Annotated in this window: 52 protein-coding genes (2 of these 52 only partly in view); 21 read left to right on the top strand and 31 right to left on the bottom strand. The window is 62.6% G+C overall.

The window, feature by feature from the left end; translation table 11 throughout:
- Positions 1-577, top strand: partial view of a dihydrofolate reductase family protein gene (locus tag F0M17_RS06725; protein WP_149596719.1) — the 3' portion only. 17 nt of this gene lie to the left of the window's left edge; 577 of the gene's 594 nt are visible here — the last part of the coding sequence; its start codon lies beyond the left edge, outside the window; the stop codon is at positions 575-577.
- Positions 578-589: 12 nt separating this feature from the next.
- Here the strand turns inward: F0M17_RS06725 and F0M17_RS06720 are convergent, their stop codons facing one another.
- Complete coding sequence (locus tag F0M17_RS06720) at positions 590-1,066, bottom strand: SRPBCC domain-containing protein (protein ID WP_066137729.1); 477 nt, start codon at positions 1,064-1,066, stop codon at positions 590-592.
- 69 nt (positions 1,067-1,135) lie between these two features.
- The gene (locus tag F0M17_RS17435; protein ID WP_168201966.1) at positions 1,136-1,645 is read right to left on the bottom strand and encodes a GNAT family N-acetyltransferase; all 510 of its coding nucleotides are present in this window, start codon (positions 1,643-1,645) and stop codon (positions 1,136-1,138) included.
- A gap of 452 nt (positions 1,646-2,097) precedes the next feature.
- Between F0M17_RS17435 and F0M17_RS06710 the strand changes: the two genes are divergently transcribed.
- On the top strand, positions 2,098-3,525 hold the full coding sequence (locus F0M17_RS06710) for a D-alanyl-D-alanine carboxypeptidase family protein (protein WP_149596717.1): 1,428 nt from the start codon (positions 2,098-2,100) through the stop codon (positions 3,523-3,525).
- 82 nt (positions 3,526-3,607) lie between these two features.
- On the opposite strand, the gene F0M17_RS06705 is transcribed toward F0M17_RS06710, so the two are convergent.
- The 5 genes from F0M17_RS06705 to F0M17_RS06685 are packed head-to-tail and all read right to left on the bottom strand — an operon-like array spanning position 3,608 to position 9,311.
- Positions 3,608-4,750, bottom strand: coding sequence for a cysteine desulfurase family protein (locus tag F0M17_RS06705; RefSeq protein ID WP_149596716.1), 1,143 nt, complete (start codon positions 4,748-4,750; stop codon positions 3,608-3,610).
- The gene (nadC, locus tag F0M17_RS06700; RefSeq protein ID WP_210416702.1) at positions 4,747-5,613 is read right to left on the bottom strand and encodes a carboxylating nicotinate-nucleotide diphosphorylase; all 867 of its coding nucleotides are present in this window, start codon (positions 5,611-5,613) and stop codon (positions 4,747-4,749) included. The genes F0M17_RS06705 and nadC overlap by 4 nt, the downstream gene beginning before the upstream one ends.
- Positions 5,610-7,253 carry an L-aspartate oxidase gene (gene nadB / locus F0M17_RS06695; RefSeq protein WP_149596715.1) on the bottom strand — a complete coding sequence of 548 codons (1,644 nt, stop codon included), beginning with the start codon at positions 7,251-7,253 and terminating at the stop codon, positions 5,610-5,612. The genes nadC and nadB overlap by 4 nt, the downstream gene beginning before the upstream one ends.
- Positions 7,250-8,533: a quinolinate synthase NadA gene (gene nadA, locus F0M17_RS06690; protein ID WP_149596714.1), complete on the bottom strand. Its 1,284-nt coding sequence runs from the start codon at positions 8,531-8,533 to the stop codon at positions 7,250-7,252. Before nadA ends, nadB begins: the two co-directional genes overlap by 4 nt.
- Positions 8,534-8,585: 52 nt before the next feature.
- Positions 8,586-9,311: an NUDIX domain-containing protein gene (locus tag F0M17_RS06685; RefSeq protein WP_149596713.1), complete on the bottom strand. Its 726-nt coding sequence runs from the start codon at positions 9,309-9,311 to the stop codon at positions 8,586-8,588.
- Positions 9,312-9,426: 115 nt separating this feature from the next.
- Between F0M17_RS06685 and F0M17_RS06680 the strand changes: the two genes are divergently transcribed.
- Entirely contained in the window at positions 9,427-10,176 is a 750-nt protein-coding gene (locus F0M17_RS06680) for an alpha/beta fold hydrolase (protein ID WP_246857151.1), read from the top strand.
- A gap of 100 nt (positions 10,177-10,276) precedes the next feature.
- Here the strand turns inward: F0M17_RS06680 and F0M17_RS06675 are convergent, their stop codons facing one another.
- Entirely contained in the window at positions 10,277-11,056 is a 780-nt protein-coding gene (locus F0M17_RS06675) for a helix-turn-helix transcriptional regulator (RefSeq protein WP_149596711.1), read from the bottom strand.
- A gap of 85 nt (positions 11,057-11,141) precedes the next feature.
- On the opposite strand from F0M17_RS06675, the gene ilvD reads away from it, so the two are divergent.
- From ilvD to hpaD, 8 genes are all read left to right on the top strand, one after another.
- Entirely contained in the window at positions 11,142-13,061 is a 1,920-nt protein-coding gene (gene ilvD / locus F0M17_RS06670; protein WP_128470556.1) for a dihydroxy-acid dehydratase, read from the top strand.
- Positions 13,062-13,778: 717 nt separating this feature from the next.
- Positions 13,779-14,858: an efflux RND transporter periplasmic adaptor subunit gene (locus F0M17_RS06665; protein ID WP_149596710.1), complete on the top strand. Its 1,080-nt coding sequence runs from the start codon at positions 13,779-13,781 to the stop codon at positions 14,856-14,858.
- A complete protein-coding gene (locus tag F0M17_RS06660; RefSeq protein ID WP_149596709.1) occupies positions 14,848-15,555 on the top strand; it encodes an ABC transporter ATP-binding protein in 708 nt (235 codons plus the stop codon). Before F0M17_RS06665 ends, F0M17_RS06660 begins: the two co-directional genes overlap by 11 nt.
- Positions 15,552-16,787 (top strand): ABC transporter permease, encoded by a 1,236-nt coding sequence (locus F0M17_RS06655; protein WP_149596708.1) that lies wholly within the window; start codon positions 15,552-15,554, stop codon positions 16,785-16,787. Before F0M17_RS06660 ends, F0M17_RS06655 begins: the two co-directional genes overlap by 4 nt.
- 387 nt (positions 16,788-17,174) lie before the next feature.
- Complete coding sequence (locus F0M17_RS06650) at positions 17,175-18,677, top strand: fumarylacetoacetate hydrolase family protein (RefSeq protein ID WP_149596707.1); 1,503 nt, start codon at positions 17,175-17,177, stop codon at positions 18,675-18,677.
- A complete protein-coding gene (locus F0M17_RS06645) occupies positions 18,677-19,336 on the top strand; it encodes a GntR family transcriptional regulator (RefSeq protein ID WP_073707602.1) in 660 nt (219 codons plus the stop codon). Before F0M17_RS06650 ends, F0M17_RS06645 begins: the two co-directional genes overlap by 1 nt.
- A gap of 80 nt (positions 19,337-19,416) precedes the next feature.
- Positions 19,417-20,913 (top strand): 5-carboxymethyl-2-hydroxymuconate semialdehyde dehydrogenase, encoded by a 1,497-nt coding sequence (gene hpaE / locus F0M17_RS06640; RefSeq protein ID WP_038991335.1) that lies wholly within the window; start codon positions 19,417-19,419, stop codon positions 20,911-20,913.
- Positions 20,914-20,976: 63 nt separating this feature from the next.
- Entirely contained in the window at positions 20,977-22,074 is a 1,098-nt protein-coding gene (gene hpaD, locus F0M17_RS06635) for a 3,4-dihydroxyphenylacetate 2,3-dioxygenase (protein WP_038991538.1), read from the top strand.
- A gap of 133 nt (positions 22,075-22,207) precedes the next feature.
- On the opposite strand, the gene F0M17_RS06630 is transcribed toward hpaD, so the two are convergent.
- Both F0M17_RS06630 and F0M17_RS06625 read right to left on the bottom strand, forming a co-directional pair.
- Complete coding sequence (locus F0M17_RS06630) at positions 22,208-23,203, bottom strand: permease prefix domain 1-containing protein (protein ID WP_149596706.1); 996 nt, start codon at positions 23,201-23,203, stop codon at positions 22,208-22,210.
- Position 23,204: 1 nt separating this feature from the next.
- Entirely contained in the window at positions 23,205-23,534 is a 330-nt protein-coding gene (locus F0M17_RS06625; RefSeq protein ID WP_149596705.1) for a PadR family transcriptional regulator, read from the bottom strand.
- A 163-nt stretch (positions 23,535-23,697) separates the two neighbouring features.
- Between F0M17_RS06625 and F0M17_RS06620 the strand changes: the two genes are divergently transcribed.
- Positions 23,698-24,162: an HD domain-containing protein gene (locus tag F0M17_RS06620; protein WP_149596704.1), complete on the top strand. Its 465-nt coding sequence runs from the start codon at positions 23,698-23,700 to the stop codon at positions 24,160-24,162.
- Positions 24,163-24,331: 169 nt separating this feature from the next.
- The gene (locus F0M17_RS06615) at positions 24,332-24,994 is read left to right on the top strand and encodes a phosphoribosyltransferase (RefSeq protein ID WP_149596703.1); all 663 of its coding nucleotides are present in this window, start codon (positions 24,332-24,334) and stop codon (positions 24,992-24,994) included.
- Positions 24,995-25,133: 139 nt separating this feature from the next.
- On the opposite strand, the gene F0M17_RS06610 is transcribed toward F0M17_RS06615, so the two are convergent.
- Entirely contained in the window at positions 25,134-26,357 is a 1,224-nt protein-coding gene (locus tag F0M17_RS06610) for an MFS transporter (protein ID WP_149597713.1), read from the bottom strand.
- Positions 26,358-26,383: 26 nt separating this feature from the next.
- Entirely contained in the window at positions 26,384-26,749 is a 366-nt protein-coding gene (locus F0M17_RS06605; RefSeq protein ID WP_149596702.1) for a metalloregulator ArsR/SmtB family transcription factor, read from the bottom strand.
- An 83-nt stretch (positions 26,750-26,832) separates the two neighbouring features.
- Here F0M17_RS06605 and F0M17_RS06600 point away from each other — a divergent pair, with 83 nt between their 5' ends.
- Both F0M17_RS06600 and F0M17_RS06595 read left to right on the top strand, forming a co-directional pair.
- Positions 26,833-28,473: an ABC-F family ATP-binding cassette domain-containing protein gene (locus tag F0M17_RS06600; protein ID WP_149596701.1), complete on the top strand. Its 1,641-nt coding sequence runs from the start codon at positions 26,833-26,835 to the stop codon at positions 28,471-28,473.
- A 127-nt stretch (positions 28,474-28,600) separates the two neighbouring features.
- Positions 28,601-29,701, top strand: a complete 1,101-nt coding sequence (locus tag F0M17_RS06595; RefSeq protein WP_121866580.1) for an acyl-CoA desaturase — start codon at positions 28,601-28,603, stop codon at positions 29,699-29,701.
- Positions 29,702-29,722: 21 nt separating this feature from the next.
- On the opposite strand, the gene F0M17_RS06590 is transcribed toward F0M17_RS06595, so the two are convergent.
- From F0M17_RS06590 to F0M17_RS06560, 7 genes are all read right to left on the bottom strand, one after another.
- Entirely contained in the window at positions 29,723-30,139 is a 417-nt protein-coding gene (locus F0M17_RS06590) for an META domain-containing protein (protein WP_038992131.1), read from the bottom strand.
- Between the two features lie 43 nt (positions 30,140-30,182).
- Positions 30,183-31,739 (bottom strand): MFS transporter, encoded by a 1,557-nt coding sequence (locus F0M17_RS06585; RefSeq protein ID WP_121866579.1) that lies wholly within the window; start codon positions 31,737-31,739, stop codon positions 30,183-30,185.
- 96 nt (positions 31,740-31,835) lie between these two features.
- On the bottom strand, positions 31,836-32,591 hold the full coding sequence (locus F0M17_RS06580; RefSeq protein ID WP_121866578.1) for a TetR/AcrR family transcriptional regulator: 756 nt from the start codon (positions 32,589-32,591) through the stop codon (positions 31,836-31,838).
- Between the two features lie 62 nt (positions 32,592-32,653).
- The gene (locus F0M17_RS06575) at positions 32,654-33,643 is read right to left on the bottom strand and encodes a hypothetical protein (RefSeq protein ID WP_149596700.1); all 990 of its coding nucleotides are present in this window, start codon (positions 33,641-33,643) and stop codon (positions 32,654-32,656) included.
- Between the two features lie 101 nt (positions 33,644-33,744).
- Positions 33,745-34,659, bottom strand: coding sequence for a sugar ABC transporter permease (locus tag F0M17_RS06570; protein ID WP_149596699.1), 915 nt, complete (start codon positions 34,657-34,659; stop codon positions 33,745-33,747).
- The gene (locus F0M17_RS06565; RefSeq protein WP_149596698.1) at positions 34,659-36,254 is read right to left on the bottom strand and encodes an ABC transporter permease subunit; all 1,596 of its coding nucleotides are present in this window, start codon (positions 36,252-36,254) and stop codon (positions 34,659-34,661) included. Before F0M17_RS06565 ends, F0M17_RS06570 begins: the two co-directional genes overlap by 1 nt.
- A gap of 115 nt (positions 36,255-36,369) precedes the next feature.
- Positions 36,370-37,638, bottom strand: coding sequence for a maltose ABC transporter substrate-binding protein (locus tag F0M17_RS06560; RefSeq protein ID WP_038992122.1), 1,269 nt, complete (start codon positions 37,636-37,638; stop codon positions 36,370-36,372).
- 266 nt (positions 37,639-37,904) lie between these two features.
- On the opposite strand from F0M17_RS06560, the gene F0M17_RS06555 reads away from it, so the two are divergent.
- Positions 37,905-39,593 carry a glycoside hydrolase family 13 protein gene (locus tag F0M17_RS06555; protein ID WP_149596697.1) on the top strand — a complete coding sequence of 563 codons (1,689 nt, stop codon included), beginning with the start codon at positions 37,905-37,907 and terminating at the stop codon, positions 39,591-39,593.
- Positions 39,594-39,706: 113 nt separating this feature from the next.
- Positions 39,707-40,711, top strand: coding sequence for a LacI family DNA-binding transcriptional regulator (locus F0M17_RS06550; protein ID WP_038992119.1), 1,005 nt, complete (start codon positions 39,707-39,709; stop codon positions 40,709-40,711).
- Between the two features lie 137 nt (positions 40,712-40,848).
- On the opposite strand, the gene F0M17_RS06545 is transcribed toward F0M17_RS06550, so the two are convergent.
- Positions 40,849-42,189, bottom strand: a complete 1,341-nt coding sequence (locus tag F0M17_RS06545; protein ID WP_149596696.1) for an MFS transporter — start codon at positions 42,187-42,189, stop codon at positions 40,849-40,851.
- A 267-nt stretch (positions 42,190-42,456) separates the two neighbouring features.
- Here F0M17_RS06545 and F0M17_RS06540 point away from each other — a divergent pair, with 267 nt between their 5' ends.
- Positions 42,457-43,152, top strand: a complete 696-nt coding sequence (locus tag F0M17_RS06540) for an IclR family transcriptional regulator (protein WP_066137671.1) — start codon at positions 42,457-42,459, stop codon at positions 43,150-43,152.
- Between the two features lie 114 nt (positions 43,153-43,266).
- Here F0M17_RS06540 and F0M17_RS06535 read toward each other — a convergent pair whose 3' ends face one another.
- The 3 genes from F0M17_RS06535 to F0M17_RS06525 form a co-directional block, all read right to left on the bottom strand.
- On the bottom strand, positions 43,267-44,541 hold the full coding sequence (locus F0M17_RS06535; protein ID WP_052253862.1) for an MFS transporter: 1,275 nt from the start codon (positions 44,539-44,541) through the stop codon (positions 43,267-43,269).
- Positions 44,542-44,653: 112 nt separating this feature from the next.
- A complete protein-coding gene (locus tag F0M17_RS06530) occupies positions 44,654-47,740 on the bottom strand; it encodes an AAA family ATPase (RefSeq protein WP_149596695.1) in 3,087 nt (1,028 codons plus the stop codon).
- Positions 47,737-48,903 (bottom strand): exonuclease SbcCD subunit D, encoded by a 1,167-nt coding sequence (locus F0M17_RS06525; protein WP_073707618.1) that lies wholly within the window; start codon positions 48,901-48,903, stop codon positions 47,737-47,739. Before F0M17_RS06525 ends, F0M17_RS06530 begins: the two co-directional genes overlap by 4 nt.
- A 52-nt stretch (positions 48,904-48,955) precedes the next feature.
- Here F0M17_RS06525 and F0M17_RS06520 point away from each other — a divergent pair, with 52 nt between their 5' ends.
- Entirely contained in the window at positions 48,956-49,894 is a 939-nt protein-coding gene (locus F0M17_RS06520; RefSeq protein WP_149596694.1) for a hypothetical protein, read from the top strand.
- 86 nt (positions 49,895-49,980) lie between these two features.
- Here F0M17_RS06520 and F0M17_RS06515 read toward each other — a convergent pair whose 3' ends face one another.
- From F0M17_RS06515 to F0M17_RS06495, 5 genes are all read right to left on the bottom strand, one after another.
- Entirely contained in the window at positions 49,981-50,982 is a 1,002-nt protein-coding gene (locus tag F0M17_RS06515) for an exonuclease domain-containing protein (RefSeq protein ID WP_073707707.1), read from the bottom strand.
- 218 nt (positions 50,983-51,200) lie between these two features.
- Positions 51,201-51,698 (bottom strand): SRPBCC domain-containing protein, encoded by a 498-nt coding sequence (locus F0M17_RS06510; protein ID WP_149596693.1) that lies wholly within the window; start codon positions 51,696-51,698, stop codon positions 51,201-51,203.
- A 158-nt stretch (positions 51,699-51,856) separates the two neighbouring features.
- On the bottom strand, positions 51,857-52,552 hold the full coding sequence (locus F0M17_RS06505; protein WP_149596692.1) for a hypothetical protein: 696 nt from the start codon (positions 52,550-52,552) through the stop codon (positions 51,857-51,859).
- Complete coding sequence (locus F0M17_RS06500; protein ID WP_149596691.1) at positions 52,549-53,466, bottom strand: ABC transporter ATP-binding protein; 918 nt, start codon at positions 53,464-53,466, stop codon at positions 52,549-52,551. Before F0M17_RS06500 ends, F0M17_RS06505 begins: the two co-directional genes overlap by 4 nt.
- 29 nt (positions 53,467-53,495) lie before the next feature.
- Positions 53,496-53,855 (bottom strand): GntR family transcriptional regulator, encoded by a 360-nt coding sequence (locus F0M17_RS06495; RefSeq protein ID WP_038992147.1) that lies wholly within the window; start codon positions 53,853-53,855, stop codon positions 53,496-53,498.
- 506 nt (positions 53,856-54,361) lie between these two features.
- Between F0M17_RS06495 and F0M17_RS06490 the strand changes: the two genes are divergently transcribed.
- Positions 54,362-55,366, top strand: coding sequence for an HNH endonuclease (locus F0M17_RS06490; RefSeq protein ID WP_149596690.1), 1,005 nt, complete (start codon positions 54,362-54,364; stop codon positions 55,364-55,366).
- 63 nt (positions 55,367-55,429) lie between these two features.
- Here F0M17_RS06490 and rdgB read toward each other — a convergent pair whose 3' ends face one another.
- From rdgB to F0M17_RS06475, 3 genes are all read right to left on the bottom strand, one after another.
- Complete coding sequence (gene rdgB, locus F0M17_RS06485; protein ID WP_073707622.1) at positions 55,430-56,062, bottom strand: RdgB/HAM1 family non-canonical purine NTP pyrophosphatase; 633 nt, start codon at positions 56,060-56,062, stop codon at positions 55,430-55,432.
- Entirely contained in the window at positions 56,059-56,793 is a 735-nt protein-coding gene (rph, locus tag F0M17_RS06480) for a ribonuclease PH (RefSeq protein ID WP_038992098.1), read from the bottom strand. Before rph ends, rdgB begins: the two co-directional genes overlap by 4 nt.
- Positions 56,794-56,882: 89 nt before the next feature.
- Complete coding sequence (locus tag F0M17_RS06475) at positions 56,883-57,539, bottom strand: metalloregulator ArsR/SmtB family transcription factor (RefSeq protein WP_066137655.1); 657 nt, start codon at positions 57,537-57,539, stop codon at positions 56,883-56,885.
- An 88-nt stretch (positions 57,540-57,627) separates the two neighbouring features.
- Between F0M17_RS06475 and F0M17_RS06470 the strand changes: the two genes are divergently transcribed.
- Positions 57,628-57,671, top strand: partial view of a hypothetical protein gene (locus F0M17_RS06470; RefSeq protein ID WP_052253860.1) — the beginning only. Its footprint extends 421 nt past the window's final position; the window shows 44 of its 465 coding nt (coding positions 1-44); the start codon lies at positions 57,628-57,630; its stop codon lies beyond the right edge, outside the window.

The following is a 57,671-nucleotide window of genomic DNA, read 5'->3' as shown; positions in this document are numbered from 1 at the left end:
CGATGTCACCGTCTCCTTGGACGGATTCTGTGCTGGTCCCAATCAGAGCATGGAGCAGCCGTTGGGCGTAGGAGCCGAAGCGCTGCACCGTTGGCAGTTCGAGAATCTTGCGGAAAACCAGGCCGAAATTTCTGCCATTACCCAGGCGTCGGCTTTCATCATGGGCAGCAAGATGTTCGGCCCTCCAGCCGGAGAAGACGACGCGGGCTGGATCGGGTGGTGGGGCGAGAATCCTCCGTATCATGCCCCGGTCTTCGTGCTGAGCCATCATCCGAAGCCGATGATCTGCCTGCAGGGCGGGAACAGCTTCCAATTCATCTCGGAGGGGATCGAGGAAGCCCTTGCCGAGGCACGGGAAGCCGCTGGCGAAAATCCTGTGGCCATTGCCGGCGGTGCAAGTACCATCGTGCAATTCCTGCGAGCCGGCCTCATTGACGAGTTGCGCCTGCATATCGCACCGATCCGCCTGGGACGCGGCGAGCCGATCACGATTGAAGATATAGAAACGCATATGGATCGCGTTTCCCGCCGTGAAACTTCACTCGTGACGCACGTGTACTACCATCGGCGCCGCTAGCTCAGGCACCAACTATTTGTAGAAGCCTTCGCGCAGGTTGATCCCGTATTCCAGCCACGCTTTCATGGCGGCCAGCATTCCGGTCCATCCTTCGCAATTGCCGAAGGCGGCCTTGGCCCCTTCATCGGTGGCAATCCAGCTCGCTTCGCTGATGGTCACCTTAGTTCGAGTGCTGTCCTCCAGGGACTCGAAGTCGAATCTCACGGTATTCATGCCATCTTCAGCCGTGGATTGCTGGCCTCCCCATTGGAAGACAATGCGTTTTGGTTCTTCGACCTCCAAGACCTTGACCGGGAAAGCTCCGGGGAAATCATGGAAGTCCCAGCTAACGGTGGCACCGTTTTCCAAGTATCCTTCAGCTCCCCCGGTAGTGAAGTAATGGGAAAGCTGTTCCGGATCAGCCACAGCTTCGAATACTTGCCTGATCGACTTGGAAATGATGCCTGAGACGGAGAAGGACAGTTCGCGAAGCTCTTGATGTGTTTCCATACGTCAGGTTTACGCCCGAGGGGAACAGGAGACAATAGGAGCGAGAAAATTCCCAGCGAAAATTAGCGGCTAAACGCCGAACGGCTTGGCATAACGGTAGTCGCCGCTCGGCAGGCAGCTGTCATCGAAGACGCGCACCATGAAGTGCTCGCCCCACGACGGAACCGAAGGGTGGATACCTCGGGGCTGGGCAGCTTCGTAGCCGAAGCGGCTGTAATAGCCTGGGGCACCGAGCAGGACAATGCCGCTGATGCTTTCTTGCTCAGCCCTGTCATGAATTTCTTGCATCAGGATCGATCCGACACCCCGGTGCTGGTATTCCGGAGCGACAGCCAGCGGACCTAGCCCCAATAAGGGTTCCCCATTGACTGCGCCCCATGTCGCGATGACATGGCCGATAACCATTGTGTCGTCCAGGGCAACGATTGAGAAGCGGTTGTCATATTGGTCGCACTCGAAGAGCTGCTGCAGCAGTCCGACTTCCTCAGGCTCAACCATCGGATCGATTCCGGCGAACGCAGCGTGCGTAATTGCATACACCGCAGCTCGGTCATCGAAGACTTCTGGACGGATACGCATGCACGCAAACCTACCAAATCTCGCCCAACTAGAAAAATTGACTCGTCGCAGTCTTCCATTTGCCAGAACGCCTGCCCAAGGCACCTCCGCGCCTGCTGGAGAAAAGATTGCAGCAACTTGCGGGCAAGTCTGGGACCGCGATTTCCCGCGCAACCGGCCTCGTAGAACTACGAGGCTGAATGGAATTCCCGCTTGCTGCTGGGCAGGGGCCACAGCACCTGGAAATTTTCCGATTCCCCCACGTGGGAAGATGCTTCTCCTGGTGCAGGCAAGGCATCGCTGATGATGGCACGTGCCTTCTTCATCGGGATAAAACGGTCCGCTTGCTTCCGCAGAAGTTCGGTCGCAATAGGCCCGTTTCATCTCCAACGTTTGCAGTAACACCTTGAATGGCTCATGGATAAGTGATGGAATGATGGTCGCATCGCTTGTCACCTCTACCGGAGAATTCCATGAAACAGCCTCGGGCGTTCAAGATTTCCATGGCTGCCGCGCTATCGGCTGCGCTGTTCGCAACAGTGCTGCCGGCAAATCCGGCACTAGCCACAGCTCCTGCCTCCGCCGTGTCAGTGCCCCAGGCACAAGTGCTCGCAGTTGACAGCGGACTGCAGATTGCTGCCAAGAAAATCCAGCGCAATCCAAGCAAGGATGATGTCTTCGTCAATAAGAAGTACCCGCTGAGTCCCGTGAAGTACGCTCCGAAGACGGTAGCCGTCAAAGGCACCAACGTCAGACTGAGGTCCTCGGCCGCCAAGGCCTACACCAAGATGGTGAAGGCAGCGGCCAAGGATGGCGTCAAGATTCGCGCCGTCAGCGGATACCGTTCATACAACCGCCAGGCGGAGCTGTTCAACTACTACTCGCGCATCTACGGCAAGAGCTACGCTTCGCGCATTTCTGCTGTACCAGGCACCAGCGAGCACCAAACCGGTCTGGCCATTGACGTTGGAAATGCCAACGGCGCTTGCGGATTGCAAGCCTGCTTCGCCAACACTCCAGTGGGCAAGTGGGTTGGCAAGAATGCGCACAAGTACGGCTTCATCATGCGCTACCAGAAGGGCCAGGAATCCGTTACCGGCTACGCCTACGAACCATGGCACTTCCGCTACTTGGGCACCTCGCTGGCCAAGAGCGTCAAGAATTCAGGGGCCAAGAGCCTCGAAGCCTACTACGGTGTTTCCGGCAAGAAGTCTGACAGCGCTCCGAAGAAATCCAAGGGCACTGCCCAGACCACCGCGAATCTGAATATGCGCACCGGGGCGGGCACCGGCAATCGCGTGCTGCTGACCATTCCGAGGGGCAAGACGGTCCAGCTGACCGGTTCCAAGAAGTCCGGTTGGTACCAGGTTCGCTACAGCTCGAAGACCGGCTGGGTTTCAGGCAAGTATCTGAAGAACGTCTCGATGCCATCTGCGCCAAAGAAGGATACGAAAAAGAGCACGCCGCAGAAGAACACCAGCAACGCCAAGTCGGCCAAGACCACGGCCAACTTGAACATGCGTACCGGGGCAGGCACTAGTAATCGCATCGTGCTGACCATCCCGCAGGGCAAGAAGGTAGCCATTCGCGGCGCCAAGAAGTCCGGCTGGTACCCGGTGAAGTACGCGGGAAAGAACGGCTGGGTCTCGGGTACCTACCTGAGCAGTTTCTCCTCGTCCGGTACCGCTCCGAAGACGACGAAGCCCAAGACTTCGAAATCTTCGTCAAAGAAGACCATCGCTAATTTGAACATGCGCACCGGTGTTGGGACGAGCAAGCGAGTCATCCTCACCATTCCAAAGGGCAAGACGGTGACTCTCCGCGGTGCGAAGAAGTCAGGCTGGTACCCGGTGAAGTATGCAGGGAAGAACGGCTGGGTCTCCGGCAAGTACTTGCGCTAGATTCTTGGACTAGAGAACCAGTTTCCGCTGGACATGCATGATCCTGCTTTCCGGAACACTTAAGTTCCGGAAAGCAGGATTTTCAGCTTAAGAGCCCGGAGACGCAAGAAACGACGGCCGACGCTACCTGGCTGATCTCATTCTCTTTTGCCGTGCGCGTGAACGACAGCCGGACAGCCGTATGGGCCAATTCTTCTTCATAGCCCATTGCGGTGAGCACCGCGGAAGGATCGGTCGAACCTGCCGCGCACGCAGAACCTGAAGAGCAAAGGACTCCCCTGCGGGCCAACTCAATCAACACCGTTTCGCCAGCAGTCTTTGGGAAGACGAAAGAGGCGATGCCGCCAACGCGATGCTCCGGATCCCCCGTGAGCCTCACGCTTCCCGGATGCTTGGCATTGAGCTCCTTGAGGATCCGCTCTATCAGATACGGGCCGAAGTTTTCGCCAAGTCCGGCTTCGCGCTGTGCAGTAGCCGCTTGCAATGCCACGGCTATGCCCACCGCGGCGGCCGGGTTTTCCGTTCCCGAACGCAGTCCGCCCTGCTGCCCGCCACCGTGAAGCAGCGGCACAAAGCGGTGCTTGGCTGACAGGTACATTGCACCGCTGCCCTTGAGGCTGCCGATCTTATGCCCGGAGATGCTCAATGCGTCCACGGCGGCGCACAATGGCTTGAGGTCGATCCAGCCGGCGGCCTGCACGGCATCCGTATGCATGATCGCCCCAGCCGCATGTGCCAGTTGGGCTAACTGCTCTACCGGCTGAATGGTGCCGACTTCATTGTTCACCGCCATCACCGAAACCACGGCAACATCCGCATCAATCAGCTGACCGGCCGCTTCCAGATCCACGAGCCCCGTGACCGAAACCGGGATGATGCGGTGTTCGAATCCGTGGAATTCGACCAGGTACTTGCAGGCTTCCAGCACGGCTGGATGCTCAATGGCGCTGGAGACCACCACACGTCCTCGGGGCTTTGCCAAGGCCGCGCCGATGACGGCAGCGTTCGCTCCCTCGGTGCCGCCGGAAGTGAAATACACTTCTTCTGCCGCCACGCCCAGCTGGCCGGCTACCTGCGTTCTTGCCCAGTCATTGGCGCGCTTGGCTTGCTGGCCGGCTTCATGCAAGGATGCCGGATTGCCGAAATCCTTGGTCAGCAATGGGTTGAGCATGTCGAGAACGTCTTGGCGAGGTGGCGCAGTGGATGCGGCATCCATGTAGATCATGCAATAACCATATCCAGACCAAGGTCAATTGCTTTCACCGAGTGGGTGATGGCACCCGAAGAAATGACATCGACACCGGCCTCGGCGACTGCCGCTACGGTGGCCGCGTTGATGTTTCCGCTGGCTTCGACCACTGCTTGCCCGTTGATCAGTTCAATGGCGGCGGGAATGCCAGCCGGATCAAAGTTATCCAGCATGATGATGTCCACTCCAGCGGCGAGCACCGGTGGAATCTGCGCAATGGAATCCACCTCAACTTCCATCGACGTGGTGTGCCCCAGCCGCGCGCGCACGGATTTCAGGGCTGCGGTCAGCTGCTCGCCGTTATCCAGCAAAGCCAGGTGGTTGTCCTTGGCCATGAAAGCATCGGACAGGTTGTCGCGGTGGTTGATTCCTCCACCGCAACGGACAGCATAGCGTTCGAGGACGCGAAGTCCTGGCGTTGTCTTCCGGGTATCGGCAATTCGGGCCTTGGTGTGCGCAACCAGTCCTACCAGTTCGGCGGTTGCGGTGGCGATGGCACTCATGCGCTGCAAGAGGTTGAGTCCCACACGTTCAGCGGTCAGCAAGCTCGCCGCCGGCCCGGTGACCTTCAGCAAGTTATCCCCGGTGGCGAAAGCCTTTCCCTCGGCTACCAGCTGCTCGACATCCAGCTGCGCATCGACCAGCTGCATAGTCCGGGCGAATACAGCACCTCCGGAGAGCACCCCAGGCTGGCGGGCCTGCACCACAGCAGTGGCTCTCGCCCCCTCGGGCACAATGGTCAGGGCGGTGAGGTCGCCACGCGGATTGTCCTCGGCGAGCGCCATTTCAATGATGCGGTCCATTGCTGCGGTGGGTACCGGATGGATCAGAGTGTTCACGCGTTCAGTTCCTTGCTCAAGAAGTTCTTGTTATTCAGCTCGCTTGGGTGCAATGTCCAGCCATAGCGCACGCACTGGCCTGGCCCGTTGGTGGTGCTTTCGGTTGAATCAAGGCGATGATGCGCACCTAGGCTTTCTGTGCGTGCCATGGAACCTGCGGCAATGATCCGTGCGGCGATCCACAGATTGCGCAGTTCCGCTTGCTCTCGCGCCGAGGCGGCTACCGGTGCACTCGTCGCGAGCATGTGGGACACTTCCTCCAGCTGCCCACCGGTGCGGTAGACGCCAAGGGAGTTGCTGGCAGCGGCTTGCAGGTGCTCAAGATCCAGCGGCGCTTCCGGGGTGGACTCGGAGATCTGCCGGATGGCCAGCTCCTCGGTGGTGCAGCGGGCATCCGCCGGGTCGGAGCTCACTGCCACGATGGCATCCCGGGCGAAGACCATGGCTTCCAGCAAGGAGTTGCTGGCCAAACGGTTGGCACCATGAACTGTCGTATTGGCGCATTCACCGGCCGCATAGAGTCCGGGGACAGTGGTTCGTCCTGAGGTGTCAGTGTAGATCCCGCCCATGAAGTAATGCTGGGCAGCCACCACCGGAATCAGATCATGAGCCATGTCCAATCCGGGACCGTCCTCGGTGCACGAGGCAAGCTTGGCAGTGATGGAAGGGAAACGGGCTGCGAGGAATCCCGTGCCACGGGCTGCTTCCACCGCCCGCGCATCAAGGAAAACCTGGTGCCCGTCTTGGATTTGGCCGTGGATGCCTCGGGCCACGACATCACGTGGTGCCAGTTCGGCATCCGGGTGCATTCCAGACATGAAGCGATGCCCTGACTCATTGACCAGGATGGCTCCTTCGCCGCGTACGGCTTCCGACACCATGCCGGCCCTCGGATATTTGGCAGGGTCGACCAGTGTTGGATGGAATTGGATGAATTCGGCATCAGCGATCACAGCACCAGCCCGGGCGGCCAATCCAAGGCCGTCGGCAGTTGCCCCCTGGGGATTCGTGGTCGCCGAGTACAACTGCCCAATCCCGCCGGTAGCCAGCAGCACCGAGTCGGCCAGGAGCAACTGCTCCTCATTGTGGCGCAGATAGTGCACCCCGGAGACTCTGCCATCCTGCAGCAGCAGGTCGCTGGCAAGGGCATGCTCGACGATGCGAAGCTTGTTTGCGGCATCCAGCTGGCGCACGGCGCGCGCTAGGGTGCGCACCAAAGAGGCGCCGGTGGCATCCCCGTTGATATGCAGAATTCGGTGGGCGCTGTGCGCTGCCTCAAGGCCGAGCTGGTAGGAGCCATCGGCATTGCGGTCAAAGTCCACAGCGTAGGTTTCCAAGGCCTGCACCAGCTTGTCGCCCGAGGAGCACAGGTGTTCCACCGGTTCCAGACCGCAGTGTCCCGCGCCCGCCTTCAGCGTATCGGCAACATGCTTGGACACCGAGTCGCCGTGGGCTACGGATGCTTCGGTGACAGCCGACAGGCCACCCTGCGCGTGCTCGGAATTCGAGTCGCCGAGTTTGCCTTTGGTCAGCAGTACCGGCCGGATGCCCAGCTGCACGGCTTGCAGGGCAGCGCATAGGCCCGCCACTCCTGAGCCGATGATCACCAGCTTCTCTGGTGTTCGCTGCTCCTGGCTCATGGCTTGGCAGCCAGCATGCGCTCCAGGGCGATCTTTGCATCTGCCTGCTGTTCCTTCGGCACCGAGATCTGGTTGACCACGCGTCCGGCAACCAGCTCTTCGAGCACCCAGGCAAGGTAGCCCGGGTGGATTCGGTACATGGTGGAACATGGGCAGATCACTGGATCAAGGCAGAAGATGTTGTGCTGCGGGTACTGGGCAGCCAAGCGGTTGACCATGTTGATTTCGGTACCGATGGCGAAACCCGTCGGTTCGGTTGCGGCGGCAATGGCCTTTTGGATGTAGTCGGTGGAACCGGCTTCATCCGCGGCGTCGACGACTTCCATCGGGCATTCAGGATGCACGATAACGCGCACGCCCGGGAAGTCCTGGCGCGCCTTGGCGATCTGCGCCGGGTTGAAGCGCTTGTGCACGGAGCAGAAGCCGTGCCACAAGATGACCTTGGCATCGAGGAGCGTAGCAGCTTCGTTGCCACCCAGTTCCTTGCGCGGAGTCCACATTGGCATTTGCTCCAATGGAATGCCCATGGCCTTGGCGGTGTTGCGTCCGAGGTGCTGGTCCGGGAAGAACAGGACACGGCGTCCGCGCTCGAAAGCCCACTCCAAAACGGTTGCCGCGTTGGAGGAGGTGCATACCAGTCCGCCGTTGCGACCGACAAATGCCTTGAGCTCGGCGGAGCAGTTCATGTAGGTCACGGGAATGACCGGCATCCGCCCGTCATCAGCTTCATCCGCGTAGAGCGCGGTGAGCTCTTCCCAGCACTGTTGTACACTCGGGCCGTCGGCCATATCCGCCATCGAGCAGCCTGCCGCAAGGTTCGGCAGGATTACCGACTGGTCCTCGCGGCTGAGGATATCCGCGGTTTCGGCCATGAAGTGCACGCCGCAGAACACGATGGCTTCTGCCTTGTCGCGGGTCAGGGCAGCGTTGGCCAGCTGGAAGGAGTCGCCTACGAAGTCCGCGTACTTCACCACCTCGTCGCGCTGGTAGAAGTGCCCGAGGATCACTGCCTTGTCCTCCAGGGTTTCCTTGGCAGCAATGATGCGGGCATCAAGCTCGGTATCGCTGGCCTTGAGGTATTCTTCCGGGATGGAACCCTGCACCGGGTAGCCAGCTGGAACCGAATCTCCTTGGGAGGCGCCGGGCCCGTAGCCGGCAGGCGTGTCCCACGGGTTGGAAGCCAGATCGGTGGAGCAGGTGGAGTCCGGCGCGAGCAGATTGAGCCGGGAGATGTTCTGGGCTACCGAGGCATTGGCGTTGTCAGTGATTTGGGTGCTCATGGGTTCGTCCGTTTCTTACAGGATGACGGTGAATAAGTATGGATGTTGCTTGCTAGTCGTGCAGCGGGTCGACTTCCAAAGGGTCAGGCCCGTGCCCCACGTAGCGGTAGAGCCGCGGCGGCCGGTGCTGTCCACCGGCCAGATACTCATCGGTTTCCTCGATGGAGGCCGTGCTCTTGAGCGTGCGGCGGAAGTTCGCGGGATCCAAGCGCCGCCCGAGGATGGCCTCGTAGACCCCGCGCAGAGCCGCCAAAGTGAAGCGCTCCCCCAGCAATCGATGCGCTATCTGCCCGTATTCGGTCTTGTTGCGCAGCCGCCACATGGCGTAGTCCAGGATCTTCCGGTGGTCGAAAGCCATCTGGGCGATCTGCGGATCATCGATATCGAACCAGGCCACATTGTCGTCTTGGACCGTAGCGCCGACTTGGTCAGCGTTCAGCAGCGCAAAGTAGGCGATGGTGACCAGCCGGTGGGTTGGCGAGCGGTCGATATCGCCGAAAGTGTAGAGCTGCTCCAGGTAGGAGGGACGTAGACCCGTGGTCTCGGCCAAGTTGCGCCCGGCCGCTTGGCCGAGGGATTCGCGCGGATCAACTGGACCGCCCGGCAGCGCCCACATTCCGGCGTGGGGTTGCCGAACTCGACGGACCACGGGCAAGCAGAGTTTGTCAGGTCCGCCGTCCTTGCCTTCACGGATTCCCAGGATCACCGTGGAAACCGCAAGAGCGGGTGGCAGGTTGCGGCGTTCTTCGACGTTCGCCCAGCCAGGTACGGATGACATCTATTCTTGCCTCGTTTTCAAAGCATTCGATTTCGTAAGAGTCATTCTGACATTAACACTCTTGGCGCGCTAGCCCGGATCTCATTTCGCCGGTGGATAGCCTATGATCGATGGCATGACTTTGGATCTGAATCTTCGAGTGGTTCGCGCAAACACTGAGGTGAAAAGCCCATCCGTGCTTTTCATCCACGGCTTCGCCTCATCCGGCGAATTGAATTGGGACCGCTCGCGTTGGCTGAAATATTTCACCGATGCGGGACGCGATGTCCTTCTGATTGACTTGCCCGGCCATGGAGAAGACCCTCGACGCAACGACGGCAGCTGGGCGCCAAGTCAGATTCGCCAGGCGCTCGCGGCCATTGTGATGGATCTGGACGAAGGTCCGGTAGATGTCATCGGCTACTCGTTGGGTTCACGTCTCGCCTGGGAATTCGCCGCTTTCAATCCTGATTTGGTGAATCACCTGGTCATCGGCGGTCCAGGGGCCGGCGATCCGCTGGCCGCCTTCGAATTGGATCAGGCCCGCGCCCATGTCGAGACGGGCGAAAAGATCCATGATGACTACACTGCCACCATCATGCAGATTGCCAAGGCTGAGCCGTCCAATGATCTCTCGGCGCTCTTTGAGCTGATCGAAGCCATCAAGTCCGAGCCGTATGACCCTGCCGCAAAGGTACCGTCAGTCCCGACCTTGCTGGTGGCTGGAGACCAAGATGATCTCGCCACGACCATGCCGCATTTGCGTCGCCTTCTGAAGGACGCAGGAACACGCAATGAAGTGCTGTGGCTGGCAGGACGCAATCACGCCAACGCAGTAACGAGCCGCGAGTTCAAGGAAAAGGCTCTGGAGTTCTTGAAATCCTAGGCGCAATCCCACAACCGGTTGACTGCCCTTCGGAATTTCCGTAGGGCAGTTCAGTTTTAAGTACACCCGTATCAGATCGGACCAGCACCGTAGTCCGATACTACAGCGGCGTGTACATCAACAGGGTCAAGTCCGTGGCTTCGGTAGGAGTCAGGTTGTGCTGCTCGTAGCGGGTCAGCCCCAATTCAGGGTGCCGGAACACGCGTTCGCCGGTGCGGAACCCTGCAACGTCCCGTTCATTCCAGATGGAGGCGAATTCCGGAGAAGCCGCCGAGACCCGGGCAACAATGCCGCTCTCCCCCGACGGGCTGAGCCATCCACGCGTTTCGGCACGGAAGCTGCCCACAAAGCCTCGGCTTTGCACTTCCCAGTCCGGCAGCATTTCGCGCAGCTGCGCGTCGGTGAACACCAGCCACAAGAGGTTCCGGTCCTCGCTCTCCAGCGACTCCACCCTTGGATACAGCTCCGCGTAGGCCCGGTTCCATCCCAGGATGGTCCAGTCAGCCGAAAGCAGGAAGGCAGGGAACTGCAACGCATCCAGCAAGCGCTGCAGGGCTGGGGTCATTCCGCCGTTGCCGATTGGTTCCAGCTCGCCGTGCCCTGCCAGTGAAAACAGGTACGAGGATTCCACCGGGGTCAGCCGGTACAACCGCGCCAATGACTGCAAGACCTGGCGGGAGGGATTAATATCCCGGGCCTGCTCCAGCCAGGTGTACCAGGTAACAGAAACACCGGCCAAGGTGGCGACTTCCTCACGGCGCAAACCTCGCACCCGGCTGCGCCCGATCTCCGGCAGTCCGTGCGATGCCCTGTCAGCCCGGGCTCTGCGGTCCTTGAGGAAGGCCGCGAGCTCTTCTCTGCGTCTCTGGCTTGGATTCACTGGGCCCATCCCTCTGCATGGTAGTAGTACTACTAGTATCGTCACCGTCTGGGTTTGGCGGCAAATATATGGTGAGATTTTAGGTATGACCACACTTCGTTCACACACTGTCACCCATGGCCGCAATATGGCCGGCGCTCGCGCATTGTTCCGCGCAGCCGGCGTGAACGGCGCCGACCTCGGGCGCAAGCCGATCATCGCGGTCTCCAACAGCTTCACCGAGTTCGTTCCCGGACACACCCACCTGCAGCCGGTTGGCCGCATCGTGTCCGAGGCCATCGAGGCAGCCGGCGGCATTCCCCGCGAATTCAACACCATCGCAGTGGATGACGGCATCGCCATGGGCCACGGCGGCATGCTCTACTCCCTGCCGTCCCGCGACCTGATCGCGGACTCCGTGGAGTACATGGTCAACGCCCATTGCGCCGATGCGCTGATCTGCATCTCCAACTGCGACAAGATCACCCCCGGCATGCTCATGGCCGCACTGCGCCTGAACATCCCGACCGTCTTCGTCTCCGGCGGACCCATGGAATCGGGCCGCGCCACCCTGGTTGACGGCACCGTGCGCACCCTGGACCTGGTGGACGCCATCTCCGAGGCAGTGAACGAGAACGTCTCCGATGCCGACCTGCTGCGCATCGAAGAGTCCGCCTGCCCTACCTGCGGCTCCTGCTCCGGCATGTTCACCGCCAACTCGATGAACTGCCTGACCGAGGCCATGGGCCTCTCGCTGCCAGGCAACGGCTCCACCTTGGCCACCCACACCGCGCGCAAGGACCTGTACCAGAACGCCGGCAAGCTGGTGGTCGATATCGCCAACCGCTACTACGGCGAAGATGACGAGACCGTGCTGCCACGCAGCATCGCCACCAAGAAGGCCTTCGGCAACGCCATGGCACTTGATATCGCCATGGGCGGTTCCACCAACACCATCCTGCACTTGCTGGCCGCCGCCCGCGAGGCCGGCGTGGACTTCGGCCTGGACGAGATCGATGAGGTCTCCCGCCGCGTGCCATGCCTGGCCAAGGTGGCACCGAACGCTGCCGGCAACGGCACCATCTACTACATGGAAGATGTCCACCGCGCCGGCGGCATCCCTGCCATCCTCGGCGAATTGCGCCGTGGCGGTCTGCTGGATGAAACCGTGCACACCGTCCACTCGGCAACCCTGGGCGAATGGCTCGATAACTGGGATATCCGTGGCGGCAAGGCGACAAAGGAATCCTTCGACCTGTGGCACGCGGCCCCGGGCGGCAAGCGCTCCTCCACCGCATTCTCGCAGTCCGAGAAGTGGGCGGCACTGGACACCGATGACGCCGAAGGCTGCATCCACTCGGTAGAGAACGCCTACTCCAAGGACGGCGGCCTGGCCGTGCTGCGCGGCAACATCGCCGTGGACGGCGCAGTGGTCAAGACCGCTGGAGTCGACCCGTCGATCTGGACCTTCTCCGGCCCGGCTGTGGTCTGCGAATCCCAGGACGAGGCAGTGGAGAAAATCCTGAACAAGCAGGTGAAGGAAGGCGACGTAGTGGTCATTCGCTACGAAGGACCGAGGGGCGGTCCCGGCATGCAGGAAATGCTCTACCCGACCTCGTTCCTCAAGGGCCGTGGCCTGGGCAAGTCCTGCGCGCTGATCACCGATGGCCGCTTCTCCGGCGGCACATCGGGCCTGTCCATCGGCCACGTCTCCCCCGAGGCGGCCTCCGGCGGCCTGATCGCGCTGGTTGAAGATGGCGATACCATCTCCATCGACATCCCGACCCGCGAGCTGACCTTGAATGTCTCCGACGAGGTTCTGGCCCAGCGCCGCGAGCGCTTGATCGCCACCACCGGCTATCATCCGAAGAACCGCGAGCGCGTGGTCTCCCCTGCGCTGCGCGCCTACGCCGCCATGGCTTTGTCCGCAGACAAGGGTGCGGTCCGCGACGTCGACAGCGTGGAGCGCGCCATGCGCGAAGCCCACGAGCGTGAAGCTGCAGCCCAGAGCGCATCTCAGATCTAGCCTGAACGCTTGACCGCGGCAACCAGCCCGGACCTCTTATGCGAATAAGAGGTCCGGGCTGGTTCTGTTAACTCTGCACTTGCCTGTTGGACGAATGCAGGCGCTGCCCTATGCACCTAAAGATGCGCCTGAATGCGAGCGATGCAGTTCTTCTCTAGATCCCCCAATTCAAGACAACGATATGCCGATACAATACGCGGGCGTTCAGCGTTTTACCAGCAATTCAGGACAACTTGATTCGGCAGACCGACAAGTGAAGTAAGCAAATCACTTCTTTCGTCATTGGATAAACGCGCTTGCCAACATCGTTATCCTCGGTCCCCAGGAATCCTGGACACCCGGAATCGCATAGCCTGATACCCGAGCCAAGGCCTTAAAGAGTGTGCCATTCAGCGAAACGCCACTCGGTTCCAATACGCGGGGCGTTCCTAACGGCACCTCTGCCGAGAGCCACAACTGCCCCCAGTCAAACGCTTGGATCCCCAGAGGGCGTGGCACGCTTCGAATCGTTCGCGGCCATCGGCGCAACGTTCCGAACCTAGGCCCTATCAATCATTGAGCATTAACCTGCACCCTTCGATCAGTAACTTGACTAGCGGGTCTGACTAGCAAAGTAAAAATACATCTCAATCTGATAAAGGTTACGCGTTTCTCTTGATTAGGCTTGGAGGTTGCAGTTGGCTCGGGTAATTTTTGTATGGTGAAAAGAGCAACTCTATGAGCCAACGCCGCGCGTTCCGCCGCGTTTTCCTTCCCGCTGCCTGGCTGGTCATCGGCGCCTTGATCGCCGTCAGCCTCGTGAAGCTCGCGTTTGCCGGCGGTACTTCCGCCGCCGACGACGACCTGTTCCCCACCGGAGAAATCCCGGCCGAGACCGTTTTTGCCGAAAAAGCAACGGTCGAGAACAAGCTGACCATCCCCGGAACCATCAAGCTCACCGATTCCAAAGAGCTGAACGCTCCCGTGGACGGCGTCGTCAACTGGGCCTTCGTCAAACCGGGTGACAATGTCTCCCTTGGCGACCGTATCTTCCAAGTCCGCACAGAGTCCCAGCCTGAAGTCGCTGAAGCCAGCGACTCGGACACCGAGAGTTCCGAAGGCGAACAATTGACGGTGGAAGCTGCTCCCGTCGTGAAGTACCACGATGTCTACGCATCGGCCACCGGCAAGGTAGGCGCTTTCCAGATCGAGATTGGCGATGACGTCACCAAGGGCACGGGCCTCGGCTCCATCCAGCCGCAGGAATTCCTGGCGGCCGGTTCGATCGATCCGCTGGATCGCTACCGCCTGATGGACGAAACCCTCGAAGCAATGATCACTATTGACGGCGGGCCGGAGCCCTTCACGTGCAAGGATCTGTCTGTCGGGGACAGCGCGTCGAAGAAATCCAGCTCCAGCACGCAGGACCAGGATATGGAATCGTCCATGGATCCAATGGCCACCGGCGAATCCCCGGAGAGCTCTTCAAGCAGCGAGATTTCTTGTGCTGTTCCAGCTGACGTCGTGGTCTTCGACGGGCTGAGCATGAACATGGAAATCGATGCTGGCACCGTTGAGGATGCAGTGACTGTACCGGTATCGGCAGTTCGCGGCTTGGTTGGCCAGGGCGCGGTGTGGAAGCTGGATGAGAACGGCAAGGAAATCCGCACGGAAGTAGAGCTGGGCGTGACCGATGGAAAGATCATCGAGGTGGTTTCCGGGCTGAAGGACGAGACCGAGATCCTTCGGTTCGTCCCGGGGTCCACCCCGGCGCCAGGTGAAATGATGCAGATGGAGCCCTACCCAGATGAGTGGTGAGCCATTGCTGAAGCTCGAGGACGTCACCCGCAGCGTCCGGCTGCCCGATGACAGCGAGCTGCACATCCTCAACGGGATCGATCTCACCGTATCCGAGGGAGACCACATAGCCATCGTCGGACGTTCGGGCACCGGCAAGTCAACGTTGCTGAACATCCTGGGACTGCTTGATAAGCCGACCAGCGGGAGCCTGCTGTGGCGCGGCAAGGATGCCGTCCGGCTGAGCGCCAAGCAGGCTGCGCATGCCCGCGGTCGCGACCTCGGGTTCGTCTTCCAGCAGTTCAACCTCCTGCCCGGACGCACAGCACTGGAAAATGTCATGGCTCCGCTGATGTATGCCAGCGGCCGCGACTTCTGGAATCGGCGCAAGCTGGCCACCGAGGCGCTGGAACGCGTCGGGTTGGGCGGGCGCCTGGATTCAATGCCGCAGACCCTCTCGGGCGGCGAGCAGCAGCGCGTGGCGATTGCCCGCGCGCTGGTGCGCCGTCCCCGCGTGGTGCTGGCCGACGAACCGACCGGCGCATTGGATGTCAGCACCGGACGTGCAGTCATGGAACTGCTGGATTCCGCCACGGTTGATTCGGGAGCGGCCCTGATCACCATCACGCACGACAGCAATGTGGCGGCCCTGGCACGCGGGCAGTTCCGCCTCGATTCAGGGCGGCTGCATCCGCTCAGCGAGGTCGTGGTCCGATGAATGCTCTTGCACGTCTGGCCACCGGATTTGCCGCAGCATTGCTGGAAGCATGGCAGGAACTGCGCATCCACAAATTGCGGGTGCTGCTCTCCCTGATTGGCGTGACCGTAGCTGTGGCATCGCTGACCACCGTCTTGGCCGGCGCCGGCATGGCCCGGCAGATGATGACCGAAAGCCTTGAACGCGACGGCCGTCCGGCAATGATCACCACCTATGCCTTTGATGCACGCTCGGATGGAGGTCCGCAGGGTGATGATTCGGTGGCGCAAGCTTTCGAGAAGACCAGAGAGCGCTTCAAGATCGACTACACCACGATGGTTGGACGCAGCTACGACCAGCGGGTCTCATATCAGGGTATGGCCCTTGAAGCGGAAACCCTGGTGGTCGACCAGGATTACGCCCCGATGCACCGGCTGGTCATAAGCCAGGGCCGCTGGCTGGAATCCGAGGATGCGAAAAATCTGTCACCAGCCGTGGTGGTTGACCAGAACATCATGAGGGAATTGGGATTGGAAGGTCAGCGTCTGCCGCTCACCGTCGACTTGGTGAGCAACGGCAACGCCGTCTCCGTCACGGTCATCGGCACCGCGAGTTCCCGATCCTTCGGGATGTCTGGCCAGTTGTGGATGCTTCCTGCCACCTATGATCATTGGTTCGCAGGCCAATCCCCGATGAATGAAGTGGCCTACAAGATGTGGGTCCCTATCGAGGGATCCGAGGAGCTGGCCATGCACTTTGGCCAGCAGATGCAGGCCGAGCTTCCGGGCTATACCGTCGATTCCCATCGCGACGATTACCTGATGTGGGGTGCTGATGAAAGCCTGAAGCAGTTGGCAATGGTGATTTCCGGCATTGCTGTGATCATCTTGCTGCTTGGTTCGCTGAGCCTGCTGAATGTTTCCATGGTGACCATGAAGCAGCGCATCCGCGAAGTTGGCATCCGCCGCAGCTTCGGCGCCACCACCGGCCGGGTTTTCTTCTCGGTCATGATGGAGAGCGTGGTAGCCACCGCGGTGGCCGGCGGCCTGGGCGTGCTGATCTCGGTAGCCCTGGTTTCCAATGAGAGCCTGCTGAACATGGTGCTCGCTACCGAGCTGGACCAGATGCCGCCCTTCCCGCTCGATGCCGCACTGCTGGGCATGGGAGTCTCCGTAGCGGTGGGTGCCCTCACCGGCGTGCTCCCAGCGCTGGTGGCAGCACGTGTGAAGATCGTGGATGCCATTCGTGTCTAGGCCACGGTCTGCACTGCCAGTTGATTAACTGAATAGCACGAAGCGTTGGCCGGGGAATTCTCTCCGGCCAACGCCGTTTTTAACGCGGCTTTCAACCTTTAAGGGTCCCTATCGGAATACCGGATCCGCCGGTCCCCGGCCTCCGAAAGGCATTCCTGTCGGCAATTGTGCGCTATCGTACATTCAATCTGATTCCCAGATTTCGGCGATTCTGGAAAACTTTCGACTGCGCCAAATTTCCTGTGATTCCGCGGACTTTCCGCCCTGCCTCGCGAGCGTTTCGAAAGATTCCCGCTTCCCGCTTGACATCGTCTGAGATTGGGAGCACACTGATCGTATACGATTTGATGTACGAGATGATGTTCGACGAAAGCAGGCCGATCAACGGTGAGCAATATTGTCCCAGTAACCGAAGAGACCTTCGCGCAGGCAGGCAAGATCCTGGCCGTACACCTGAGCTACTCCTCGCGTGCGGCGCAGCGTGGACGCACCCCGAAGTTCCCCAGCTACTTCATGAAGGCCACCAGCTCGCTGGCCGCCAGCGGTTCCACCGTGGAACGCCCTGCCGGCACCGAGCTGCTCGCCTTCGAGGGCGAAATCGCACTGATCATCGGCAAGGCCGCCCGCCGCGTCTCGGTTGAGGACGCCTGGAGCTACGTCGGACAGGTCACCGCATCGAACGACCTGGGCGTGCACGACATGAAGTACGCGGACAAGGGCTCGAACATCCGCTCGAAGTCCGGCGACGGCTACACCCCGGTCGGCCCCAACGCGCTGGATGCTTCCACCCTGGATCCTGCCAAGCTGCGCGTGCAGACCTGGGTCAACGGCCAGCTCGCCCAGGATGCCGACACCTCCGAACTGCTCTTCTCCCTCGCCACCATCGTCGCCGACCTGTCCCAGCAGATGACCCTGCAGCCAGGCGATATCATCCTCACCGGCACCCCGGCCGGCTCCACCGTCTTCTTCCCGGGCGACGTCGTCGAGGTCGAGGTCACCGACCTGGTTTCCGGAGCATCCACCGGCAAGCTGAAGACCACCGCCACCGAGGGCACCGAAGCCTTCGCCGCATTCGGCAACCAGCCAAAGGTCACCGACAAGGACAAGGAAGACGCCTACGGCGATCGCGAGAGCGCCGGCATGGAACCCCTGATTACCGGCAAGTCGGTGCTGACCGACAAGGTCCGCGAGCAGCTGGCCTCGGTCGCCACCGCCACCCTGTCCGCCACCCTGCGCAAGCGCGGGTTGAACAACGTGAACATCGAGGTTCCCGGTGCCACCAAGGGCATGCAGCGCGTGATCGGCACCGCCCGCACCCTGCGCTACATCCCGAACCGCGAGGACCTGTTCAAGGCCCACGGCGGCGGCTACAACATGCAGAAGCAGTCCATCGACTCGCTCAAGGACGGCGAAATCCTGGTCATGGAAGCCCGCGGCGAGACGGGTTCGGCCACCCTGGGCGACATCCTGGCCCTGCGTTCCCAGCAGCTCGGTGCCGCTGGCATCATCTCCGATGGCGGCGTGCGCGACCTGGACGCGGTATCCAACCTTCAGATCCCGGTCTTCTACAACGGCGCCCACCCGGCAGTGCTCGGCCGCAAGCACGTGGCCTGGGACAAGGACATCACCGTGGCCTGCGGCGGCGTGTCCGTGCAGCCGGGCGACGTGATCGTGGCCGACTCCGATGGCATCGTGGTCATCCCGCCAGCCATGGTGGCCGAGGTGGCCGCCGAGGCAGCGGTGACCGAGTCCAATGACGAATTCATCTTCGCCATGGTCAAGCGAGGCCACGGCATCGAGGGCCTGTTCCCGATGAACGCCGAGTGGAAGGCCAAGTACAACGCCTGGAAGGACGCAGGCAGCCCGGATCTGGACTCATGGTCGCTGTAATGACTGCTTCCAAGTCCGAGGCAGCCTACCAGCTGGTCTCCGAGCGCATCGTCAACGGGGCATACTCCCCCGGCTACCGGCTGGTGCTGGGCACCATTGCCGATGAGCTGGGCTGCTCCGTGGTTCCGGTGCGCGAGGCGATCCGCCGGCTGGAGGCCGAAGGGCTGGTCCACTTCACCCGAAACGTCGGGGCGACGGTGGCCCATGTGGATTCCACGCTCTACCTGCACACCATGCAGACGCTGATGGTCATCGAGCCGGCCGCCACCGCGCTGGCCGCCGATGCCATGGACGCCAAGTGGCTGGCCAAGGCGCGGGCGCTGAACGAGAGTATGCGCCAATGCCTGGAGGACTTCGACCCGGTGTCCTTCACCCGGATGAACACCGAATTCCACCAGCTGCTCTACGGCCAGTGCCCCAACCCGCACATCCTGGACCTGGTCCAGCGCGGATGGCGGCGGCTGGCGGCGATGCGTGCGAGCTCCTTCACGCACATCCCGAACCGGGCCCGCGCCTCGGTTGAGGAACACGAGAAGCTGCTGGATCTGATTGCCGATCACGCCACCCCGGCGCAGATCGAGGCCGCGGCCCGCGAGCACCGCGCCCGCACCCTGAACGCCTACCTCAAGGCTGCCGGCATGGCACCGAGCGCCATCTAGCCGGCAGCCCCTGCACTACCCATAGTTTTGCCCAAAGCCATCCGGTGAAAACACCGGGACAACGCACGAAAGGAACTGCCATGAGCAAGCACTTCGTACCGGAAAATCTCCCAACCCACCTGCAGCACTACATCAACGGCGAATTCGTTGACTCCATCGGCGGAGCAACCTTCGACGTGCAGGAACCGGTCACCAACACCAACTACGCCACCGTCGCCTCGGCACAGCCAGAGGACGTGGACCTGGCCGTCGCCGCCGCAAGCAAGGCATTCAAGGAAGGCCCATGGTCCAAGATGCTGCCGCGCGAGCGTTCCCGCGTGCTGCACAAGATCGCCGACATCGTCGAGTCCCGCGATGAGGAGCTCTCGCTGCTGGAGTCCTACGACTCAGGCCTGCCGATCACCCAGGCCAAGGGCCAGGCACGCCGCGCCGCCGAGAACTTCCGCTTCTTCGCCGACCTGATCGTCGCCCAGGTGGACAACACCTTCCGCGTCCCGGGCCGCCAGATGAACTACGTGAACCGCAAGCCGATCGGCGTCGCCGCGCTGATCACCCCATGGAACGTCCCGTTCATGCAGGAATCCTGGAAGCTGGCCCCGGCCATCGCCACCGGCAACTCCGTCGTCCTGAAGCCTGCCAGCTACACCCCGCTGTCCGCCACCCTGTGGCCAGAGATCTTCCGCGAAGCCGGCCTGCCAGAGGGCGTCTTCAACCTGATCTTCGGCTCCGGCGGCGTGGCCGGCGACTACCTGGTCAAGCACCCGGACGTCCCGCTGGTCTCCTTCACCGGCGACTCCTCGACCGGCGCCACCATCTCCACCGCGGCCGCCCCATTCTTCAAGGGCCTCTCGCTGGAGCTGGGCGGCAAGTCCCCGGCCGTCGTCTTCGCCGACGCCGACCTGGAAGCCGCATTGGACGCCACCGTCTTCGGCGTGTTCTCGCTGAACGGCGAGCGTTGCACCGCCGGTTCCCGCGTCCTGGTCCAGCGCGACATCTACGATGATTTCGTTGCCAAGTTTGCCGAGCGCGCCAAGAACATCCGCGTCGGCCTGCCGAGCGACCCGAAGACCGAGGTCGGATCGCTGGTCCACCCGAACCACTTCGACAAGGTCATGAGCTACATCGAGATCGGCAAGAACGAAGGCCGGCTGCTGGCCGGCGGCGGCCGCGCCGAAGGCTTCGAGAATGAGGGCAACTACGTCGCCCCGACCGTGTTCGCCGATGTCGCACCGGATGCGCAGATCTTCCAGGACGAGATCTTCGGCCCGGTCGTTGCCATCACCCCGTTCGACACCGACGAGGAAGCGCTGGAGCTGGCCAACAACACCAAGTACGGCCTGGCCGCCTACGTCTGGACCTCGAACCTGAAGCGCGCGCACAACTTCGCGCACCAGATCGACTCGGGCATGGTGTGGCTGAACTCGAACAACGTCCGCGACCTACGCACCCCATTCGGCGGCGTGAAGGCTTCGGGCCTGGGCCGCGAGGGCGGCTACCGCTCGGTGGACTTCTACACCACCCAGCAGTCCATCCAGATCACCCTGAACGAAGCGCACTCCCCGAAGTTCGGCGTCTAGGAAGCACCAGCTTCCCTCCACTAAATTTTTTTGCTTGCAAAGGAGCACATCATGAGCAAAGAGATCGCAAACCCGATCCCAACCCCTTCGGTGCCAGCGCCGGATATCCTGCGCTGCGCTTACGCCGAACTGGTCGTCACCGACCTTGAGCGCTCGCGCAACTTCTACGTCGACGTGCTGGGCCTGCACGTGTCCTACGAGGACGAGAACCAGATCTACCTGCGTTCCTTCGAGGAATTCATCCACCACAACCTGGTGCTGACCAAGGGCCCAGTCGCCGCGCTGAAGGCCATGGCCTTCCGCGTGCGTTCCACCGAAGACGTGGACAAGGCCGAGGCCTACTACAAGGAACTGGGCTGCCGCACCGAGCGCCGCAAGGAAGGCTTCGTCAAGGGCATCGGCGATGCAGTGCGCGTCGAGGATCCACTGGGTTTCCCCTACGAGTTCTTCTTCGAGACCACCCACGTCGAGCGCCTGCACATGCGCTACGACCTGTACTCGGCCGGCGAACTGGTCCGTCTGGACCACTTCAACCAGGTGACCCCGGACGTGCCGCGCGGCCGCAAGTACCTGGAGGACCTGGGCTTCCGCGTTACCGAGGACATCCAGGACGACGAAGGCACCACCTACGCAGCCTGGATGCACCGCAAGGGCACCGTGCATGACACCGCCCTGACCGGCGGCAACGGCCCGCGCCTGCACCACGTGGCCTTCTCCACCCATGAGAAGCACAACATCATCCAGATCTGCGACAAGATGGGCGCACTGCGCATCTCGGACCGCATCGAGCGCGGCCCAGGCCGCCACGGCGTGTCCAACGCGTTCTACCTGTACATTCTGGATCCAGATGACCACCGCATCGAGATCTACACTCAGGACTACTACACCGGCGATCCGGACAACCCGACCATCACCTGGAACGTGCACGACAACCAGCGCCGCGACTGGTGGGGCAACCCGGTTGTGCCTTCGTGGTACACCGAAGCCTCCAAAGTCCTGGACCTGGATGGCAACGTGCAGGAAATCGTCGAGCGCACCGACGACTCCGAACTGGAAGTCACGATCGGCGCCGACGGCTTCTCCTACACCCGTGCCGGTGACGAGGACGGCTCGTACCACGGCCAGGCATCCAAGGGCTTCAAGCTGGGCAACCAGCTCTAAGCCAGGCAAGCTCCCCTAGACCTGGAGCTTGGCAGCTTCCCTGAGCTGCAGCACAAGAATCCCGGGGCATCAGCGAATTTCTTCGCCGATGCCCCGGGATTCTTCTTTTTCTGGTTTCGTTCTTCCAAGGAATTCAGACCCGGGCAACGCGCCGTTCGCGCACCGCCTTGCGCCAGCCATCGGCGATGTCCCAACCGACCACGATGGCGATCCCGAACCCGAGCAGCACCGCCAGGATCCGGAAGACTCCCCCGTTGCCTGCGGCATCCGCGTTCCCGGAAGCGAATTCCTCGCCTCCGGCCTGGGCGATGAACGAGAGGAACTCGGGGTTCACCAGCTCGCCGCCCAGCAGCAGGACCAGCACCCAGGCCGCGAAGAGCAGGGCAAGCACGGTGTTCAGCGCTGCCAGCGCGGTAGTCCAGCGGCGCTGGGCATAAAGCGCGAAAGCGAAGACTGCTTCAAGCACCATCAGGCCGAACAGCGCGCCGATCCACCACGGCCACAGTCCCGGATTGAGGATCGCGATCGGCTCGCCGCCGGTCGGGAAGAATCCGCGCACCGCATCCCACACCACCGCCACGGCGGCGATGGCCAGGAACACCAGCGAGGCGATCAGCTCGCTGCGTCCGGCGCCATCCTCCTGGACCTCAGGCAGCTGGTCGACATCCCACTTCATGCCGGTGTCCGCGCCGGCGCGCTCGAGCACGACGAAGACCAGCGTGGTCCAGAAGACCAGATGCACGGCCACCTGCAGCCCGTTGGCCAGCGCCTGGACGAGGCTCTCGCCGGCCTCAGCTCCGGAGAGCAGCTGGCCCAGCAGCACCGCGCCGACCACGCAGACCGGTACGATCCACAACAGCAGCTTCAGCAGCCGCCACCAGGTCAGGTAGTACTTCGGACCGATCAGGTGCAGCGGCCGGTCCGCGTAGCCCGCGGCAAGCAGGCCGGGATCGCCCAGCTCGGACAGGACTTCGCGTTCAGCCTCGTCCGCGGCCTCGCCCTGGTCCGTGCGCGCCTCGATCGCGTCGGCAATCAAGGCTTCGAGCTCGGCGCGGACGTCGTCCTGCAGTTCGGGTTTCAGGCTCCGGATGGTGGCCGAGATGTAGCGTTCGGTCAAGGTGGCAGTCATGTCAGTGCTCCTCTTTGGTGAGCGAGGCGATCGCCGTGGTCAGGGATCGCCATTCGGTGGTCAACGTGTCAGCGAGACGGATGCCGTCGAGCGAGGTCCGGTAGAACTTGCGTGGCCGCGCCTCCTCGGTGTTCCACTCGCTGGTGAGGTACCCCTGCTTCTCCAAACGACGCAGCAGCGGATACAGGGTGTTGGCGTCAGTGGAGAAACCATGATCGCCAAGCTGCTCCAGCAGGCTGTAGCCATACCCGGCGCCGCGCAGCAGCTGCAGGCAGGCCAGTACTACGGTGCCGCGTCGCAGCTCTTGCAGCTGGGTGTCGAACTCTTCCATGTCCACTACATTACTGTGTGCTACACACTAAAGTCAATGACACATTAGTGGATTCTGTGGAACGACGTGTTCAGTGTCGTAGCCTGGCAGGCCAAATCCTGCCAACCCGCCTCCCGCCACGCGTAAGCTGTAAATCAGCAACAGCCGATCAGTGAGGCGGAACATGGACGAGCAAAAATCGCTAGTTGAATTGGCCACGGCGATTGCTGTCCGCGCCCACGAAGGCCAGGTCGATAAGCTTGGCGCTGCGCATATCGGGCATCCGGCACGCGTGGCCGGCCATGCCCGCGCTCTTGGCGGTTCGCCGGAGGCCATCGCGGCCGCGTGGCTGCATGACGTGATCGAGGATTGCGAGGTGAGCGCGGAGGATCTGCGCAACTCAGGCATTCCCGAAACAGTCATCGAGGCGGTCGAGCTGCTGAGCAAGCGTCCAGGGCAGAGCCTGGAAGAGTATTGCGCAAAAGTACGCGGCAACTCGCTGGCCTTGCTGGTCAAGCAGGCGGATCTGGCCGACAACACCGACCTTGAACGCACCAACCAACTGGACTCGGTTACCCGGCAGCGGCTGGCCGAGAAATACCGGCGCACCAGGGCACTTCTCGGCCTCCTGCAGCAGCCGGAGTCCTGAGCAGCGTCTGGATTCCCAAGCACTGCTGCTCCCACGCCGGCCCGTGATGCTCCCTGCGTCGACTTTGCAGACTGTCGACTCAAGCACCTGATCACCGCACGGGACATCAAATGCTGGATGTTTCCACCGATACCCTTGCAATCGAGCGCCATTGGGCAAGACTGGAACCATGGCTACAGGTAGAAGCACAGTGTTCGAAAACCGCAGCCATGCCGGCGCCGCGCTGGGCATGAAGCTGTCCACTCTGCTGCCCGCCGGAGAATACACGGTGCTGGGCCTGCTGCGCGGCGGGGTGCCCATTGCCTACGAAGTCGCCACGGCGCTCGGCGCCGACCTGGGCGCCGTGGCGGTGCGCAAGCTCGGGGTGCCCAGCAATCCAGAGCTGGCATTCGGCGCCATCGCCCGGTATGGGTCCAGCAGCTCCCGCCATATCAACGAGGCCATTTATCGCCGGGCGCTGCAGTATTTCGGCAAGGACGAGCTCGAATCCCTGGAACGAGGCACCGGTGCCGACCTGCTGGCCCTCGCCGACAGGTTCAAGGACTATTGCCCGGATCTGTCCGGGCGCGACTTGCTGCTCTGCGATGACGGGATGGCCACGGGCGCGACGATGAAGGCCGCGCTGGATCTCGTACAGGAGTTGCCCCCTGCCTCCGTCATGCTGGCAGTTCCGGTGGCTTCCCCCGAAACGGTTGCTGAATTGGCGCCCCATGTCGATGGCATCTGCGAACTTCTCACCCCGGATAACTTTACTGCCGTCGGAGCGTTTTACGAGGATTTTGGCCAAGTCAGCCAGGACCAAGTACTGGAGTTGCTTCGCTCGAAGCGGTGAAGATCCAGTACCGCGCAGTCAAGGGCCGGCGTTGAGGATTCCAGCATGAGTCCCCACTCCGCGCCGCGACTGCCGATCGCCGAGCAGGAGGTTGGCCAGCCACCGGCTTTCGACTAGGCCAGCGACCGTTCTGCCGAGCTCACCCAAGCTGGCTACGGCGATCCAAGACCGGGCACCATGAGGCAAAGGCCAGTACCGTGCCGATCGCGCCGATCCCGACCAGAACCACGGCGACGCCCCACAATCCGATTGATGTGCCAAGGACACCGGCCACCGGGTAGGTCAGCAAGAAGCAGGCATGGGACAAGGAAAATTGCGCGGCGAAAACCCCCGGGCGCGTCTGCTCTGTACTATTGCGGCGCAATAGCCTGGACGAGGGCGTGAGGATGCTTGCAGTCGCCGCACCCAAAGCCATCCATAAGCCAAGAAGCCCGGCCCATTTCCCGGCTCCCTGTGCCCAACCGATGACCGTAGCACCAATGAGCAGCAGCAGCGGCATCATTATGGCGCCGGCGAGCATCACAGTGCTGTCCTCGAATCGCTCCAGCAACCCGGGCATGCCCAGTGCCACCGCCATCGAACCTGCACCATAGGCTCCGAGCAGCAAGGCAACATCCACCTGCGAACGGCCCAGCTCCCCCTTCACCAGCACCACCGTGTTGACGATGACCATGGCGGAGACCGCGGCAACGACCAGATTCAGTGCCATCAGGCTGCGCAGTTCGCGTGCCGACCAGAACGCCCGGGTTCCGCCGGTGAGGCGATGGAAGAAGAGCGTCTTCTGCGGCGGCGGGATCAGCGGGAACCGGGTCGCGGCAACAAGCAGAGCTGACGCGGCAAAGCCGATCACGGTCCCGGCAAAGAGGTTGTGGTAGCTGGTGACAGTCAACAACGCGGCCGCCAGCATCGGACTGGCCAACGACTCCATGTCACAGGCCAGACGCGACAGGGACAGGGCCTTCGTATATTCCCGTTCTCCAGGCAGGATGGAGGGAATGACCGCCTGGAATGCGGGGGTAAAGGTCGCCGATGCCGATTGCAGGACAAATATCAGCACATAGATCTGCCACGCTTCACTGGCGAAGGGGAGGCAGAGCGCCACCAGTCCACGAATGACATTGGACCCGACAAGCACCGGTTTGCGCGGAATATGGGACACCAGGGCGTTGACCAATGGTGCAACCGCCACATAGGCGACCATCTTGACGGTCAAGGCCAGGCCGAGCACCAAGCCCGCGTCGTTGCCGGCGATATCGAAAGCCAAAAGGCCCAGCGCTACGGTGAGCAAGCCAGTGCCCAGAAGCGCAATCATCTGCGCGCCGAAGAGCTTGGCGTACGCCTGGTCCCTGAGAACTGAAAGCATCTTGGCCACCCCTGTCTTCTTTAGTCCTAGGTGTTTGGCGCTTCGTGATGCAGCGGCAATTGGCCGTTGGATACAGAATGCTCAGCCTGCTTGATCGCTTCGCTGACCAGGCGCGCCGGATGGTCATCGGCAAGGCTGTAGAGAACCTTGGTTCCGTCCTGGCGTGTGGTCACCATGCGCGCCATGCGCAGGCGAGCCAGGTGCTGGGAAACCCCCGAGGGACTCTTCTCGACGAGCTCTGCGAGCGCGTTGACAGAGAGCTCTCCGGCACGGCGCAGATGCAGCACAATCCGGATCCGCGTGGCATCGGAAAGCAAGCCGAAGACTTCCGCGGCAAGTTCCACGAATTCCGAGGAGGGCTCGGGGGCATAAATCTTATTATCTGCATGCATGCTAATAGACTAATACTCTTGCGACGTATCGCCTAGGGCACAGCGGAAATATTCCGCCTATGGCTGGAACTAGAATTGGAACCATGACTGCAACGCTCGTGGCCAAGGACCTATCTGGCGGCCACGCCCACCGGACCCTCTTCTCGAATCTGGACTTCACCGCCGCACCCGGCGATGTCTATGGCGTGGTGGGTGCAAACGGCGCTGGCAAGTCCACGTTGCTGTCGCTGCTAGCCGGGGCCGCAACCCCGCAGGCCGGAACCGTGAGCACTGCCCCGGCTTCCGCGTTCATCGGCTGGATGCCGCAGGAGCACGATCGCATTCCAGGTGAAACCATTGCCGCGTATTTGGCCCGCCGGACCGGTTGCGCCGCGGCCACCACCGCCATGGAGACGACCGCCGAAGAACTGGGCAGCGGCAAGCCGGGCGCAGATGATGCCTACAGTGCCGCCTTCGATCACTGGATGGCCTCCGGCGCCATGGATCTTGAAGACCGCATCCCCGAGGTGCTGGCCAAGCTCGGCTTCGCCCTCCCGGTCGATACCGAGATGACTGCCCTGTCCGGCGGCCAAGTTGCCCGCGTTGCCCTGGCGGCCTTGCTGCTCTCCCGCTTCGATGCGGTATTGCTCGATGAGCCGACCAATGATCTTGATCTTGAAGGTCTGGAGCATCTGGAGGACTTCATCAATTCCCTGCGCGCACCGGTGATCCTGGTGTCGCATGACCGCGAGTTCCTCGCCCGTTGCACCACCGGCATCATCGAATTGGACTTGGCCCAGAATCAGGTAGCCACCTATGAAGGCGGCTACGACTCGTATCTCGCCGAACGGACCATCAAGCGGACCCACGCGCGTGAAGCCTACGAGCAGTTCGAAAGCCAGAAGGCGGATCTCGTCTCCCGCGCCCGCACCCAGCGCGAGTGGTCCTCGCAAGGCGTGCGCAATGCCATGCGCAAGGCGCCGGACAACGACAAGATCCGCCGCCGTGCCAACACCGAATCCTCGGAGAAGCAGGCAGCCAAGGTGCGCCAAATGGAATCGCGCATCGCCCGTCTTGAGGAAGTGGCCGAACCGCGAAAGGAATGGGTTCTGCAATTCTCCATCGCGTCGGCCCCGCGCGGATCCTCGGTGATGTGCACGCTCAACGAAGCCTCGGTGTCCCACGGCGATTACACGTTCGGGCCGGTGTCGGTTCAGGTCAATGCCGGGGACCGAATTGGCATCACCGGCCCAAATGGGGCAGGCAAGTCGACCTTGCTGAACCTGCTGCTGGGCAAGCTGGCTCCGCACAGCGGCACCGCTTCCCTGGGCAGCTCGGTGAGCATCGGCGAAATCGACCAGGCGCGCACCCAGCTTCCCGGTGATCTGTCGTTGGGCGAAGCCTTCGAAAAGGAAGTTCCCGAGTACTCCGCTGCCGAGGTCCGCACCCTGCTGGCCAAGTTCGGCTTGAAGGCAGACCAGTCCTCTGCATTGGTCGATTCGCTGTCTCCCGGCGAGCGCACCCGCGCATCGATGGCATTGCTCCAGGCACGCGGGGTGAACCTGCTGGTGCTCGACGAGCCGACCAACCACCTGGACGTGCCGGCCATCGAGCAGCTCGAAGAAGCACTGGAAGCATACACTGGAGCGTTGCTGCTGGTCACCCATGATCGCCGGCTGCTGGAGAATGTCCGCCTGTCCGCCCACTGGGAAGTTGCCGAAGGGCAACTAACTGCCCATTTCTAGGGTCTGGCTTGGGCACGTCTTACATAGGCAATTTCACAGCAATCCAACGTAGGATTGGCATCATGGGAGCCGAGTTTTTCAGTTCTTTCGACTGCGAGGTCGACGCCTAGTACCCAAGGATATTTTCTTGAGCAGCACTGCAACACTCCATTCCCAAGGGCCTACACCCAAGCCGGGCGATCCCAAGAGCTTCTTCCACGTCAAGAAGCTAGTCACCGAAGCCGGACTGATTGGCCGCCGACGCGGGCACTATCTCGGCCTGGGCATCGTGCTGACGGTGCTGCTGGCTGGCACCGTTGCCGGATTCATCCTCCTTGGCGACAGCTGGTTCCAGTTGCTGATGGCAGGGGCCTTGGGCCTGCTGCTCACCCAGTTCGCTTTCCTGGCGCATGAGGCGGCACACCGCCAGATCCTCGCCTCGCACAAGCGCAATGACAAGCTGGGCCAGTTCCTGGCCAATATCGTCGTGGGCATCAGTTACCAGTGGTGGATGAACAAGCACAACAAGCATCATGCGACGCCCAATACCGTGGGCAAGGATCCTGATATCGAGTGGGACACCATTTCCTTTCAGACCGAGGATGCCAAGCGCCAGCGCGGGTTGCTCAAGTGGATCACCAACCGCCAGGGCTACCTGTTCTTCCCGCTGCTCACCCTTGAGGGCTTGAATTTGCACATGCACTCGATCAAGTACTTGTTCAAGGCTGAGCGGGTCAAGAACCGCAAGCGCGAAATGACCGGCGTTGCACTGCGCATCGGAATCTACCTGGCCATCGTCTTCTACTTCCTGCCCGTGGGCATGGCTTTCGCCTTCCTGGGCGTGCAGCTGGCAGTTTTCGGCATCTACATGGGTGCATCCTTTGCCCCGAACCACAAGGGCATGCCGATGGTTCCCCAGGACGCCCGCATCGACTTCTTCTCCCGCCAAGTACTGACCGGACGCAACGTCATGGCCAAGTCCAGCTGGGGAAACCGCGTGCTATCCCACGTTTACGGCGGATTGAACTACCAGGTGGAGCACCACCTGTTCCCGTCCATGCCGCGCGCCAACCTGGCCGGCGTCTCGCGCATCGTGCGCCAGTACTGCGAAGAGCATCAGGTGCCCTACACCGTGGCCAGTGTCCGCGAATCCTACGCACAGGTGATCACCTACCTGAACAAGGTAGGGCTATCGGCCCGGGATCCTTTCGAGTGCCCGATGATCTCCGGTTACCGCGTTAGCGCATAGCGTCTGCGCCAGGCGCATGAGCTAGGAATTGCTGCCACCATAGGCAAGGGTTCCCAGCTCTTCGCCGTTGGCGTCAAGAACAAGCATCTTGTTGCCCTCCTCCAGCTTTGCGGTGGCGGCACGCGAAAGCCAGTCATCCACGCCTTCGCAGTACATCTTGGTCGAAGCCAACGCGCCGAATTCCAGCTCTTCGGATCCGCTCCATGTGCCGGTAATGCGGTTGCAGCCATCACTGCCGGCGACCTTGCCGTCCGCTGAAAGTTCCAGCCACGGCTGGCCTTGTTCCTTGCTGCCCCACAAACCTGCCGGATCCTGCAGTATCACGCTGGTCTCGCTTTCGGTTGGCTGGCTGGCGCCAGACCCGCTCCCGGTAGATGCGCAGGCGGCAACGCCACAGGCCAGAGCTACTGCTGCGCTGCTCAGGAAGAATCGCTTCATGGTCCCAGCCTAGGTCCAGAATCCTCCGCTGACCAGCACCGAATTATGGCTGGGAGTCTACTGGCTGGGTTGGTTCCTTCGGCCCGGCGATCTCGATAGCCCCTGTCACCGTACGCTGCGCGCCGGTGCTGGCCGGAACTACTTCCTCAGCTTCCGGCTTGGCGTGCGCGGCATGGCCATGGCGCAGGTCGATGACGCCGACCACGAGGGTGGCCAAGACCAGCAACGAAATGGCAACAAAGGAGAGCGACATTGCCAGCGAATAGCCGGCAATATGATTCATGCCGTAGAAGACAGCGGTGATCACCGCAATGCCCACGGCGGTGCCTACGCGCTGGGAAGTCTGCATCAAGCCTCCGGCGCTGCCGGAGTTGGCCACGGGAACTTCCATCAGGGTCAGCGCCTGGTTAGGCGAAATGATGAAGCCCTGCGCCACTCCGATGAAGGCCAGCGAAAGCAGCATCCACCAGATGCCCAGCACCCCGCGCTCTTCCAAGAGCACCACGGCAATGGTGGCCAGCAGGCCGAACAGTGCACTGAGGATGCCGCCAATAACCAATTTCCGCCCCAAGGTCATCACGTAGCGTCCGGCAATATCGGAGCTGAAGGCCGACAGCAGTGCGGCCGGAAGGCAGATCAATCCTGCTTGAAGTGCGCTGAAGCCCTGGGATTGCTGGACATAGATTGCCACCAGCACCCAGACGCTGGAAACCCCCATGAAGTAAAGGCCTGCGATCAGCGTGCCATTGGTGAAGCTGCGGATCTTGAACAAAGCCAGTTCCACCATTGGTTCACGACCGCGCTTCTTGTACTTCTTCTCCCACTGGACCCAGAGCACCAGGAGCAGGAAGGCCAAGGCCAGAAGCGACCAGAGCCACGGGGTTTCGCGTCCCTGCACGAAGGGCAGCAGCAGGGCGAAAATGCCTACTGCCAGCAGCAAACCGCCAACTGGATCCAGATCCACCTTGCCCGTTGGCTTGCTGAACAGCGGCTTGGGCAGCCACAGCAAGGCAAGGACAATTGCCAGCACTCCTACCGGTACGTTGATCAGGAAGGTGGAACGCCAGCCGGCGTCTTCGCCAAACCAGTTGATCAGCAGTCCGCCCAGCACCGGTCCGATGGCGACCGAGAAGCCAACAGCTGTGCCCAGCAAGCCATAGGCCCGGCCACGGGCAGCGCCACGGAAATGCTGCTGGATCATGCCCATCACCTGCGGGTTGAGCAATCCGGAGCCGATGCCCATGATGAAGCGCGCAATGTTCAAGACCAATGGATCAGCTGCCAGGCCAGCCAGGACGCTGGCCGCGGTGAAGATCGCGACGCCTGCCACGAACATCACGCCGCGGCCCAGCAGGTCCCCGGCGCGTCCGGCGGCAACCAGCACCACGCCAAAGGTCAGCGCATATCCTGCCAGCACCCATTGCAGGTCGGCCTCGGTAGCGTGCAGGGTGGAACCGATAGCGGGGAGAACCACATTGACGATGCTGACCGATACCAGGGACATGAACATCGCGGCGAGCAGCACGCCGAGCAAACGCCACCGGGCCCCGGCCGAGAGTTCTTCAGCAACTGGTGCCGGATGCGGCTTGCTCTGGGACATGGGCCAACTTTCACACGAATTCCAGGCCGCAGATTCCTGCGGCCCTGCAACCTACAGCGCCAGCCGGTTGGCTATTATTCCCTGTCGACGTGCTTTTCACTGTTCGGGATTCTCGGCGGTGCGATTGAGCTCGAGCATCTGTGCAATGGCCAGCAACCTCAACTCGATAACTTCCTCGAAGAGGTCGTCGCTGTCTTGCTGAGGCAACTCGAGGGATTGGCGTGCCAGCGGCGTGGGAACTTCCGGGTAGGCGTCAAGCAATTGGAGCGGCACCAGCGAGCTCACATAGTCCGGTCTGTCTTTTGAGCGGCGGTCGTAGTAGTAATCCACATGCATCACGAAACCCAGGACGTCCCGTTCCAGCGCGCGGACCAGCGCTACAGCCTGCTTGAGCGTCAATCCGATATCCACGTAGAACGCTAGGATCCGTTCCATCAATTCGTTGCGGAATGGGCCGGGCTCGACCTTGAGCTTTTCGTCGAGCGCCATCTGCGATGCCCGGGGGTAGGCGCGGTAGGCCTTGCGCGTCGCATTGTAGGCTTCGGTCACACCACGCTTCCAGTCGTTGCAGTCGAATTCAATCAGCGGATTAATCGATATGAAACGCGATACAGCGAGGTTGATGACTTCCTGGCGGTCAGCCACGTAGTTGTACAACGCCCGCGGGGTGACATTGAATTCGGTCGCAAGACGATGCATGGTCAGCGCGTCATAGCCCTCGGCACCGGCTATTTCCAATGCCTTCTGGGCAATCTGATCCTTGCTCAGGGTCTGGAACTCGGAGTCCTTGCGCGGGCGCCCGCGACCTCGTTTTATAGGTTCAGGAGAGGATTTTTCCTTATTTTCGGCCATGCCAAGAGGATATACGCATTCCCTATGGAAAATCCCATAAAGCACCACAAGACCTGAAAACGCTAAAATAGGGCCAGCAACTTCCTGGCCCGCTCATGCCACATGCCCGCGGCTACCGCGAGATGGCCTACGGCGAAGCCCATCCCGCCAGCCAGCCATGGCCACGCTAGAACTGCGCCGTAGGTTCCGGGCAGCGCGGCGACGAATCCAGCAGCCATCACCAGCAGGCCGGCTGCCCCCAGGGCAATATGGGCCAGCTTCCAGCGGAACGGCAGCAGCAGCGCCAGCACAGCCAGCAGCGCGGCCGGAGCAGCAATCAGCCACGGTGCACCGCTGAATCCAGCCAGCCCCTGGTAGCTGGCATACCCGACAACAAGGATCAGCAGCACGGCAGCGCAGATGAGCCAGGCTGGCCCTGGCCTGGCCATGGAACCACGCATCATCAGCAGCGGGGTGAATACCTGTGCCAAGAGCAGCACGGTGACCGGGACGAAGTAGAGAGCGAGCGTTCCGCCACCGGCCACGCAGATGGCGGTCATGATCACCGCCCCTAGGATCTGGATGATGGTGCCGGCAATATTCGGAAGCCACAACGGCACGAGGCTGAGGATGGCCGGAATGAAGGCCAGCCAAAGCAGCTGCGAGCCGATCAGCAATTCAAGTTCCCCCAGGAAGCCGCTTGCTCCCCCGGCAACAAATCCGAAGCCTTGCCCCTCGACCAAGGCGGTCTGGGGCGGGGCGAAGAGCACCACCATCAGGGTGAGCAAGGCAAGCGCGAAGATTGGCCATGCCAGGATGCGCGTCAGGAAGTGCTTGCCGCTGCTGACTTCCAGGGCTTCGGGCTCATGGCGTTCGAATTTGCGCGCACGGGATGCAGGCTCGCCAAGCAGGCGGACCAGATCGCGTTTGCGGCGTCCGCCGCCCGGCAGGCGGAGAATCTCCTGCTTGGTCGTTTCAATGACCTCGTTGCGTTCTTCCAGCGACAAGAAATCCAAGGCCCGGCGAAGTTGCTCCAAATAGTTGCGGGCGGCGCGCGGCAGGTAGGGCTTCATGCCATTTACTCTACGTGCTCCGAGCGCTTGGCCAGCACAGGAAAAGGGGGCAACGCCAGTGGCGTTGCCCCCTTTTCGAGCAGCGTAGAGGTGCTCGAGCGCTACTTGCCTGCGCCGGCGGTGAGCCCGCCGACAATGTACTTCTGCAGGAACAGGAACAGCGCCATCACCGGGATTGCTGCCAGCACCGCGCCGGCGGCGAAGACCGACCAGTTGGAAGTGAACTCCTCCGAAACGTAGGAGTACAGGCCCACGGCCAGCGTCTGGTTCTCCGGGGAGACCAGGATGACGGAGGCGATGACGAAGTCCGAGGTGCTGGAGATGAAGGACAGCAGGCCGACAACTGCCAGGATCGGCGCCACCAGGCGCAGGATCATGGTGAAGAAGATGCGGGCGTGGCCGGCACCATCGATCTTCGCCGCTTCATCGATTTCCACTGGAACGGTGTTGAAGAAGCCGTACATCAGGTAGGTGTTCACTCCCAGTGCGCCGCCCAGGTACACCATGATCAAGGCGATCTGGCTGTCGATGCCCAACACCGGGAAGACATCTCCCAGCGAGGTGAGCAGGATGAAGATCGCCACCACTGCCAGCAGCTGCGGGAAGATCTGCACGACCAGCAGGCTGACCAGGCCCACGCGGCGCCCGGTGAAACGCATCCGCGAGAAGCTGTAGGCGGCCAGCGCCCCGAGGAACACGGAGGCGGCGGCCGTGGTCAGGCCGATGAACAAGGTGTTCACGAACCAAGCACCGAAGGGACGCTGCTCGTTCTGGAACAGCTCCACATAGCTGTTGAAGCCGACGGTGGTGAAGAAGCCGTTGGAGGACAGCAGGGTGCCGTTGGGGTTCAGCGATGCCGAAAGCACATAGAGCAACGGGAACGCCGCATAGATGCACAGGGCTACGCCGATCAGGTGGCGCCAGCCGGTGGTGGCGAACCATTTGCCAAAGCCTCGCCGCGGTGCCCGCTCCCTGGGCGTGCGTACCGCGGGACGGCCGGTGATTTGGGTGCTCATTAGTTCAGCTCCTCCAGTGCCTTTGTCTGCTTGAAACTGATAATCGAGATGATCGCGACGATCACGAAGATGATGATGGAGAAGGCGCTGGCCAGGCCGTAGTCGCGTTGCGAGCCGACGAAGGCCACCTTGTAGACCATGGAGATCAGGATGTCGGTGGATCCCACGTTCAATCCTGCATCCTGCAGGCGCGGCCCGCCTTCGGTGAGCATGTAGATCACGTTGAAGTTGTTGAAGTTGAACGCGAAGGAGCTAATCAGCAGCGGAGCTACCGAGACCAGCAGCAGCGGCAGCTTGATCAAGCGGAAGATCTGAAATGGCTTCGCCCCATCGAGGGTGGCCGCTTCGGAGAGCTCATCCGGAATGGACTGCAGCGCGCCGGTGCAGACCAGGAACATGTACGGGAAGCCGAGCCACAGGTTCACCCAGAGCACCGAGAACTTCGCCAGCCACGGGTCGGTCAGCCACGGGATCTGCGCCCCGCCCAGCAGCACCTGGTTGATGAAACCGAAGTCGCGGTTGAGCATGCCGGCCCAGACCAGGCCGCCCAAGAACGCCGGGAAGGCGTACGGGAGGATCGAGATGACACGGTAGATCTTCCGCCCCTTCATGCGCATGTCGTTGAAGACGATTGCGAGGAACAGGCCCAGGAAGAAGGTGGTTGCCACCGACAAGAAGGCGAAGGCGAATGTCCACACGGTGACGGAGAACAGGGCGTTGCGGATCGAGGAGTCGGTGACCGCGCGGGTGAAGTTGTCGAAGCCCACGTTGATGGACCAGCCGGGCATCAGCTGCGTGCCATCTTCGGCGGTGTACGCGCCGACGCCGGTGTCCTGGTACACCACGCCGGTCTTCTGATCGGTCATGGTGTCGGCGGCTTCGTCGTATTTCAGGGACGAGGTGTACTGGTATGCGGTGCGCCCGTCGCTGGTGCGCAGGGTGCCATCGGCAGGGTTCTCGCTGACCGGAACGGTCAGCGAGGTGACCTCCTGCTGGCGACCCAGCAGATCGCCGAAGGCCAATTCGGAGTAGTCCCCCAGGGCTGCAGGATCGACCGGGGCGAACGGCTGATCCGCGTCGCCGAGCATTTGCTGGCCATCGCGCTCGATGAGCATCGCCAGCCCGTCCTGCCCGTCGAGGATGGACACCGGGTAGCCAGCGCTTCCCTCGACGCGGTTCTGGTTGGACTGCAGCAGCGCGGTGATCGCATCGTCCTTATCCGAGTTGTGTCCCGACCCGTAGTTGGTGAAGGCGATGTACCCCGTGTAGCCGATCACGAAGACCTGGAAGATCAGCAGGAAGATGGTGCCCGGCAGCAGGTACTTGGCCGGTAGCCAGCCGCGCTTGAAGTAGATCACGTTGATCAGCACGGTGATCACGGCGATCGCCGAGGCGATCACCCAGGCTTCGCGCCCCAGCGCTGTGAAAACCGCGAAGATGGCCGTCGCATCGACGATTGCCACCAGGATGATCTTGGCGAGCATGGCGCCAACGGAGGTGCTGGTGGCGTTGGCGAAGCGCCTGGCCGCCGGTGACAGCTTGGGCTTCGTCTCCTCGGTGCTTGATTGCGGCCCCTGGTGGGCAGTCTTTGTCATCTTCCAGATGTCCCTGTCGATCAAGTGCAGCTAATGCTGCTGGATTGCAGGCGCTGGGGCCAGAAGGATCGCCTTCCGTCCCCAGCGCCATCGGTGTGCCTGGTGGCAGGCGGTACTACTTGGAGATGGCCTTCTCGATGTCCGAGGTCATCTGCTTCCAGCGCTTGGCCGGATCAGCCTTGCCGGAGATGATCTCGGCCTCGGCCACACCCCAGAACTCCCATACGGCCGCCATTTCAGGGATGTTCGGCATCGGAACGCCGTTAGCGCCGACCTCGCCGAAGGAGGCGATGGTCTCATCGGACTTGGCAGCTTCGAAGGCCGCCTTGTTGGCTGGCGGTCGGTTGCCTACCTCGTACAGCTCGGTCTGAACTTCCTCGGTGCCGATGTAGTTGGTCAGGAATTCGGTTGCTGCCAGCAGGTTCTCGGTCTTCGAGGAAACGAAGAAGCCCTGGACTGCGACGAAAGGCTGGGCTGGCTCGCCACCAGCCGATGGAATCGGATCGATTTCCAGATTGATGCCAGCGTCTTCGACAGCGTCCACGTTCCATGGACCGGTCAGGAAGAATGGCGAGTCGCCGGAGACGAACTTCTCCTTGGCAATGTCTCCGTCGATGCTGGTCTTCAGGTTGCCTTCTTCGCCCTCTTCAGCCAGCCACTTGGCGAATTCGATGCCGCCTTCGTTGCCGATCTGCAGGTCGGCCGGATCGTAGGCGCCCTTTTCATCGGTGCCGAACACCGGTGCGCCGAAGGAGGTCTGGAATGGGTAGGCGTGGAATGGATCGCCAACATCAGAGACCTGCACCAGGAATGGGAATTCGGTGTCGGCCTTCTCGCCGGCGGCGATCATCTCATCGAACGTCGCAGGGGCTTCGTCGACCAGATCCGCGTTGCGCAGCAGGGCCAGGTTCTCGGTGGCGTACGGAACGCCGTAGGTGTTGCCCTCGTAGCTCATCGCGGTCACTGCCACATCCTGGAACTCGCCGGCCTTGCCGCCCAGTTCAACCGGCTGGACCACGCCGTTGTTGACCAGGTTGCCCAGCCAGTCGTGGGCACCGATGGTGATGTCCGGCCCCTTGCCGGTTGGCACCTGGCGCAGGAAGTCTTCCTGGATCTTGGAGAAGTCCTTGATCACCAGGTCCACCTTGACACCGGACTGCTTCTCGAAGTCTGCGGCGGCTTCCTTCAGCACTGGTTCGCGGTTGGCATCGACCCAGACGGTCAGCTTGCCGCCGGAAGCGGCTGCCGGGGAGGATTCCGCGGCGGCCGGGCTCGAAGATGCTGCTGGTTCGCTGGTGGCGGACCCGCCGCAAGCGGTGAGAGAGAGTGCGGCAATCGCCGTCAACGCTCCGCCAAGAAGCCAAGGGTGTTTGTTCACCTTCATGGGATGTCCTTTCGTGACAACTGTGTCATCAGGGACCGGGCTGGCCGCGATATCAGCTATGGCTACCGGTCGGGTCGTAAGTGGTGCGAGTAACACCATATTTGTAAGCGTTTACAGCGTGGCATAGATCATCAGCTTTGACAAGAGTAGCCATAAAATCAGTTTTAATCACCCTTACGTGGAATCACGGCAACTCAGGAGGCGTAATCCGTAGATCATAATTGCAAGCGTTTACATTCTGCGTTCGATCATTTATCGTTACCGTCATGACTTCAATTCGTACAGCAGCTGATTTCCCTGTGCAGGCCGAAAACGCGCAGTGGTGGCGCTCCTCGGTGATCTACCAGATCTACCCGCGCTCCTTCGCCGATTCCAATGGCGATGGCATGGGCGACCTGCGCGGAATTACCCAACGCCTGGAAAGCATCGCGCAGCTTTCGGTCGACGCGATCTGGCTTTCGCCATTCTTCACTTCCCCGCAGAAGGACGCCGGATACGACGTCTCGAATTACTGCGACGTGGATCCGCTGTTCGGAACCCTGGAAGACTACGACGCGATGGTGGCCAGGGCCCATGAATTGGGTCTGAAGGTCATCATCGATCTGGTCCCGAACCACTGCTCGGACCAGCACCCATGGTTCCAGGAGGCGCTCCAGGCAGCTCCCGGCTCCCCCGAACGCGACCGCTTCATCTTCAAGGACACCCCGGAAACCGGACACCCGAACAACTGGGGTTCGGTCTTCGGCGGCCCGATGTGGACCGCAACCAGGAACCCGGATGGCAGCACCGGCCAGTCCTACCTGCACATCTTCGATTCCTCGCAGCCTGACTTCAACTGGCACAACGAGGAAGTCCGCGCGATGTTCCGCGACGTCCTGCGCTTCTGGCTGGATCGGGGCACCGACGGCTTCCGCGTCGACGTGGCCCACGGCTTGATCAAGGCCGAAGGCCTGCCCGATTTCACGCCGGACCCCATGGCAGCTTCGATGGGCGGCACCGAAGAACTGGCTCCGTGGTGGGGCCAGGACGGCGTGCATGAAATCTACCGCGACTGGCGCAAGGTCATGGACGAGTACGAGGGCGACCGCGTGCTCTGCGCCGAGGCATGGGTCAATCCCCTGTCGCTGATGGCGGAGTGGGTGCGCAACGACGAGATGCACCAGGCATTCAACTTCCCGTACCTCTCCTGCGATTTCGATGCCAAGCAGATCCGCAAGACCATCGACGAGTCCCTTCAGGAGTTCGGCAAGGTCGGCGCACCGAGCACCTGGGTGCTCTCCAACCACGACGTGGTGCGCCATGCGACCCGCCTGGCGCTGACCGATGAGAACCCGCAGGGCGAGGGCATTGGCCCGAACACCCCGAACCTGCCAGAGCCTGCCGTCGGATTGCGCCGCGCACGCGCTTCCAGCACGCTGATGCTGGCCCTGCCGGGCGGCGCCTACCTCTACCAAGGCGAGGAACTGGGCCTGCCGGAAGCAATCGACCTGCCAGATGATGCGCGCCAGGATCCGACCTGGTTCCGCACCAATGGCGAACGCTATGGCCGCGATGGCTGCCGCGTTCCCTTGCCATGGGAGAGCGGCAAGCCGGCCTTCGGCTTCAGCTCGACCGGTGAAAGCTGGCTGCCGCAGCCAGCCGGCTGGGATTCCTACGCCCGCGATGCGCAGCTCGAAGACCAGTCCTCCACGCTGAACCTGTACCGCCGCCTGCTGCAGCTGCGCCAGGACCACGCGCTGGGCACCGGCACCCTTCAATGGATCGACGGCGCCGAGGACGAGGTCCTGGCCTTCGCCAACGGCAACGTGCTGGTCGTGGCCAACTACGCCGCAACCCCCCTGCCAATGCCGGTGCAGGCGCACAGCGCCACCGAGCTGGTGCGCAGCCAAATGGAGCAGTCCGCGGAACCGGGAATGATCCCGGGCGAAACCGCCATCTGGTTCCAGCTGGCATAGGGAGCAATCAAGTTTCCGGCAGCAGCCGCACCGGGTAACGTTAGGCAGTAGCCGTGGCCATGGGAAAGAGATTTCCCCCAGCCGCGGCTACTGGCATGAAGGAAGGACATGAAGTGGCCGGAATCAAGGACGTCGCGCAAGCCGCTGGCGTATCCATTGCCACCGTCTCTCGCGCGCTATCTGGGCGGGGTTCGGTCTCCGCGGCCGCGCAGGAGGCGGTGCAGCGTGCCGCCGCGGAACTGGGCTACGTGGTCTCTTCCTCCGCGTCCGGGCTGGCATCGGGCCGCACTCGCAATATCGGCGTGCTCGTTCCGGTGATCAACCACTGGTTCTATGCCTGCGTGCTGGAAGGCATCTCCAGCCGCCTGATGGACGAGGGCTATGACACCACCCTCTACCAGCTGACCAAGGACCGCACCCAGCGCGAGAAGATCTTCTCCGATTTCCTGCTGCGCCAGCGGGTAGATGCGGTCATCGCGGTCAATGTCGAGTTGGCCGAGGACGAGGTCCAGGCGCTGCTGGCGGTTGACAAGCCCTTGGTTGGCGTGGGCGGCCCGTTGCCCGGCGTGCCCACGCTGCATGTCAACGACGAAGCGATCTCGGCCCTCGCGACCGGGCACCTGGTTTCCCTAGGCCATGAACGCATCGGCTTCATCGGCGGAAACGCGGAAACCGATGTGGACTTCCTGGTGCCCACGCACCGCCGCACCGGCTATGAGCGGGCCCTGGCCGAGGCTGGGCTTGAAGTGGATGAGTCGCTGATTGTGAGCGCCGACTTCACCCTGCCCCAGGGCTACGCAGTGGCCAAGCAGCTGCTGGGCAACCCGGCGTCCCGGCCCACCGCAATCTTCGCGGCCAGTGACGAAATGGCCATCGGCGCCATCCTGGCCGCGCGCGATCTCGGATTGCAGCTTCCGCAGGATCTCTCGGTGGTCGGCGTAGACAACCATGACCTTGCCGAACTTTTCGGCTTGACCACCGTCGAGCAGCGACCGCATGAGCAGGGTCAGTTGGCGGTCGCGATGCTGCTGCGGGCAATCCGCGGAGAGGAACCGGCACAGGCCCACGAATTGGAGCATCGGCTGGTCGTGCGCTCATCGACCACCCGACCGGCCTAGCAGCCTGGACAGGGATTCACCAGCCCGCTGATTCCACTGGCTGCCATCGATATCGCCGATCGCCGAACACGCAAATGCCCGCGCCGGCACCGGATCGCTTGATCCAGTGCCCGCGCGGGCATCGCGCTGCTGTGGAATTAGTGCACCACAGTCGAGTCGGCCTGTTCGCCCTCGACTTCTTCCAGATGCAGGTTGCGTCCGCGAGTCTCGCCCACCCAGAGCACGGCCGCCACGGAGATGACGGTCAGCACCATGATGTAGACGGCAATCGAGACCGAAGCGCCGGTGGTCTCCAGCAGGATCTGCGCCACGGTGGCAGCGAAGGCACCACCTAGGATAGCACCGAGCGCATAGCCGATGGAGATGCCCGAGTAGCGGATCTGTGCAGGGAACATTTCCGCGTACATTGCCGACTGCGGGCCATAGGACAGGCCCAGGCCAACGGTCAGCACGAAGATGGCGATGGTGTACAGCACGATGTTGCCGGTATCGACCAGCATGAACATCGGGATCATCCAGACGAAGACCAGCGCGTAGCCGATCACGAAGGTCGCGCGGCGCCCGATCTTATCCGAGAGCCAGCCGCCGACCAGGGTGAAGATCAGCCAGCCCACCGAACCAATGGTGGTGGCCAAGAGGATTGGCGCAACCGGCATTTCCAGTACCTTGGTGGTGTAGGAGATGAAGAACGCGATGACCAGGTAGCCGGCGGCGTTGTTCGAGATGAAGATCAGCGCAGCCTGCAGGACCTGCTTGGTGTGGCCGGTCATCAGTTCGCGCAACGGCGTGTGCTCGGCGGCCTTGCGCTGGGAGAGCTGCTTGAAGACCGGGGATTCCTCGACCGCACGGCGGATCATGTAGCCCACGAAGATCAGCGCAATGGAGAGCAGGAACGGGATGCGCCAGCCCCAGGCGATAAAGTCTTCCGGGCTCATGGCAACACGCAGGATGTACAGCAGGCCGGTAGCCAGGATCATGCCGATAGGCACACCGATCTGCGGGTAGGCGCCGAAGTAGCCGCGGCGGTGGTTCGGTGCATGCTCTACCGCCATCAAGGCGGCGCCGCCCCATTCGCCGCCGGCCGAGAAGCCCTGGATCACGCGCAGCAGCACGAGCAGGATTGGCGCGGCCACGCCGATGGATGCGTAGGTTGGCAGCAGGCCGATGGCAGCGGTGGCAATGCCCATGAGGATCAGGGTGAGCACCAGGATGCGCTTGCGTCCGTAGCGGTCGCCCAGGTGCCCGGCAACTACTGCGCCGAGCGGACGGAAGAAGAAGGAGATGCCGATCATTGCGAAGGAAAGGATCTGCGCGATGCCCGGGTTCGACTCGCCCAGGGGCTCGAGGAACAGCGGGGTCAGCAGCGTCGCGGTGAGCTGGGCGAAGATGAAGAAGTCGTACCACTCAATGGTGGTGCCCACGAGGGTGCCGGCAAGTACCCGGCGCTCCTCCTGGGTGCGAGAGACAGTCGATGACATGTGAAGACCTTTTGCGAGTAGTATACCGACCGTTCGGACGGTTATATGTCGCACACCATCATAAGCGCAGAGTGAAGCGGATCACAAGATCTGCCCCAAACGTGACCCATGCAGGCAGGCACTTTGCGACCTGCCCCGCCAGCGAATTCGGTGTTCTAATAGAGAACGACTAAAATCGAAGATAGATCACGGACCTTCCTGGTCCCCAGGCTCACTAAGCAGGCCTCGACGACGTTCCCGCAACGCCGCAGGCCGGATTGAAGATCAATGCCTACCTCCCAGACGCTTTCGCGTGGAATCCGCGTCCTTGAAATCGTCGCCAATTCCCCGGTGAACCTATCCATCGCGGAAATCGCCGCGAAGCTGGAAGTCCACCGATCCATCGCCTACCGGATCATCCGCACCCTGGAACAGCATCACCTGCTCAACCGCGATGAGGCCGGCCATATCCGCTCGGCCTCCGGCCTGGCCGTGCTTGCCCGCTCGGTCCAGCGCGATCTGCAGGCGGCCGCCGCTCCCGAGCTCAACGCACTGGCCAACGAACTGTCCATGACCACCTTCGTGGCCGTCTGGGAACATGACCTGTGCACCACCTTGCAGTCGGTCTCCCCGCTGAACTCCCAGCGCGCGATTGTCCACCGCCCGGGTTCGGTGCACGGCATGGACGTGGGAGCCGCCGGCATCGCAATCCAGTCGCGCTACACCAAGGCCGAGTGGGATGCGCTGGACACGGGCATCGAGTACCGTGACGCTGCCACCCAGGCACGGGTTGACGGCTATGCCACCAGCGAGAATGAAGTCATCCAGGGCGTGAAGTCCATTGCCGTTCCGATCCAGCATTCGGGGCAAACCCCGGCGGCGCTGGCCGTGGTCTTCGCGACCAGCACGGCCGGCAACTACGAGCGCATGATCGAGGAGCTCAAGCACGCGGCGGCACGCATCAGCGACAAGCTCGCGCACTAGGAATTCCCGGCACAGAACGAAATCCCGTGGCACTGCACCTTGATGGCTGCAGTGCCACGGGATTCTGCTCATCCGGCCATGGCGGCCGGATGCACGGTTCTTGGCGTTCGCTCCCTAGCGGACGCGGGCCAGCGACGGAGACTTCGCGACGATGAGCTTCATTGCCACAGCGGCCAGGAAGATCACCAGCGCGCCACCGGTGGAGACCCAGAAGGCGCCGAGATAGCCCAGGGTTTCGGCAAAAACGCCGGCCAGTCCGTTGCCGATCGCGGTTCCCACCACGATGCCGGCAGAGAGCATGGTCATCACGGTGGACAGGCGCTGCGGTGGAGCGACTTCACCGCCCAGGGTCATGACCGTGACAATCACTGGCCCCACGGCAAAGCCTGCGATGAACAGGGCCAGCAGCATCAGCGGCACATTGCCGGCCACGTGCATCCCGAAGCTGAGCACCGTCAGTGCCGCGCCGCACAGGATCCAGCGGTTGATCTGCTTGAAGGATTGCGGCCACGCTGCCACGGAGACTGCAGCAATCGCACTGGAGAAGCCCATGGCGCCATAAAGCAGGCCACCGGAGTTGGAGTCGCCCTGCGCGCCGGCAAAGGCCAGGGTACCGGCTGCCGAGGACCCGAAGACCGTGCCCAGCGCCACCATGCCGAGGATCAGGGCTCCGATCGAGGCAACCTGCGCGCCGCTGATCGAGACCTTCGGCGCGTGTTCGGTATTCTTCACCGGCTTCACGGCATGGCCTGTACGGTGCGAGGCGAAGACCGGCACCAGCACGAGGGTCAACAGCGCGGCGAGGTAGAGCGGCAACACCGGATCCACCAAGGAGGCCAGCAGGCCGACGGCCACCGGGCCGAAGACGAAGCCCAGTTCATCGAACATCGATTCAAGGCTCAGGGCCGCCGACAGCACCTTGTGATTCTTTTTCTGCTGGCGGGTGATGGAGATCCAGCGGACACGGGACATCGGACCGACCTGCGGGCCGGTGGCACCGGTGGCAAGGCACAGGATTGCGAGCAGCGCCGCGGACATGTCGGGGCCGGAATTGCCGAAGAGGGTCAGGGCCACCAGGAGGATCGTGTGGATGACGGCGACAGTGGTCAAGACCGGGCGCTGGCCGACGCGGTCGGCCAGATAGCCGATGCTGGGGCCGCCCACGGCGGATCCCAGGCCAACCATGGCCGCGGCCAGGCCGCCCATGGCATAGGAGCCGGTGGTTGCGGTCACCAGGGTCATGGACCCGATGGTGAGCATCGCGAGCGGGAGACGTGCAAGGAAAGTGAGTGGCAGGAACGGTGCTCCCACCAAAGGAACTAACGCGGAGTATCCGGACATTTTCTCGGATTCCTCACTGTTTTCCTTCGACAAAGTATGCTGAGTCAACAAAACTCCATGACGAAGCGTGCGTCGTCCCACACCCCCCGACGCACAAATTTCCCAAACATGCCTGATGGCACTACTTTCAAGATAGCTACTGCCCCAAGGCAAGTCCAATCTATCCAGCCAAGATCACAGCGCCTTCGCATTCAATGGTGGAACCATGCTGGGTCTTGACCACCGATATCCGGTTGGTGATCCGCTGCTTCATCTCTGCAACGTGCGAGACCAGGCCTATGGTCCGGCCCCCTGCACACAGGTTTTCCAAGGCCAGCATGACTTCTTCCAGCGTCTCGGCATCCAGCGAACCGAAGCCTTCGTCCACGAAGAGCGTCTGCATGTCCACGGCGCCGGAGTGGTGGGAAATGACGTCCGCCAAGCCCAAGGCCAACGCCAGCGAGGCCATGAAGGTCTCGCCCCCGGAAAGCGTCTGGGTCTCGCGGCGCTTGCCGGTCCATGAATCGAGCACCTGCAGCCCCAGCCCGGATTTGGCGTTGCCCTGCTTGGAATCATCATGGTGCAGCGAGTAGCGTCCGCCGGACATCACGTCCAGGCGCTGCGTCGCGGCGATGGCCACTTCCTCAAGGCGAGCTGCCAGCACATAGGTGCTCAGCGTCATCTTGTAGAGGTTCTCTCCCCCGCCGCGCACCACTTCTGCCAGGGAGCGCAGCCGGCGATAGGCTTCGATCACCGGACCTGCCTCGGACCGCTGGCGTGCAAGGTCGCTGGTGGCCTGCTCATGGCGAGCCAGCTGGGTCTGGGCAAGTATTTCCTCTTCCCGTGCCGCCTCGAAGCGTTCTTCGGCCTGGGCTGCCAGCACCTGCGATTGGGCAAGATCTTCCTCGCTGGGTGCGGCGATGCCTTGCCCTGCAAGTTCCTGGGCCTTACGGCAGTCCTGGGACGCTTGGAGCGTGGCGATGGCGCTGGCCAAATCCGCATCCGCGCGCTGCAATTGGCGCAGGCGATCGCGTTCAGCGCCTTCCAGCAGGGCCGCCTCGAAGGCAGCCAGGTTCTCGAAACCGGCGGCGGTGCACTGGCTGTTCCAGGTGGCTTCCGCTTTCCGCACGGCCTCGGCGGCGTCGATCAGGCGGCGCAGGTGCTGCACTGCGCTGGCCAGCCCGTTGGACTTCTTTGCCAGTTCCTCCACCAGCTCGGCCAGGTTCTTCCGGCCTTGGCGCAGCTGCGCCAGCTTGGCATCCAGCTCAGCCAGCTGGGAATCCAAGGACTGCGCCTGCTGCTTCGCCGTCGCATGTTCCAGTGCGGCTTGGTTGGCCCGCGCAGCGTGCTTTTCAGTACGCTGGCGCACCGCATCCAGCTTGGCCACGCGGGCGGCGATCTCTGCCTGCTGCCTGCGCAGCTGTTCCAGTAGTCCCTGGGCCGTGGCGAGTTCTGCCCGCAGGTCAGCGACCGAGGCCTCGCCGGCCGCTTCCTGGGCGGTCTGGAACTTGGCCACCAGCATGTCGCGCGCTTGCGCGGCCTGCTGCCCGGCGGTGCGTGCCGCAGCCTCCGCGGCCTCCAGTTCCTGGATCTGCGCATCGTCGATCAGCAGGGCGTCGGCATCGGCTTGTGCCGGGGCGGGATGCTCCTGCGCACCGCAGACCAGGCAGGGTTGCCCGTCTTCCAGCGCGGCGGCCAAGCGCAGGGCGCTTTGGGCCAGCTGTTCGGTGCGCAACTCGAGCAGGGACTTGGCGGCACCGGCAATGACCAGTTCCTGCGCGCTGGCCTTCTCACGGGCGGCCAGCGCCTTGCGTTCCAGCGCGTCGCGCTCGGTGGCGTGCTTGATCCTGGTCTCCAGCTCCAGGACGCGTGCCTTGGCCTGCTGGAGCTTTTCATTGGCGGCCACCAGGTCCAGGTCCCCGGCTTCCAGCGTCTCGCGTTCTGCCTTGAGCAGGCCCACCTCGGTTTCGGCCTGGGCCCGGGTCTTCTCATGCTCGGCAGCCAATTCGGCGGCCTTGCGCGCCTGGCCGGCGAGCAGATCGCGGCGCTGCTCATCTTCCAGGGCGGCCTCGGCTACCGCCAGTTCCTCGGCAGCCTGCTGGGCGGGCAGGCGCAGCTGTTCCAGGCCGTCGGCATCGGCACCGGGCTCCAGCCCCGTCTCGGTTTCGAGCCACTGCTGGCTGCGCAGCCAGGACTGGTTGGCCTGCTCCTGCGCCGCGGTCGCCTCATGGAGCTGGTTCAAATAGGCGCGCACCGCCCCGGCCTTGGCATCGGCCTCCAACCGGGTGCCAGCGGCCACGGCAGCCTCATGCTTTTCAGCGTAGCCTGCCTGCATCCCCTGCAGCTCGGCCAGGCGAGCAAAAATCCGTCGCCGCTCTTCCAGTGCCTGCGACTGCTCGCGGGTGCGGGTCTTCTCGGTGCGCAGGGCGGCCGCTTCGTCGGCCGAGCGCTGGAGGATCACCGCGATCCGGCGGCGATAACCGGCGAACTGCTCGGCCTGCGCCGCATCCTCGCCCGCCTGCTCCTGGCCAGCTCCCTCGGCGCCGTCCAACTCGGTGCCGACCAGCTCGTCGGCGGTTTCGCGGCCGGCCAGGAATGACCGGGCGGCCGAGTGGATGGCTTCCTCGCTGGCGCTCAGGCGCGCTTCCACGCTTTCGGTGTGCTTGCGCGCTTCAGAGAGGCGGGCAGCGAATTCATCTTCGATCCGCGCATAGCCGCTGGTGTCGAAGAGATTCGCCAGCAGCTCTTCGCGGTCCTTGGCCTTGGCCCGCAGGAAGTCGGCGAAGCCGCCCTGCGGCAGCATGACCACCTTGGTGAACTGCTCGCGGTCCAGGCCCAGCAGGCTGCCCAGGATGTGGCCCACCTCGTCATTGCGGGTGGACAGTTCCTGCCAGCCGGCATCGGTGAATTCGCGCAGGAAGCTGGCGGCCTTCTGCTCGGTGGTCTTGTTCTTGCCGCGCTTGGAGGGGCGCATCCACGCCGGGGAACGGGTGGCCTCGAACCGCCGGTCGCCGATGGTCAGCTCGCAGACCACCTCCGGGGCCAGTCCCGCCGGGGCGTGGTCGGAACGGATCTGCCGGCTGCCCGCCCGGCTTCCGGGCAGCGCGCCGTACAGGGCATAGCAGATCGCGTCCAGGATGCTGGACTTGCCGGCCCCGGTGGGGCCATCGAGCAGGAACAGCCCGCCGTCGGCCAGTTCATCGAAATTGATTTCTTCGGTGCCGGCGAAGGGACCGAAAGCCTGGATTTGGAGTCGGTGGATTCTCACTGGCTGACCTGTGCCTCTCGGGTGGCTTGGATGACTGAGTCGATGACTTCGCGTTCGGGGTCATCGGCGGCGCGTTCGCGGACGTGCTCCACGAAGTCCCGCACCACCTGCTCGGTGCTGGTTGCCTTGGCCATGCGCTCGGCATAGCTGGCCGGTTGCTCCTTTTCCCCGGTTCCTTCGGGAGCGAAGTTCAGCACCACGGTGTCGGGGAAACGGGTTCGGATCGTTGCCATCGCGTCGGCGGGGCGCTCGCTGTCGGTCAGCGTGACCTGGCACCAGGCCCCCACGGCGGACTCCAGGTCCGGGTCGGCCAGCAGCTCGGCGAGCTTGCCCTTGAGGATGGCCAATTTCTTCGGCACCGGCAGCAGGATTTCCTCGATGGACTCGATGCCAGAGGCGCTGGTCTCGATCAGCCATACGCCCTTTCGCTGGGTGGCCTCGGAGAAGGAGTAGGCCAGCGGCGAGCCCGAATAGCGCACATGCTCCTTGACCTTCTGCCGTCCGTGCAGGTGGCCCAGGGCCGAGTAGTCGAAGTGCTCGAACAGCTCGGCCGGCACCACGTCGAGGTTGCCGGTGCTCAATTCGCGTTCCGAGTCGCTGCCGATGCCGCCGGCGGCGAACAGGTGCGCCATAGCGATGGAAACGACCGGCTTCTGACCCGCCCGCAGCTGCTCCAGATGCTCGTCGATCTGCGCGATGGCCGCCTGCACCACCGCTTCATGGCTGGCCTTGGCGACGCCCAGGCGTTCCATCACCATGCGCGGTTCCAGGTACGGGATGCCATAGATGGCCACCTGGTGGTCGCCGGCATCGCGCAGCACCGGCTGCAGCATGCGCTGGGTATCGGCGATAATATGCACCCCGGCGGAATCCAGCAGATCGGCGCCGAAGCCCAGGCGGGAGGCCGAGTCGTGGTTGCCGCTGGTGATGACGATACTGGCCCCGGTGGCGCGCAGCTCGCGCAGCACCCAGTTGCACAGCTGGACGGCATCCACATGCGGCAGCGCCCGGTCATAGATGTCCCCGGAGATCAGCACCACGTCAACCTGCTGGCTGATGGTGATGTCGATGATTTCCTGCAGCACTGCCCGCTGCGCTTCGATCAGGGAGGCTCCGTGGAAGGTGCGGCCCAAATGCCAGTCCGAGGTATGAAGCAATCGCATGTGTCCAACCTTATGCAATGCCGCGGACAACTTGGACATTAGAATGGGGGTTGTGAATGAAACCGGTGAAACTGCACTCCTGCCAGAGAACTACTCAGACAAGGTGTTTGCGATCCTCCTCGGCCTGGCCGATGGCGCAACCCACGCCCGTGACGACATTGATCCCGGAGCCACCGAAATCCTCCCGCTCTACCTGGCCGACGGCCTGCTCGAAGCGCTGGAATGGGCCCATGACGGTGTAGCCAGCGACGAAGCGGCCTGCATGTGGCTTGCCGCCCTGCGCGGCTACCGCAAGATCACCGGTTCCTTCCCGGACCGTACCCCTGAACCGCTGGGCCGCTGGATCGACAAGGAATTTTCCAACGTCGAGATCTTCGAGAAGATCCACGACGGAGATCCGCAGAACCTGGCCGGCCTGGACAGCTCCGACATGGGGCAGCCCGGGCGTCCAACCGGTGCCGGCGCCGACTCCACCGGCGTGCTGCCGCGCGCCGCGGTGACCGCGCTGCTGGCCCGGGTCCCGCTGGGCACCACCGAGACGCTGGCCCGTTCGGCGGCCTTCCTCACCCACGACGCCCAGGCGGCCAAGACCGCCGTGGCCGCGGCGAAGATCATCCGCTCGGCCATGGAACGCTCCGAGGCGTCTGCCGGAGAATGGGCCGCGCTGCTCGATGGCCTCGAAGGCCCATCGGCCGATGCGCTGCGCGAGGTCGCCACCAAGATCGGCGAGAACATCTCGCTGTCCGGACAGGAAGCCTATGACGCCTACTTCGGCGAGCAGGCGGCCGAAGCGGACGGCGCATCGGACGTGGAAGCAGCCCCGGCGGCTGCCGCCGAGGAAGCAGCCGTGAGGGATCCCGAGGTGGATGCCTACGCTGTTGCGCTGCTGGCCGCCGTCTACGGCACCGAAGCTGTCGGCGAGCGCCCCGCTAGCGCGCTGGATGACATCATCTCCGAGCTGCATGACCGCTGGATGGCGCTGCTCGTCTAGGCGCCCGAAGGGGAGCATGACAAACCTCCGGCCGGCACAGAGCGATCTGTGCCGGCCGGAGGTTTCTTTTCTGCTTTTCTTGGCTGCTAGGCAGTCAGCCCGAAGCCGCCCACCATCTGCATGAATTCTCCTTCGGAGATGATGCTGACCCGCTGGCCCTTTTCGCGCAGCCGCAGCACGTGCTTGGCCTTGTTGGTCAGCCGCCCGGTGGCCAGGTCCTCCGGGACGAAGCCGTCGCCGACCACCAGCGCGGTGGTAGCGCGGGTGACCCGCGAGGCGGTCTGCGCTCCGTGCTCGGCCGCCAATTCCTTGGCCTTGGGGCGCGGCATGGACAGGTTGCCGGTGAACACCATGATCTGGCCGAACAGCGGGTGGCTTGGATCCGCGTTCTCGCTCGGCTTGGGGTTCGGGCCTTCTTGCGGCCAGTTGTTGAAGGCATCCTGCGGCGGCAGCGGGTTGCCTGCGGCCAGCCAGCCCTGCGCGTCGCGGGTGGCGCGGGACAGTTCGTCGCCTGGCTGCCAGGCCTGGGTCAGGCTCAGCCGGACGCCATAGTGGTCTGCCGTATCCAGCACCGAGGGCTGTGCGCTGCGCAGGGACATGTCGATCATCGCCCACGCGCAGGCCTCGGCGTCGGCCAGCGCTTCGTGGTGGTTCTCGATCGGGTGCCCGGCTTCTTCGGCAACGAACGGCAGCGAGTAGCTGGGCAGGTCGTAGGCCTTGCGGGAGAGCTTAACGGTGCACAGGTGCGCGATTTCCGGCACGGCGACTTCGCCGGCCTCGCTGGCCGCGCGGATCACGCCCGAATCGAAAGATGAATTGTGGGCCACCAGCACATCGGATCCGATGAATTCCAGCAGCTGCGGAATCTTGTCGGTAACCCGTGGCGCCGCACTCACCATGTCGGGGGTGATGTGGTGGATCGAGACATTGCGCGGGTCGAAGTGGTCGAATCCGGCCGGCGGTTGCATGAGCCACTGCTCGGTTTCGACGATTTTCCCGGAGCGCACCTTGACCAGGCCCACCGAGCAGGCGGAGCCGATAAAACCGTTTGCTGTCTCAAAATCTACTGCTGTGAAGTCCAATGCCACGCCCAATAGCTTACTCGCTTTATCGCTGGCACCGGCATGGGTGTGACGCGCGCGCCGTGCCCGGCGGGGTTTTCGCAGGGCGATACCGTGGTGGCAATTCACTGCAGTCCCGGAATTGACCTGTGGATATCAAGTAATCGCCGGCCCGCGCGGCGCAAGCCCGAGGCCGGGCATCTCACATGCGGAACCGGCAACCTCGCTTTTGGTGTGCCCGGAAGTCAGCTGCGGAACAATTTCTCGTAGTACTCGCTGAGCGCCGGATAGTAATCGGGCTCGAAGACTACGCTCGCCACGTCGGTTCCGTCCACCGCCGCGGCCAGCCGATCAAGGTAGAACTCCCAGCCCGGCCCGATGGACCCGGCCTGCTGCGGGTCAAGCCCCGGCATTTGGAAGACCAGGCAGCTGCCCTGGCCCGATGCCTCTACCTTCAGCTCCAGCTGCCAAACCGAATCGCCGGTTCCAGTGCGCACCTGCAGCTGTCGCGTGCGCGGATCGCACTGCAAGATCTCCACGCGTTCGGCGGGCGCTTCCTCTTCGGCCAGCAGCACTACCTCGACGGCGCCGCTTTTTGGATCCCCGTGCCAGGATCCGAACCAGAGCGCCAAGTACTCGGAATCGGCCAGATAGCGCCAGATCCTGCCCGGGGATTCGGTGAACACGCGGCGCAATTCCAGCGCGCCGTGCGCGGTGCGGTTTCCGGTGGGCGTAGCGCTCATGGCTGTACTCCTGGGTTGCTCCACTGCCACCGCGGCACTGGCTATTCCAACGCCTTCGCCGGCAGTGATTGAAGAATAGCAAAAAGCGCTGGCTTCCCTCCCGAATGGAAAAGAAACCAGCGCTCATTTCATGGTCTTGGACCCGGCCAGCAGACGGGCTACGCGGTAGCCTTGCGCAAGGTGAGATAGGAGCCGCCAGCCATCAGCAGGGCGACAATACCGCCCCACAAGGTCACTCCAGCGGCGGTCCAGGTCAGTGCCCAGCTCCAGAACTCACCCCAGGAGTTGGTCAAGGTGATCAGGGCGATGATCCCCAGCACCAGCACACCCAAGCAGATGAAGAATGCCACCATGCCAGTGGTGCGCCACCTCATGTAGATGGTCGCTGCCAGGAATCCGATCATGAACAGCAGCACCATCAGCACAAAGTAGAACAGGATCTGGACCAGCCAGTTGTTATCCGCAATCCATTGCAGCGCAAAGAACTGTCCGCCCATGCCCCAACCATCGGTAGCAACTTCCAGCAGTCCCATCACGTAGTAGAACACCGAGAGCGCCAGCGCGCATACGGAGAACAGTGCCACGGTGCCCAGATAGAAGGTACGCCGCGAAATGCTCATGGCCATGGAGAACGGGAAGGTCAACGTCAGCGACTGGATTCCCAGGGCCAAGAAGTACCACATGGGCGCTTGGGCGCCGCCGCTGTACATTGCCCCGTCTCCGCCGTTGCGCCGGACCAGCCACCAGATGGCCATGGTGAAGAGGAATGATGCACCCAGGATGATCAGCGGAATTCCGATGAAGGTGCCCTTGTTGATCAGTTGCATGCGGGCAACTTTGATGACGCGGTTCATTTTCTTGCCTCCGTCCGTTCTTCTGTCCTTTGTGCCGTGGTGCCGCTCAATGCGCTGCGCACCACCAATTGCTGCAGCGACACGGAGCTCAGGTCCAAGCCCATGAGTTTCGCCTGCTCGCGCTGGTCCGCATCCAGCTTGGCCTTGATCGTGACGCTGGCCAGAGCGCCGAGCGCATCGCGATGCAATACCTGCGCGGTGCCGATGAATTCCTGGACCTTGGCGGCGTCACCAGTGACAGTGACCGCCGTGCCGCGCAGCTCTTCGGCATCCGAGTCGATGACGATTTGCCCCTTGTCGATCACGATGACGTGTTCGAGAAGGTTGGCGACTTCGTCGATCAGGTGGCTGGAGAGCACGATGGTGCGTGGGTATTCAGCGAAGTCTTCGACAAGGCGGTCGTAGAAGATCTGCCGGGCTACCGCGTCCAGGCCGAGGTAGGGCTCATCGAAGAAGGTGATGTCGGCCCGCGAGGCCATGCCGATGATGACGCCAACGGCGGACAGCTGCCCGCGGGAGAGCTTCTTGATCCTCCGCTTGATCGGCAGCGCGAACGCTTCGACGAGCTCCTGGGCCAGATCCTCGTCCCAGTTCTCGAAGAACAGGGCTGCGGATTCGAATGCCTGGTGGACCTTGAAGTCATCGGGGTATTTCTGGGATTCGCGGATGAAGCAGATGCGCGAAAGCGTCGGATCATGCTCGAACGGGGCGTGGCCGAAGATTTCGGCGGTGCCGTGGTCTGCATAGTTCTGCCCGGTCAGGATGGACATCAGCGTGGTCTTGCCAGCTCCGTTGCGTCCAAGCAGCCCGTAGATCCGATCCGGCTCCAGATCCAGGGTGACGTTGTCGAGCGCTTTCACGTCCTTGTAGGTCTTGCTCAGTTCGCGTGTGGCGATTGCTGTCGTGCGTGGCATGTCGTTCCTCCCTGTGCTGTAGAGATGTTTCAAGATTCCGAGCCGGTCTTGATCATGGCGACCAGCTCATCCACGCCAATGCCCAGCTTGGAAGCTTCTGCGGTCAATGGCGCGATGAATTGCTGCTGGAATTTCTCGCGGCGTTGCGCTCGCAGCCGCTGCGGCGCTCCTTCGGTGACGAACATGCCGATTCCCCGTTTCTTGTAGAGCAGCCCATCTTCCACGAGCCGGTTGATTCCCTTGGCTGCTGTGGCCGGATTAATCCGGTAGAACGCTGCGAATTCATTGGTTGATGGAACTTGCGCTTCTTCCGCCAGAACACCAGAAATGATGTCGTTCTCAATCAGCTCAGCAATTTGCATGAAGATCGGTTTTGAATCATCAATCATGCTGGCTCCCTCCGTGCTCATCCCACCAGGTTAGTTAGTGGGTTAGTTACTCATGTAACTAACCATAGAACCTCGGGAAGTTCTGCGCAAGTACGGAGCGGCAGAATTCCCGTGGAAATTAGGGGCTCCATACTGTCCGCCACGGCATCTAAGCTGGGACTTGCCAAGAAAGGTAGCCCTGCACGCGCACCATCGATGCTGCGTTCACAGTGGTGAAGCCCTGATTGGAAACCGCCCGACCGGGAGAGTTGTACGCCCAGCCCGAAACCGTGGAACACGAGCGCGGGCAGCGAAAAACTGGCCAGGTCTGGTTCGGAAAATTGCGCTCGCGCACTTGGAGGCCAACAGCCCTCCTCGTGTTGCAGGCATTTATGGGAGGGACCATGCAAGAAGATTTCAACCGACTTGAGATACCAGATCAGCTTCTTGGAGCGCTGGACCGCCAAGTTCTGCTCGAGCTGTTCAAGGCGTGCTTCCCCGATTGCAGCGGTGAAGACATTGCGCGTATGAGCCGACGTGAACTGATCACCAGGATCCAGACCGAACGCGCTTATGCCGGGCACCGTCCCAGCTGCATCACCGACGACTATCCCCTGCGCCGTCCGAACCTTGGGGCAGTGAAACCCGGATTGCTGGTCCGCGAACCAGGCCAGTCGGTCTACTGGTGCCGACAGGCCAAGCCCCTGGAATCAGCTGCAGCTCTGGGGCAGGTGAACCAGAATTACCTCTGGAATTTGCCGGAAACCATGCAAGCGGGAGATCTGATCCTGACGGCATTGGAGAGCACTCCGGCGTTGGTTGCCAGCTTGGAAATCGCCAGTTCGGAGGAACCCGGAAAGCTCACTTTCACTGCATTGGCGACCTTCACTGATCCCATTTCGGTGGCCGACATCGAGTCCATGATCGGCGAGAAGCTGCCACGGCGTTCGCGGTACCTGGACGATCCGCTGGCCGATAAGATTCTGGACGGCATCCGGGAGCTGCTCCAACGCCCGCGCCCGATCTTCGTCACCGCGGGCGCATGCTCGCCGTCGAAGCCGGCCAAGGCCAACCGGGTGCTGGGCGTTGCTGCCATTCTCCAGCGCAGCGCGCCGGGCCAGCCGCTGGCCTGCGAAATTTGCGAGCGGGACATCTCTGCCCGCCCACAGATCCACCTGCCGCAGGCCCATCAGGACGGCCTGCGCTGGGAGATCCAGGACCACGTGGATGAGCTGGTGCTGCTGTGCGGCGACTGCCACCAGATGGCCCACCAGCCAACCTTGCAGCAGCTGCGCAACTACGCGAAACCTGCCTGCCCCGCCTGCGGGGAACGCAATCCGCGGAAGGTCATCTGGGGCATGCCCAGTTTCGGGCCAGATGATGATGAATTCGTCACCGCTGGATGCATGATGCCTTTCGGGCCTCCATCGCAATGGGAGTGCCGCGCCTGCGAAACCCAGTACCTGGTGGCCGAATTCGATGACCGGCCGCACCAGGCCTGGGCAATATACGGGCAGAACCTGCAGCGCTGAGCACAAGAACGCCGGCACATCCTGAATTGGATGTGCCGGCGTTCTGCTGTCCTTGCCTTGGTGCTACTTGGCCAGGGCCTTGGTCACCTCGTCGATGATGCTAGGCAGCAAGGCGGCGAAGGCGCGAGCGCGATGCGAGATCGCGTTCTTTTCCTCCGGAGTGTGCTCGGCCATGGACTTGCCGGCCCCCGCAGGTTCGAAGATCGGATCATAGCCGAAGCCATGCTCTCCGGCCCGCTCGGTGCGCAGCACGCCCTCGACCGTGCCGAGTTCCACGTGCTCGGCTCCGCCTGGGGCAGCCAGCGCCGCGGCGCAGACGAACTGCGCTCCGCGATGCTCGGCGGCTATATCGCCAAGCTGGCCGAGCAGCAGATCGATATTCGCCTCGTCGTTGCCGTGCACTCCGGACCAGCGGGCCGAGAAGATGCCCGGCGCTCCCCCGAGCACATCAACGCTCAGGCCGGAATCATCGGCGAGCGCCACCAGTCCGGTGGATGCCGAGATCTCGCGGGCCTTCTTCAGCGCGTTGCCGGCGAAGCTGACCTGGTCTTCGACAGGATCGGGAGCTCCCGCGGTGGCGGCGTCGATGACCTGGGTGTCGACGTCCAGGCCCGGCACCTTTCCGCGCAGCAGTTCGCGCAATTCGCGCAGCTTGCCCTGGTTGCGCGAGGCGAGGACAAGTACCGGCTTGCTCATTTGGTGCTGTTCAGGGTCTCGCGCTGGATTTCGGCCAGCTCGTTGGTGCCGCCCAGAGCCAGATCCAGCAGGGCGTCCAGTTCTTCGCGCTTGAAGGGCACGCCCTCGGCGGTGCCCTGGACCTCGACGAAGTCGCCGGATCCGGTGACCACGACGTTCATGTCGGTTTCGGCGCGGACGTCTTCCTCGTAGGGCAGATCCAGCATCGGGGTGCCGTCGATGATGCCCACCGAGATTGCTGCCACCGAGTCGGTCAGCACCTTGGCGCCGGGCTTCACGATGCCCTGCGAACGGGCCCAGGAGATTGCTTCCGCCAGCGCCACGTAGGCGCCGGTGATCGCTGCGGTGCGGGTGCCGCCGTCGGCCTGCAGGACATCGCAGTCCAGCACGATGGTGTTTTCGCCCAGCGCCTTGGTATCCACCACGGCACGCAGGGAGCGGCCGATCAGGCGGGAGATCTCATGGGTGCGGCCGGAGAGCTTGCCCTTGACCGACTCGCGGGAGTTGCGGGTGTTGGTGGCACGCGGGAGCATCGCGTATTCAGCGGTGACCCAGCCGGTGCCTTCGCCCTTGAGCCAGCGCGGCACGCCCTCGGTGAAGGAAGCGGTGCACAGCACGCGGGTGTTGCCGAATTCGATCAGGGCCGAGCCTTCGGCCTGAGCGGACCAGCCGCGGGTGATGGTGATGTCTCGAAGTTGCGCGGCTCCTCGGCCGTCAGCGCGTAAAGTCATGGTTCCATCCTAACCACGTGCGCCCCGCGATCCGCACGGGCGGCGCCGCGCGTTACGGTGAAATGCACCTCGTGGGCCGTTCGCGGCCGCTAGTGCGGATGCACCACGATGCAGCACCGGCCAGATTGCGGGCTCAGCTCGGCCCTGCCGCAGTCCAGCTGGCAACCTTCCAGGGCGCCGGAAACCAGTTCGTAGTTCATCGAGCAGACCATTTCGGTTTGCTGCTGGGCGACCTGGTGGAATGGGCAGTTCCGCATGGATATTTCCCCGTGCTCATCCACTTCGGGCTCATAGCCCAGCTCATCGAGCAGCGGAACGAGCCCGTCGCCGCCCTGGCCGAGTTTCCTGCCTTCGCCGCGTGCTGCCTGATGCAGCGCAGCGAGCACGGCCCCCGAGGTGTCGGCGCTGGCCGCCTGGGCCAGCAAGCTGCCCAGCAGCCGGTAGTTGCGCGCTGGCAGGCTCACCGACACTTCGGATTGGGCGAGCGCGTAGAGCTTGGCCGTGCGCCCGGCGCCGGGCCCGGTTCTTCCTTCAGGCCGGGCGAAGGTCACGGCCAGCAATCCTGCGGTGGCCAGCCGGTCCAGGTGGTAGGCCGCCAGGGTCCGGCTGATTCCCGCGGCCTTGGCTGCCGCCTCGCGTCCTACCGGTTGCGTGCTTTGCGAAATGAACTCGAACAGCTGGCGCCGCACCGGATCGTTGAGCGATTTGATGACCGCATCTTGGTGCAAGTTCAGTTTTCTCGACATGGCCAAATTCTATCAACAATAGATCTTGACAAATAGGTCCGGGAGGCGAATTCTGGGTATACGTTCAAATCTTTGGAGGGTGATCGCCATGAGCGCCTCATGGAGCGAGAAGCATCCGCTCTCGCACATCCG

This window comes from Glutamicibacter sp. ZJUTW, assembly GCF_008370855.1.
Lineage (GTDB): Bacteria > Actinomycetota > Actinomycetes > Actinomycetales > Micrococcaceae > Glutamicibacter > Glutamicibacter nicotianae.
This window is presented reverse-complemented; position numbering and strand designations above follow the sequence as displayed.

Coding starts and splice junctions, on each gene's coding strand:
- F0M17_RS06490 (WP_149596690.1), top strand. CDS start 54,362: ATGAGCCGACGTGAACTGATCACCAGGATCCAGACCGAACGCGCTTAT.
- F0M17_RS06685 (WP_149596713.1), bottom strand. CDS start 9,311: ATGTCATCCGTACCTGGCTGGGCGAACGTCGAAGAACGCCGCAACCTG.
- F0M17_RS06620 (WP_149596704.1), top strand. CDS start 23,698: ATGGACGAGCAAAAATCGCTAGTTGAATTGGCCACGGCGATTGCTGTC.
- F0M17_RS06500 (WP_149596691.1), bottom strand. CDS start 53,466: ATGCCACGCACGACAGCAATCGCCACACGCGAACTGAGCAAGACCTAC.
- F0M17_RS06645 (WP_073707602.1), top strand. CDS start 18,677: ATGACTGCTTCCAAGTCCGAGGCAGCCTACCAGCTGGTCTCCGAGCGC.
- F0M17_RS06525 (WP_073707618.1), bottom strand. CDS start 48,903: ATGCGATTGCTTCATACCTCGGACTGGCATTTGGGCCGCACCTTCCAC.
- F0M17_RS17435 (WP_168201966.1), bottom strand. CDS start 1,645: ATGCGTATCCGTCCAGAAGTCTTCGATGACCGAGCTGCGGTGTATGCA.
- F0M17_RS06660 (WP_149596709.1), top strand. CDS start 14,848: ATGAGTGGTGAGCCATTGCTGAAGCTCGAGGACGTCACCCGCAGCGTC.
- F0M17_RS06610 (WP_149597713.1), bottom strand. CDS start 26,357: ATGCTTTCAGTTCTCAGGGACCAGGCGTACGCCAAGCTCTTCGGCGCG.
- F0M17_RS06655 (WP_149596708.1), top strand. CDS start 15,552: ATGAATGCTCTTGCACGTCTGGCCACCGGATTTGCCGCAGCATTGCTG.
- F0M17_RS06665 (WP_149596710.1), top strand. CDS start 13,779: ATGAGCCAACGCCGCGCGTTCCGCCGCGTTTTCCTTCCCGCTGCCTGG.
- F0M17_RS06570 (WP_149596699.1), bottom strand. CDS start 34,659: ATGAGCACCCAAATCACCGGCCGTCCCGCGGTACGCACGCCCAGGGAG.
- F0M17_RS06590 (WP_038992131.1), bottom strand. CDS start 30,139: ATGAAGCGATTCTTCCTGAGCAGCGCAGCAGTAGCTCTGGCCTGTGGC.
- F0M17_RS06625 (WP_149596705.1), bottom strand. CDS start 23,534: ATGGAAGAGTTCGACACCCAGCTGCAAGAGCTGCGACGCGGCACCGTA.
- nadA (WP_149596714.1), bottom strand. CDS start 8,533: ATGAGCACCCAAATCACTGACAACGCCAATGCCTCGGTAGCCCAGAAC.
- F0M17_RS06580 (WP_121866578.1), bottom strand. CDS start 32,591: ATGGCCGAAAATAAGGAAAAATCCTCTCCTGAACCTATAAAACGAGGT.
- F0M17_RS06545 (WP_149596696.1), bottom strand. CDS start 42,189: ATGTCATCGACTGTCTCTCGCACCCAGGAGGAGCGCCGGGTACTTGCC.
- F0M17_RS06630 (WP_149596706.1), bottom strand. CDS start 23,203: ATGACTGCCACCTTGACCGAACGCTACATCTCGGCCACCATCCGGAGC.
- F0M17_RS06505 (WP_149596692.1), bottom strand. CDS start 52,552: ATGAACCGCGTCATCAAAGTTGCCCGCATGCAACTGATCAACAAGGGC.
- nadB (WP_149596715.1), bottom strand. CDS start 7,253: ATGAGCCAGGAGCAGCGAACACCAGAGAAGCTGGTGATCATCGGCTCA.
- ilvD (WP_128470556.1), top strand. CDS start 11,142: ATGACCACACTTCGTTCACACACTGTCACCCATGGCCGCAATATGGCC.
- F0M17_RS06575 (WP_149596700.1), bottom strand. CDS start 33,643: ATGAAGCCCTACCTGCCGCGCGCCGCCCGCAACTATTTGGAGCAACTT.
- F0M17_RS06615 (WP_149596703.1), top strand. CDS start 24,332: ATGGCTACAGGTAGAAGCACAGTGTTCGAAAACCGCAGCCATGCCGGC.
- F0M17_RS06540 (WP_066137671.1), top strand. CDS start 42,457: ATGCCTACCTCCCAGACGCTTTCGCGTGGAATCCGCGTCCTTGAAATC.
- F0M17_RS06605 (WP_149596702.1), bottom strand. CDS start 26,749: ATGCATGCAGATAATAAGATTTATGCCCCCGAGCCCTCCTCGGAATTC.
- F0M17_RS06720 (WP_066137729.1), bottom strand. CDS start 1,066: ATGGAAACACATCAAGAGCTTCGCGAACTGTCCTTCTCCGTCTCAGGC.
- F0M17_RS06555 (WP_149596697.1), top strand. CDS start 37,905: ATGACTTCAATTCGTACAGCAGCTGATTTCCCTGTGCAGGCCGAAAAC.
- F0M17_RS06585 (WP_121866579.1), bottom strand. CDS start 31,739: ATGTCCCAGAGCAAGCCGCATCCGGCACCAGTTGCTGAAGAACTCTCG.
- F0M17_RS06710 (WP_149596717.1), top strand. CDS start 2,098: ATGAAACAGCCTCGGGCGTTCAAGATTTCCATGGCTGCCGCGCTATCG.
- rph (WP_038992098.1), bottom strand. CDS start 56,793: ATGACTTTACGCGCTGACGGCCGAGGAGCCGCGCAACTTCGAGACATC.
- F0M17_RS06510 (WP_149596693.1), bottom strand. CDS start 51,698: ATGAGCGCTACGCCCACCGGAAACCGCACCGCGCACGGCGCGCTGGAA.
- F0M17_RS06475 (WP_066137655.1), bottom strand. CDS start 57,539: ATGTCGAGAAAACTGAACTTGCACCAAGATGCGGTCATCAAATCGCTC.
- F0M17_RS06495 (WP_038992147.1), bottom strand. CDS start 53,855: ATGATTGATGATTCAAAACCGATCTTCATGCAAATTGCTGAGCTGATT.
- F0M17_RS06560 (WP_038992122.1), bottom strand. CDS start 37,638: ATGAAGGTGAACAAACACCCTTGGCTTCTTGGCGGAGCGTTGACGGCG.
- hpaE (WP_038991335.1), top strand. CDS start 19,417: ATGAGCAAGCACTTCGTACCGGAAAATCTCCCAACCCACCTGCAGCAC.
- F0M17_RS06600 (WP_149596701.1), top strand. CDS start 26,833: ATGACTGCAACGCTCGTGGCCAAGGACCTATCTGGCGGCCACGCCCAC.
- F0M17_RS06565 (WP_149596698.1), bottom strand. CDS start 36,254: ATGACAAAGACTGCCCACCAGGGGCCGCAATCAAGCACCGAGGAGACG.
- rdgB (WP_073707622.1), bottom strand. CDS start 56,062: ATGAGCAAGCCGGTACTTGTCCTCGCCTCGCGCAACCAGGGCAAGCTG.
- F0M17_RS06705 (WP_149596716.1), bottom strand. CDS start 4,750: ATGATCTACATGGATGCCGCATCCACTGCGCCACCTCGCCAAGACGTT.
- F0M17_RS06680 (WP_246857151.1), top strand. CDS start 9,427: ATGACTTTGGATCTGAATCTTCGAGTGGTTCGCGCAAACACTGAGGTG.